The following is a 57671-nucleotide window of genomic DNA, read 5'->3' as shown; positions in this document are numbered from 1 at the left end:
CATTGATTTTTCGGATGTGTACTATCACTCCAAACAAGTCATTATGGTACGCCCGGAGGATAAGGACAAATATTCAACGATGGCTACTCTGAAAGGAGAGAAGCTCGGTGCACAGAAAGGGAGTATTCAGGAAGAAATTGCACAAAAAGTGCCTAATGCTTCGGTTACCTCATTGGATAAAATATCCGATCTGGTACTCCAGCTTCGGACCAAGCGTATCAACGCAGTTGTAATCGAAGATACCGTGGCTAAAGGATACACACTAGACGGTACCGTGACACTTGCCAAGGCAGTACCTGAAGATGAAGGTGCAGAAACTGCCGTAGGTATCCGTAAAGGAAATACTGAATTGCTTACCTCTGTAAATAAAACGTTGGCTCGCCTGAAAGCGGAGGGGGCGATTGAGAAGTTTTCTACAGAAGCGAGTGCACTGTCTGCCGACAGACAGGTTTCTTCGAATAGCATTGTAGATATATTTATGAAATACCGTAGTCTTTACGCTACGGGTATTGGCTACACTCTGTTGTTGTCTGCACTCGGAGTATTGTTTGGATTCATTATTGGTCTGATCATATCCTTGCTGCGAATGAGTGGTATACGTATCATTGAGTGGTTAGGTACCACATATGTCGAGATCCTGCGCGGTACACCTATGCTGGTACAGCTCATGATCATTCACTACGGAATTGCTTTGACGCTGGGTATCAATTTTACCCCACTCCAGTCGGGTGTGATCACATTGTCTCTGAATAGCTCGGCATATTTGGCTGAAATTTTCCGTGCGGGTATTCAGGCTGTAGACCGTGGACAGATGGAAGCAGCCCGTTCGCTCGGGATGGGGCGAAGCAAAGCAATGCGTCACGTCATTTTACCGCAAGCATTTAAATCTATACTACCTGCTATTGGTAATGAGTTTATTACAATCATTAAAGAATCATCTATTATTTCGACCATTGGGATGGTGGATATTATGTACCAAGCCCAAGTCATTAAGAATATCACCTATGAAGGATTAAGTCCGTTCGTAATCGCAGCCGCTATTTATTTTGTAATGACATTCAGCTTGTCTAAGCTGCTTGGTTTATGGGAAAGGAAGTTGAGAGCCAGTGATCACCGTTAAACAATTGCGTAAATCGTTCGGCAAGAATGAGATTTTAAAAGGCATTGATATAGATATCGCCAAAGGAGAAGTTGTCGTTATCATCGGTCCCAGCGGTTCGGGGAAGAGTACGTTTTTGCGTTGTATGAATCTGTTAGAACAGCCGACGGATGGGGAGATTTTATTTGAGGGCGAGCCGATTACAGCTCGTGGTCATAATATTAATGTAACCCGGGAAAAAATGGGGATGGTGTTCCAGCATTTTAATCTGTTCCCACACAAAACAGTGTTGCAGAACCTGACGCTTGCACCGACGCAGGTTAGAAAACAGTCAGGTAAGGAAGCGGAAAAAATTGCATTAGAACTCCTGCGTACCGTGGGGCTCGAGGATAAGAAGAATACCTATCCGAACCAGCTATCCGGCGGTCAGAAGCAACGTATTGCGATTGCGCGTGCTTTGGCCATGCAGCCGCACGTAATGCTGTTCGATGAGCCGACTTCTGCATTGGACCCTGAAATGGTTGGAGAGGTTCTGGATGTAATGAAGAAGCTCGCCGAAGGCGGTATGACAATGGTAATTGTAACGCATGAAATGGGCTTTGCCCGCGAGGTAGGCGATCGAATTATCTTTATGGATAACGGTCAAATTGTGGAGCAGGGTGCACCAGACCAGGTATTTGGCACTCCAAGCCATGATCGCACTCGTGATTTTCTTGCCAAAGTATTGTAAGAAAGTGCTGGTCTAATCATAAAAGAGCTCTCCGTTGACGGAGGGCTTTTCTTATTTTGTCACCATTTCCCCATACTTTCGTAACAAATATCGATTTCTTAATGACAAAATTGTAACGAGTGTAGTATGATGTTCAGGGTTCCCAACATTTTCATGCGGATAAGGTTACAAAATTGTGATATTATGCAGTAAGCCAAAACTTACCGGGACAGCATGCGGTTAGACAAGCGCTGAAATGCTGGCCCAAACTATGGGAAGTGCGGGGGACGTAACAACGGCAGCCATTCCGATACGTCATAAGACGATGAGGAATATGCCTAGGGGTGAATTGCACAAGCATAGGGCTTCTCCTGAGTCCGAATCCGACAGCTAACTTCGCAGGCATAAAAGAGGAGGTACATATCTTTGAAACATTTAAAACATATTGGTAAAACGATGAAAATTGCGGTGCTTGCCGCAGCTATTGCAGGGTTGGCACAGACAGCTGGAATAGCGGATGCTGCCTCGCTTCACACTGCCAAAGAGGGCGATACCTTCTTTTTGCTTGCTCAACGTTATGGAGTATCGGTAGACGAGCTAACAAAGGCTAACCCAAACATTGCCTCCAGCAATATATATGCAGGTCTGCAAATTAAGGTGCCTGGCGAAAAAAGTGTAAAGGCAGCTTCGGAATCGAAGCCGCAGCTTCTTACGGAGAAAGCAGCAGCGAATGAGGCGCCAACGATTGAAGCTTGGGGTAAAACATTCAACTATAGCAAAATAGTTGACGTTAAGGCTTCAGCGTATTCTGCCGCAGCCGATGAGAATGGTAAATGGGGCGCAGTGGACTACTACGGCAATCCGCTTAAACTAGGTACAATTGCGGTAGATCCTAACGTCATTCCGATGGGCACGAAAGTACTGGTTACAGGCTACTCCCATCCAGGTTTGCCGGATCATTCTTTTGTAGCTGTCGCTCGCGATCAGGGCAGCGCCATTACAGGAAAGCGGATTGATATCTTTATTCCAGGCAACAAATCATTTGTGAACGACTTTGGATTTCAAAATGTGAAGCTGTACGTTATTGATAAATAGCATTGTACGTATATACAGTTTAATTAAACATAATATATATTATGTAAACATAACGCCTATATCCGTATATATCTAGGTCGGACTCTTATCAGGTCCTATCCGTAAAAAGGCTGTCTTGACGAGCAGAATACTTCTGCTGGTAAGACAGCCTTTTTACTTGCTTTAGCTTGGACCTCAATTATAAACATACTGTTATTTTCGTTCCGATGTGTGGAGTAGCCGGGGGACTGTCACAAATTTGTAGCCCTTAGCTTTTAGAGAGTGAATTAGACCCGGCAAAGCTTGGACAGTGCCTTGCAAGTTGGAACTTTGACCTCCACCAGCGTGCATTAAAATAATAGAGCCAGGCCCTGTAGCTGGAATCACATTTCGCTGAATTTGTGTTTTACTTAGTCCCTTCCAGTCGAGAGAGTCTACATTCCAGTTGACAATCATGTAGCCATGACGACGTGCCCACTTTATTTGAGGCTCTGTAATTTCACCGTAGGGTGGACGAATCAACTTGGGGCGAAAACCTGCGCTGGCTTGTAAAATACGTTCTGTTTTTGTAATCTGGTTGCGAAAGCGTTCTGGTGTAGCCTTCCTAAAATCCGGATGAGTATAGGAATGATTTCCTATAGCATGGCCTTCACGGATAATACGACGTATAATCCCCGGATGCTTTTCCGCACGGTGACCGACGATGAAAAAGGTGGCTTTGATGCCGTTGGCGTGTAATACGTCCAAAACCTGCGGCGTATACCTAGAATCGGGCACATCATCAAAGGTTAAGGCAATTTGGCGGGTGTGTGGGCCGCACATTTTAAAAATGTCCGCATGTTTTTTACGCAACATTGCTAATGTAGGAGTAGCTCGATCTGTACTCAGATGTACAGAAGAAGCAACAGCTGCTTCCTTGGGATGGGGCGTTCCGATCTTGGGAGGCGCATCCGCGTGAACGGGTAAACTTGAAAATGCTAGTAACAGTGCCAAGCATGGCAACACTCCCTTGTACGGCATATGTATCCCCCCTTTTCGTGCAGTGGTACCTAGTGGTGCTCTCGACTATTATGTACCTGTCCTATTAAAAATATGCTGGTTACCAAGTTAGGCTCATAAACGTCTGGAAAGAAGTTCGCGATGAAATGATTATCAATGAAGATGATGGAGCTAAACGTACATATTCTCTTAAACATGACCGAAAACAAGAGCATTTTCGCAAGTTTTAGCCTTACAACGGATTCGGTATCCCGTGACAGCTGGTGTATAATGGGGTTGCAATTCATAATTATACAGACATGGAATTGAAGGAAGGAAGGATAAAAGTGACCGACTTGTTTACTCCTTATCAATTAAAGGGGCTTTCTTTAAAAAATCGGATTGTTATGCCCCCGATGTGCCAATTCAGTGTGGAGGCCGAGGATGGAAATCCGACGGATTGGCATCATGTCCATTATGTGAGCCGAGCAGTAGGAGGTGCTGGTCTTATTATTGTGGAAATGACAGCGGTTCATCCTGATGGACGTATTACGGATCGTGATTTAGGTATTTGGAGTGACGAACATATTCCTGCATATCGTAAGATTGTAGAGGAAGTTCACAAGTATGGTGCCAAAATTGGCATTCAACTAGGCCACGCTGGACGCAAGGCCGAAGATGCTGAGCAACCTGTGGCTCCTTCTTCGATTCCTTTTAGCGAACGCCTTAAAAAGCCGCACGCCTTAAAGACAGCAGAAGTCAGGGAACTGGTTCAGGCATACAAAGAAGGCGCGCGCCGCGCGGTGGAAGCCGGTTTTGATACGGTTGAGATACATGGCGCTCACGGCTATCTGATCCATCAATTTCATTCGCCTTTAACAAATACGAGAGAAGATGAATATGGCCAGGATCTGTCACTGTTCGGTGTTGAGGTCATACATGCTGTTAAAGAGGTTCTTCCTGCTGATATGCCTGTGCTTATGCGGATATCTGCCAAAGAATACGTCGAGGATGGATATAATGTGGAATACATAACAGGTGTAGGGGAACGATATCGTGATGCAGGTGTGGACATTTTCCATATCTCTTCTGGTGGCGAGGGTCCAATTGGTTCTGGCGGAGGGCCGTCTGCGCGTGCTGGCTATCAGGTGGATTTAGCTCATACCGTCCGTGAAAAGCTGAATGTACCTGTAATTGCTGTTGGATTACTGGATGATTATGAAGACGCCCGTCGGGTTGTTCAGCAAAAAGAAGCTGATCTGGTAGCAATAGGCCGCGCCATGCTGCGTGATCCCTATTGGGCGTTGCATGCATCGCGGGAGCTAAAAGTACAGGCCGACATCCCAGAGCCTTACTTGCGCGGCTTTTAGATAATTTTTGAAACCCTCTTTGCAAAGCTTGCGTAAACATGTGTACAGAGCTTAAAATTTAAGCATTCAACTCTAGGAGGAACTTCACATGTCTATTTTCAAACGATTAAGAGATCTTACGATGTCCAACATTAACGCCATTATTGACAAGGCAGAAGATCCAGTTAAAATGACGGACCAATACATTCGTGATATGCAAGAGGACCTGGAAGATGCAGAGAAAGCGGTAGCCGCTCAAATTGCTATTGAAAAGAGATTCAAACAGCAATACGAAGAACAGGCTGCTTTGGTAAAGAAACGCGAAGAACAGGCACATACCGCTGCAAAAGCACAAAATGTAGATCTGGCCCGTCGCGCGCTGGAAGAAAAGAAATCTGCTGAACAAAAAATGAACGAGTTCAAAGCTGGTTACGAACAGAACAAAGCTGCGGCCGATAACCTGCGTGGCAAGCTGGATGAAATGCGCAGACAGCTGACAGAAATGAAAAACAAGCGCGAGACACTGGTTGCCCGTTATAACGCAGCTAAAGCGCAAACTGAAATTAACAAAGCTATGAACGGTTTTAGCTCTGATACGGCAACTGCCGGATTGAAGCGTATGGAGGAAAAAATGCTGCAAGCAGAAGCACGTGCCGAAGCGAGCAACGAAATGTCTTCTAAGGAAAAATCGTTGGATGAGGAGTTCAAAGAGCTGGATAAGAAAAGCGCCGTGGACGATGAGCTTGCCGCTTTGTTGAAGCAATACGAAAATAAATAAGAACATTTAAGCAGTGCCGCCAAGTTTGATTGCTCAGGAAGCGAAGGAGAAACGTTTTCTCCTTCGCTTTTCCCTGCCCGCAGGCGTAAAACATTATATGAAGGTCAAGAAGATGTGGAGGATGGTATGAAATGCATTTTTTAGAAACGATGAAAGCAATGCTTGTATGGACTGGTGCGGGAGCTATTTTGATCTTCGCATTAATGTATGTCGACTCTTTATTCACGAAGTATAAGGATTTTGCCGAAGTGAAAGCTGGAAATATGGCCGTAACGGTACGAATGATTATGAAGCTGGTTGCACAAGGCTATATTTTGTCAGGCTCTATCGCTACAGCTAATAATTTGCTCGAAGCGCTTGTGTATTCTGTGATCGCTTTTGTCATCCTGCTTGTTTTGGAAGTTATTGTACGTCTGCTGTTGCGGTACTGGGCCCAGTTTGATCTGGATAAAGGTACACAGGAAGGTAAAATTGGTTTCGGCCTGTTTTCAGGAGCGCTGCATCTGGTTGGCGCCTTGATCATTACAGCATGCTTCTAGGCTAAGAAAGGCAGGAATATAACCATGGGTGTTTGGAAACGAATTTCAAATCTATTTGCTAAGCCGGAGCCGCCAAAAGCAGAGAAAAGCATGCTTCACTTAAATCCAGGTGATATCTGTGAAGTTTCGCTTGTCACCTATGAAGTGGTAGGTCGTGTACATAATCGTGCCCGGAATGCCGTTGTTTTGACACTTCAGGATGGTAATCAAATCAGTTATCTTCATATAGAGGAACGGGAAACACTGCAATTCGGACTATATCAGGCCATCGACGGCAGACTTGACAACCCTGAGGAAGTGCCGACCATTTTAGAGCTGGATGATACAACGTATCATTTGGAGGAGCAATATTCTGGGCAAGTTACCGTCATGGGCCGTGCTCCTTTCCGACAGGGTGGAGAGCAGCATGTTTGGCAGTACCAGTCTGATAATTACCATTTGTTGCGGGTAGAGTGGCAGGACGGTCGCTTTATGCTTTATGAAGGAGAAGAAGTGATTACCGGAGACGTCAAGGTTATTCGGGCAAGCTAGGAGAGGGTTACACATGAGCAAACGCACCTGGCAGTATGCATTAAAGGTCTTTGTGGCGCTGAGCTTGTTCGTATCCGTGTTAAGCGGTTGCGGCGCGCCAAGTGTAAAGGATACGTATCCGCTGGAATCGGTTAGTGGCAGCGGAAATTCAACCTCGTATGTATACCGGGCAGCTGGCAAGACAGTCCCGGAAGTAGCGGAGGAATTGAAAGAACAGCGTACACCGGAACAAATGTCACCGCAGAGCAATGAGCGGATGTTTCTGGTATATAGCGATGAGTGGTACCATTTGCAGCAAGATCCAGCTAAGAAGGAAGATACACTCATTGAAATTGACAGTAAAAAGTATGTAGAACAAAATTACAGTTCAAGCTTTTTAAAAGGATACTTAACCGCAACTGTGCTGGATGCTCTGTTTGATTCCTTACGTGGTTCAGGCTCCTATCGGGGCTACTCCAGCAGAGATGTATACCGACCTTCTCAGGGCCAATATCGTGCTCCTACAGTGCAGGAGAAAAAGGCGATTCCGCCGATTACGGTGGAGCGGAAAGGTTCGGTTACCCGTAGAGGGAAGAACTCGGATTCTAGCGTTGGGTCAAGCGGAAGTTTGTTCGACAGAGGGTCCAGCAGTTCACCGAGCAGAGGCTCGATTTCACGTAACCGGAGCGACAGCGGCGGTTCCAGCATATTTGATTCGCCGCGTAAATCTTATAGTAAGCCCAAAACACGTAGCGGTTCAGGTAAAATAAGTCGACGAAGTCGACGATAGTGGGTAAAACTTTATTTTCTTCTAAAGTTGTTTGCGGAACTGTGGAGCTGTTGCACAGTTCCTTTTTTGTAGTTTGATATAACCTAAAGTGAATTGAACGGTGCTCCTTTGCTTCGATTTTATTGCCGTCTACTTTGACCTACACTTGATCAGAGCTTATGTGTTCAATACCATCGTCTTCAATAATGTTGCTTTTTTTGATATGGAAATGACGAGCTATCTTTTCTATAGCACCCATCCGTGGTTCAGAAAGTCCGCTCTCCCAAGCTGAAATTGCTTTATTGGTAACCCCAGCGATCTCAGCAAGTTCTTGTTGAGTCAAATGATATTTTATACGTAATTTTTTAAAATTGTCACTTAAAGACACTATAATCCCTCCACCCCAAATTAAGTAGATTATAACCTTGATATCGAAAAAAAACCAACATAATACATTAGCAAAAGCAACGTCGCTCACTTGGGGTGACTTTTTTTGTTAGTGTAAATGGGTGTCGAGTTTGAAGAAGAAAGCCAGGGGAAGAAAATTTCACCGCATATTTATACAAAAAAATCCAATTTACTAGATTATTTCATTGCCACATCTATTAGTAAAATATACAATTACATCAGGCGAAATAGGAGGATGGTGTAACTGTGTTATCTGCTTTTTTATATATTTTACTTGGTTTTTTCGATGCTTTAGCGGCAGTTACTTTGGTCTTGAAGATTTATATGCTCCCCGTGTGGGAAAATCGAAGAAAAATACTTCTCTATGCAATTGGCATAACTTTGTTTTCCTTTCTCATGAGAGAAGTAATGGGCATGCCTAAATTAGATTTTCCGCTTCAGTATTTGTTAATGGTTCTCTTTTTAAGATTTGGTTTAGGGATCAAAACATATCTTGCGGCTTTTTCTGCTGGTGCCGGTCTTACAGCTTACATTAACCTACAGCTATTTGTATATATATTTGCAAACTTTTTCGGAGTAGCACAACCAGGTGTTATAAGTGATACAGCTGGCTCTTCTATATACGTTATACAGTTGTCTTCCATCCTTACTGCGTACTTTATTTCTTTTGTGATGGGGAAATATAACTTTGGATTCTCATTTATCATTCAACCCCCACATGATTTTTTGAAAGGTGAAAATTACCTAGCATCTCTAAATAAAATGTTCATTATAGGGTCCCTAATATCATTTGTCACTATTTTTGTTACTTTGTATATGCTCTATAACTCCAATACGATAGGATTACTTTCCATCTCATTACTAACTTTTGGAATATCGTACTTCTTATCAGAGAAAGGAGATTACGAGGATGCTAGAAACGCTATCGAGGCACATCGTATCAGAAATAAAGAAAGCTGATCCTGATGGACCCACAAGTGTTGAAGTGATGGAGTATGCGATTGGTATAAAAATTACCGAAATTTCAGCAGTGCTCATGGTCGCAGTTATAGGATGGATAACAGGACATTTTTGGGGGGCATTACTAGCTCTGGCTACGATCATGTTTGTAAGGAGATTTTCAGGAGGGGTACACTTCAGCAACCTTACACTTTGTGTCTTCTTTACAACGGCCATATGTGTAACTATACCTTTTGTCTCTTTAAGTTTAGCAACGATTTTGATAATTAACGCTTGTTCATTATTAGTGTTTGTACTATATGCTCCCAATCATTTTATCTATATTAATAAGACCAAACATCACAAATATTATAAAACGATATGTATTTTAGTTTGCATATTAAATTTTTTTATACAATCTCACATAATATGTTTAGCTTTAATTATACAAGCATTCAGTATTCTTCCTTTATGGAAAGGAGGTGAACGAAAATGGATAAGAAATTGGCGAGAGCTTTAAGTATAAGCCTTGGTAAATACGCTAACGAGTCTACGAAAAAAGAAAAAACAATTTTTGGCGCTAAACCTGTACCAGCTGAGCTGAAGAAAACAGAAAAGAACTGAATTTAATGGAAGAGGGAAAGCGAATCCTAGCCACTCCATTGCTTGATGACAATTCACTTGGAGATTGCTCTTTTTTTTGTGAGAATCACCTAGTTGCGATTGAATTGTGGAAGCCTAAAAGCAATTATCACATTCCGCTTTTTCATACTTCTCATGGAAGATTTACAGTTCCCACCACCCTCCATGAATGTTCCGTAGGCTTACCCACTTTTTGCAATTTGGACGGATCTAATTTGGTTAACATCACACAAGTGGACAAGATCATTACGGGAGATTATGGAGGGGGGCAGGTTGTTTTTAAAAATCATGATATTAAGGAAAGTATAAATTCAGCAAATTTATCTCGGTGGAAACAAATATATGCAGATGCAATGAATGCCGATAGAGAATTTCGTTATATTTTCGGATCGGAAATTAAGGTAGTGGGTAAGGCAGCAGTGAGCGGTTTTTTTAAGGTAATGAATATGCATAGTGTGGATATGTGGGAACCTAAAAAAAATTATTATGTCCCGCGTTTCAACTCTGGAGATCGTTCTTATACAATCGGGCTAACCGCACAGGCTTGCAGGGAAGCTTTTCCGTATCTATATCCAGCTTATAAAGATACCCTGATAAATCTTGACTTGGTTTGTGAAATTGAGTCTAACGCATTTGGAGGGCTGGTACGATTCGAAGGATCTGACTTCACTTGCTCGATGTCTCATAATAAACTTAAAGCGCTTAAAAAACTGTGGAAATGACCCATGAAAATTCAGGGGTCATTTTTGTTACCAGATTTAAATGAATAAGTCAATAATCAGTTAGACTAGGATAAGCCGGACGGGTTCGATTTAATTCGACATATTTCCCGTTTTTAATCATTTTCCATGTGATAAAATTGATTATGAAAAAAATAACAATCTTTTAAATAAAGGTGAAAACAATCTACATATAAGAAAAGGAGGGTGAAAGCGGGATATATATTGTAAATGCCGGCATGTACAAATGCCCCGAAGGAAATGCCTGTTTGTCAGGCAAGTTCCCACTCATATAAGTCCTCAGCTTTACACTCCAATATCCTAGAAATGAGGACTGCCGCCTCGAATGACATTTTGTCACGTCCCGCGATCCAGTTGGATATTTGTTGCCGCGAATATCCAGTTCGTCGGGCGAGCCATGATTGAGTGCGTCCATGAGATTTGAGTTCCTCTTTCAAAAGGCATTTCCCCCGAGTAAGTTTTTGCACCTTACTTGCTCCTAACAGGGGAAAAGTGTTTCGTTCAGAGTATACAGGTAAATTACTTTTTTATCAATTATATTGTGGAGTTGATTGGATGGTTGCAGATAAAAATGAAAATGTAACTTGCACTAGCTTTTATACAATAAAGATGGCACGACTCGCTTCAGGATATAGTGAGTTAATAGCTTGCAATATACTTGGTATGTCAATGAATGAATTAAAACATATAGAGGAAGATTCATCCGATTTAACAATAGCTCGAGCACAGCAAATGTCCTCGTTATATGAGGTTTCAATAGATTCAATCTATTTCGGAAAAATTAATATAAACTAATAAAATAGAGAAATGACCGGATGATACGCAAAATTAAAAACTGAAATCTACCAAAAACAGCCGCGATATGATATCCAGGCTGTTTTTTGGCGGATAAAGACTTGGAGCAATTCAATAAATACCGTTTGGATTTGCCAGATAACGGTTTTAGCGTTATAACAGAAAGAGGGCATTTAAGAAGAACGGAGTGAAAATATGAATCATACATCATTAAACGCAGAAAAATTCCAGCGTAAAGCAGTTCAGGTGGAAGAGGCACAAAGCAGGATAGCTAGTCATGTTAAACAGGGTGAAAGGGAGGACGTAGGGCTTGAGCAAGCACATGGTCGCTATCTGGCGATGGATTTGACTGCGCCACATCCGTATCCCCGCTTTCGTCGTTCTGGTATGGACGGCTATGCGATCCTTGCCTCGGACACTGAAGTCTGTTCGACCGGTCAGGAAATCTGGCTACACGTGATTGATGAAATTCCTTGTGGCACCGTATCGGACAAGCGGGTGGAGACGGGAATGGCAGCCCGCATCATGACAGGAGCACAACTACCTGAAGGAGCGGACACGGTGGTTATGCTGGAGGCGACACAGCTGCGTGAGGAAAATGGACAGACATATGTTGGCTTGAAGAAGCGTATGGAAGTTGGCAAAAATGTGACACAAATTGGTCATGAGATTAAGGAAGGTCAGCTTTTGCTCAGTAAGGGAACTTGTGTGGGAGCGGGGCATGTCTCAGTACTGGCTACTTTTGGTGTGCATCGGGTGCCTGTTTACAGGAAGCCAAGGGTGGCTGTCTTTTCCACAGGGTCAGAATTGCTCGCAGTGGATGAGCCGTTACAACCGGGAAAAATTCGAAACAGTAATACATATATGCTGGCTTCTCAAATCAGAGAGGCAGGAGGAGAGCCGTTCATTTTACAAGCCATTCATGATGATTTGAGTCTTGCCCGTACCTCTGTACGTGAAGCCATAGCTGCCTATGATATCGTGGTCACGAGTGGAGGAGTATCGGTGGGGGATTTTGATATTATGGGTGACCTGGTACGACAGGAAGATGTGAATATGCTGTTCAACAAAGTTACGATGCGTCCAGGAAGTGTGACCACAGCCGCAGTGATTGACGGCAAGCTGTTATTTGCGCTTTCAGGCAACCCCGGTGCGTGCTTTGTAGGCTGTGAGCTGTTTGTACGGCCGACGATCCAAATGATGTTATCTTCGGCACATCCATATTTACAAACCTGGACGGCGAAGTTAGGCGCAGATTATACGAAGGTAAACAACTATACACGCTTTGTACGCAGCTCTTTGGAGATACGTGGTGGGCAAGTATACGCGATTCCTGCGCGAGCAGATGAATCTAGTGTCATGGTGACCATTAAGGACAGCGACTGTCTGATCGTGATTCCTCCTACAACAGAAGGATTACGCAAAGGTGAAGAGGTGCGAGTACTGGTATTACAAGGTGGACAGGTAACGTGAATACGAAACATCCATTTGTATGTCAAATCGTCGGATTCAAAAATACGGGGAAAACGACCTTTCTCGGAGGGTTAATTCGTTATGTGCAGAAGTCAGGTCTACGCGTAGCAGTGATCAAGCATGATGGACATGAATTTGAAATGGATCATGAGGGTACTGATACGTACAAGCACCGACAGGCGGGTGCTGAAGGCGTAGCTATTGTTTCGGCTGGAAGAACAGCTATTTTAGAGGAGAATAGTCAGCCTGTCACCAGTCTGATACGGCATTTTCAGGCCTATGATTGTGTGTTGCTGGAAGGCTTCAAGCAGGAGGATTATCCAAAGCTTGTCATGGTGAAGGAACAATCGGATGCTCAGCTTACCGATAAGCTGACAAATGTACAGGGGGTAGCGGTTTGGGAGCATCAAATGGATTGGGCTCAACGTCACTACTCAGATGAAATGATACAAATATTTCCTGCTGAGGCCAACGGACCCGCAGGCCGCTGGCTACTCGAACAGATTCAAAAGCAGATAGAAGGAATGAGGAATAAGCAGGGGTGAGACATCAATCGGCTGAGTCGGTTAGAGTCTCTACCCGCCGTTCGATCGCCTGGGACATGGTTTTGTCAGTCAGGTGGGCATACACTTCTGTTGTTTCTGTCGAAGCGTGCCCCAGTTGTTCCTTTGTTTTGTAAATATCATTTTGTAAATAATAATCAGTAGCAAAGGAATGACGAAGCTTATGCACGGTAAGGTAAGGCTTACCGAAACGCTTGGCGTACTTGATGATCATTGCCTGAATCGCTCTTTTGGTCATCCGTTTGCCTTCTGTACTCCCGTTAGGACGTGTGACAAAGAGAGCCTTTTCTTTTTTTGGAGCGCGGTAACGGGTATGTCTCAGGGACAAATAAAGTACGAGATCATCTTTGGATTGCTCGCGGAAATACACCGGCGTTTTAAAGGTTTCGTCGTTATTGCCTTTGCGATACACATATAATAATTTATTGTTTATGTCTAAATCATCCAGATTCAGATTGACGATTTCAGATACGCGCAGGCCTGAGTTCAAAATGAGACTGGCGATACAGGCATCCCGTTCCTTATTTAGTTCATAGGAGTATAGCGCCTGCTTGTTATCGGCTAAATCCTGACCATAGCCTTCATAAATATAACCGATGAATTCAAGCAGTTCTTCCTCTTCCAGTATTTTACCTTTAAGCTTGGCCGCCGTATCCTTGGGTTTATGTATACGCTTGATTTCAACCTTGGCCATAATGTTGCGTTTGAGCAATGGATAAAAATTTTCATCCTCAGCGATCTGACTTAAATAATGAAAAAGCGAACGCAGAGACGACAGCTTACGTGAAATGGTTATACGGGAGTTGGAGCCTTCGCGCTTAGTAGACAGAAATAATCGAAAGCCTGTAATACTGTCCATGTGAAGTGTCTCCAACTCTTCAAGTGTAACTTGGGCATTCGTTTCTCCGGCAGACAAGCCTTCCGAGCGAAGCCATGAAAAGAAAGCTTCGTAATCCCGCACATATTCTAGTAGTGTGGAAGGGGACAGGTCGGGCAGCTTATAATCCATAAATTGCTGCACGTACCATGGTAATCCCGGCATTTTTTCATCTAGTTTGCGCCGGTCGATGATCTTTTGTATATTCATTGGGTTCCACCTCGTCCGGTCATAATATATATGTATTTTAGCATATTTTGAACAGCACTGGATGGGATGTAATTCGAAGTTAAAGAACGGATTGAACCGCCAAGAGAGGTGAAAGTATGGGGTATAATATCAAATCGGAACTGAAGCTGTCTATTAAGAGTGTACCGGAGTCGCAAAAGGACATTATTGTACAGCTCATGCAATTTTATTTATACGATTTTACAGCCTATCTGCGAATTGATGTCACTGAGAAGGGGACATTCCCGGCTTATCCAGACTTGTATCAATATTGGACGAGCGGCGAACAGAAGTTGCCTTTTCTGATTTGGAGACAGGATGTTCCTGTGGGCTTTGCACTCGTTGACCGAATGTCCAGCAATCGAGAAGCTGACTACTACATGGCTGAGTTCTTTGTACTTCGTCCTTATCGGCATAATGGGGTTGGGACTTGGGCGGCTCATGAGCTGTTTGGACGTTTTAACGGACGCTGGAAGGTGACCCAGATGAGTACGAATAGGCCGGCACAATCCTTTTGGCGTAAGGTGATTGGAAGCTATACGAAAGGTGAGTACAGGGAACAGACACATCCCGTAAGAGGAAACATTAGTCAGTTTTTCAATACCTGAAAAATTCTAAATAGATAAGTTAGTAATGAAAAAGAGTTGGGGAGAGTATCCTATCGGCTCTTTTTTGTTGTAAATTCAAGTCTTCTATGATAAGAGAGCTACATTCTACAGGCTGTTCATGGTAAGATAAGGATAGAAGCATATAAATTCAATAGGAAAAGAGGGTATTATGCTAGAAAAATGGGTTCAGGAATTAAAAGATGGTGAACAAGAGCTGATTGCGTGGAGAAGACATCTACATCAGCATCCCGAGCTTTCTTTTGAAGAAACGAATACATCTGCTTTTATCGCCGATCAATTGCGCTCTTTTGGTATTGAGGTAAGAACGAATGTGGGTGGAAACGGTGTGCTCGGGTTTTTAGAAGGCGGTCAGCCAGGTAGAACGATTGCATTTCGTGCTGATTTTGATGCACTTCCTATTCAGGATGAAAAGGAAGTGCCTTATAAATCGACCGTTCCGGGTGTTATGCATGCCTGCGGGCATGATGGTCACACGGCTGCATTACTTGGAGTGGCACGCGTGTTGAGCCATAACCGTGAGGCGCTGAAGGGAAAGCTTGTGTTTATTTTTCAACATGCAGAAGAAAAACCGCCTGGCGGAGCCAAGTTTATGATTGAGGATGGCTGTCTGGAAGGGGTAGAGGCGGTATACGGTATTCACCTCGCGTCTGAAATTCCTTTTGGTAAAATTGGATTAAAGAGTGGGCCTGCGATGGCGGCTGTCGACGCGTTTACGATCCAGATCAACGGTAAAGGCGGGCATGGCGCACGACCGCACCAGACGGTAGACTCTATTGTTATCGGCAGTCAAATTGTGAACGGGTTGCAGCAGGTGGTTAGTCGCAGGGTGGACCCTATTGAATCAGCAGTGTTAACGATTGGGGTATTTCAAGCTGGAACTGCCTTTAATGTGATTGCAGATAAGGCCAAAATTGAAGGGACTGTACGTACGTTTAATAAGGAAGTGCGTAAGGAAGTCGAGAATGAAATTCGCAGTATCGTCAAGGGGTTGACTGAGGCTTATCATGCCGGATACGAAATGGACTATTTGAATGGCTATCCTTCTTTGGTGAATGCCGAAGCCGAAACGGAGCGTGTACGCGAGCTCATCGGCAGACTGTATGGAGCAGACGCTTTTTTGGATTTGAAGCCGGTCATGGGAGCAGAGGATTTTGCCTATTATTTGGAGCAACGACCGGGAGCCTTCATTCATGTAGGTGCCCGTAATGAGGATGAACGAACGCATTTTGCTCATCACCATCCTCACTTTGATTTTGATGAGCGGGCATTGCTCGTCTCAGGGCATATTTTTTTAGCTCTGGCGCTTGAATACTTGCAATAATATGCATTTGTTTATGACTAAAGCCAGTATTAACGGAAGTAACGGAAGCTGGAACCGCGCATAGCGCGGTTTTTTTGTTGTAAATCCAAGTATTTTGACACCCATAAAGAATGAAAATAAAGTAATTAATTCACTATGTGAAAAATTCATAATAGAAATAAATAAAAGGTGTTAACTCTGAAGGAAGTCTAAACCTCATACTATAAGCTGCGGAGCAGGAGATAATATCGCATGATCTTGATTTTTCGTACAAGGAAATGAAAAAAAGATGACGAATCTATTGAGCATGACAACAGTGTAAGCGCTAACAAATTGGGTGTTGCACTATATTTATTGGGATGAATGGGGGTGAGTCTAAGAGAACATTTGTCAGAATTGTGAGAAGCAACGATAACGATAGGAACGAATTCGTATATTCAAATGATTATGAAGAAGGAGGTTGAATTCATTGACTAAGGCAAAAAACAGGTTGAAGATTGCTTGTTTGGCGCTTGTGGTAGCGGGTGCTTCCTGGACAGGAATGATAGCGCCGACTCATGCTGCTTCAAGTGACGATTACAGTTGGAAAAGTGTCGTTACGGGTGGAGGTGGTGGTTTTGTACCTGGCATTATTTTTAATGAAACGGAAAAAGACCTGATCTATGCACGTACAGATATTGGAGGGGCTTACCGGTGGAATGCTGCCAATGAGAGCTGGATTCCGCTGACGGATTCTGTGGGCTGGGAGGATTGGAACAAAAATGGTGTCGATGCACTAGCGACTGATCCTGTTGATCCAAACCGTGTATATATAGCTACAGGTACGTATACTAATTCATGGGATAAACAAAACGGGCAAATTATGCGTTCCACCGACAGGGGCAATACGTGGCAGACGACCAAGCTTCCTTTTAAGGTGGGGGGCAATATGCCGGGGCGCTCGATGGGGGAACGTCTGACGATTGATCCAAATAGGAATAATATTTTGTTCTTTGGAGCTCGAAGTGGTAATGGACTATGGAAAAGCTCTGATTTTGGAGCAACTTGGAGCAAGGTGAGCAGTTTCCCAAATCCAGGGACGTATGTACAGGACCCTTCCAATGAATATACCAGCGACATTGTCGGTTTAGCCTGGATCACCTTTGACAAAAAAACAGGCTCTTCGAGTAAAGCAACGCAGACGATCTATGTAGGTGTAGCAGATAAAAAGCAAAGTGTCTATCGCAGTACAGATGGCGGGACAACCTGGTCTGCTATAGCGGGACAGCCTACGGGCTATTTGCCACATCACGGTGTGTTATCAACGGACGGCAATCTATATATTTCTTATAGCGATGGAGCCGGTCCATATGACGGAACAAAGGGTGAACTGTGGAAATTGAATACAGCCAGCGGGCAGTGGACTAACATTAGCCCCATAGGTAGCAGTAGCGCGGACAATCATTTTGGATATGGTGGACTGACGGTGGATGCCCAGAAGCCAGGTACACTTATGGTTGCTACGTTGAATGCCTGGTGGCCGGATGAAACGATTTACCGCAGCACGGACAGTGGGGCAACCTGGAGTCCTATTTGGGAATTTGATGGTTATCCGTCTCGCAAGCTGAAATATAATCTGGATATAAGCGGTGCACCTTGGCTGACTTTCAATGCCAACCCGGCTCCACCGGAAGTATCGCCCAAGCTGGGGTGGATGATCGGTGATCTGGAGATAGATCCATTTAATTCAGACCATATGTTGTACGGCACCGGAGCTACGATTTATGGCTCTAAAAATCTAACCAATTGGGATAAAGGCGGAAAGCTGGATATTTCAGTAGCCGCTAAAGGGGTAGAGGAAACGGCGATTTTGGATCTGGTGAGCCCTCCAACCGGCGCGCCTTTGGTGAGCGCAGTAGGTGATGTCTCTGGATTCAGACATGACGATTTATTCAAGGCTCCAGCTAAAATGCTGGATAATCCGACTTTTACAAGCAGCGAAAGTATTGATTATGCCGAGCTGAATCCTTCTTTTATGGCTCGGGTAGGTAAAGCGGATTATAAAAAAGATCCAAATGCCAAATCCATCGGTATTTCCAATGATGGTGGAGCCAACTGGTATAAGGCAAATAGCGAGCCTTCTGGTACAGCAGGAGGGGGCAGCATCGCTGTAGCAGCAGATGGTAATGGCTTGCTGTGGAGTACCTCAGACAAAGGTGTGTTCTACTCCAAAACTGGTGGCAACTCATGGACAGCAAGCACAGGGATTCCAGCGAATGCAAAGATCGTCTCTGACCGAGTGAACCCTAATAAATATTACGCATTTGCCTCCGGGAAAATATATGTGAGCACCAATGGTGGCGTATCCTTTACGCCTTCAGCGGTAACTGGCTTACCGACAGCAGGCAATGCTGATATTGATGCTGTACGAGGAGCAGAAGGAGATGTGTGGTTCGCCGGAGGCTCCGAGGATGGGGGGCCATATGGCTTATGGCATTCCAACGATTCCGGCGCTACGTTCACCAAGCTCTCTAATGTGCAGGAAGCGGATTTTGTAGGCTTTGGTAAGGCAGCGCCGAACCGCACGTATGCAGCGGTATTTATCGTTGGTAAAATAGATGGTACACGTGGATTTTACCGATCGGACGATGCTGGTGCAAACTGGGCGCGCATTAATGATGACAAACATCAATATGCTCGAGTGACCAAAATTATTGGGGACCCGCGGGTTTATGGACGTGCTTATCTGGGAACGAATGGCCGCGGCATTCTGGTGGCAGATCGTGTGGGTGGTGATCAGCCATCTACCGGGCAAGCAAGTATTACACCAACGACTGCAACCTATGGAGTGAATAACAACAATACAGATATTACTGTCAAGCTAACACTTAACGGCAATACGCTGGAAGCGATCAAGCAGGGGAGTGTGGTGTTGAACAAAGGTGAAGATTATACGCTTAGTGAGGATACAGTCGTTCTTACCAACAAGTATTTATCTAAACTTCCTAAAGGAGAGACAGCACTAAACTTCCATTTTAGTACAGGCAATGATGCGTTGTTTACGATTACGGTGAAAGGGGATACGCCAAGTGAGCCAGGAACAGGCGAGGGCGTTCTGAAGGTGCAAACCTTCAATGGGAATGTATCCACCACAAGCAATACAATCAGTTCCAAATTTAAAATAACCAATACGGGAACCTCATCCATTTCCCTAGCAGATGTGACATTGCGTTATTATTACACCATTAACGGGGAGAAAACACAAAATTTCTTCACGGATTGGTCGAGCGTCGGTACAGGGAATGTGATTGCTAGCTTCAAAACATTATCCAATGCGAAGCTAGGGGCAGACTCTTATGCAGAAATTGGGTTTAAATCGGCTGCGGGTTCTTTAGAGCCTGGTCAAAGTGTGGATTTGCAAACCCGGATATCCAAAGAGGACTGGAGTAGTTACACACAGACCGATGATTATTCATTTAATCCTACAGCAAACAGTTTACAAGATTCTGCTAAAATAACCGCTTATCTGTCTGGAAGCAAGCAATGGGGAATTGAGCCCTAAACCTTAATAAGGATAATCCTAAGTCAGCCACTCTAATGAGTGAGCTGGCTTTATTTTGATGACCTTGTTGTCCCGCATTCTTTTTTTAGGAAAAAGCAACGACAAGTTGAAAACAGCAACTAATAGAGATTCAAATTAGATAATATAATTATTTCATTATATGAAAAATTAACAATAGAAAAAAACTCTTTCTCGCATACGATCTCAATATAACAAACACACCACCTTAAGTAGAAAAAAGAAGCACCAACAGGAACGTATGTTCTTTTATCTCGAAAAAGAAACGCTCCTGTCCTTAGACAAAAAGCGTCTCTAATCCATTTTTTATATTATCATACACCTCAAACAAGATGCCGGGATACTGAAATTAACAGTGTCATCGTAATGACATTCATAATCGTTGAAAGTAATACTGTTTGTGCGGCAAAATCGGGTTCATTTTTATATTCTTCCGCCAAAATACTTGTATTAACTCCGGTAGGCATACCCGATGCAATGAGCAAGGCTTGAGCGGGAATCCCCTTAAGACCCAGCAGCAAGACAAGCATAAAACCGACTATTGGACCAGCAATCAGGCGTAGTACCATACTGATGTACACGGCTGTACGGCGCAAGCGAAAGGGATATTGCACAATTTGTGCTCCCAAAGTAAGCAGAGCCACGGCAACCATCGACTGACTAATATAATTCAAAGGTTCAGCCAGTAAATTAGGCAACGGACTATGCAACAGATTTAGGAGCAAACCTAGTGCAAGTGCATAAGGTACAGGCATTTTCAAAAAGTTAATTAAAATTTTTCGAGTGTTAGCCTTACCGTTCTGTACAACAAAAGTACCGTATGTAAATGTAACAAAGCTTTGAAAGGTCATAATCAGAGCCTGAACGGAAATGGCTAGCGGATCACCTTTGAACACCAACTGATTGATTGGTAGACCATAATTTCCTGAATTATCTAGCATTACACTGTTTGTAAAAGCTCCACGCATTCCAGGGCTGTATTTCAGCGATCTGGCGACGGTAGTACTGATTACGTACAGAATAGCTATGTACAAGGCATAAAAAAGTGAAACCTCACCCATGAGCATTAAAGAAATTTCCGAGTGATATAGACCCGTAAACACAACTGCGGGGGTGATATAATAAAAATTGATTTTAGCTAAGGTATACAAATCCAGTCGAAAATAATATTGCATGATACAACCAAAACCGATAAGTACAAAAATAGGTAAAACAACGTCCAAAAGAATGGTGCCGAACATGTTTGTTTCATCTTCTTTCTATTATGCGAATGTAAAGGCTGTTTCTTATAAATGCATGGGCATTTTCTCATTATACTGTGTAAATAGGTTAGGCGTATAATAAAATTTTATAGTGGTTTTGGTAATCTGGACTGCAGCTATAGTGGTGTCTCACACATTAAATAAAAAAAGATAAAAAATCAGCTTAGAGAAACCGTTAATACATCTAGGGACGATTGAGCCCGGTGTTTACTATAAGGAGGAATCGCATCATGAAAAACACTTGGACAGCTTTACTAGCGTGTATACTGGTCTTGGGATTGGCAGCGGGAACCGCTGAAGCCAAGCAGGGACGCGGAAATGATCAGGGGAACAAACAGGAAGCAAAGACGTCTGTTAAAGACGGGAATGAAAAGAGCGGGGAAGAGCTAATCAATCCCCATGACTCAGACAATGATCAGTCCAAAAAACAAAAGGACAAAGCATCCGGTAAAAAGGATGAAAACAGTAAAAAAGACAAACACGCAGAAATCAGAAAAACTGAACCTGTTGCAGTAACGGATGATACATACGGGGGGTCCAAAGACCATAATGGTCACAAGGGACGCAACGGTTACAAGGGTCTGCTTCACGCGGTAGAAAATACGAAGGATAAGCCGGCAGGAGCGGTTATTGCGAATCTGCTGCTTACGAAATACCCGGACCGTTTGACTTCGGAGCAGGTTGCTGAACTTGAATTGATCCGGAATTCTGGTAAAGCACTGACTGAGGCAGCTGAGCTACTGGCTGAAAACGGAAATGTGACAGATGCCGTTTACATGCAGGAGGAGGCGGTACTGGCTAATGTGTCCGATCTGGACAGCTACAAAAAGCTGGGTGAATTCTCGAAGAAGGCCGGACGGCCGTCGGGTATGAAGCTGTTCGTGAATGGTGAAGAATACGACGCCAAACCGATTAACCGCAATGGGACCACACTTGTTCCGTTTAGAACAGCTTCCGAAGCTTTGGATGCAAAGGTTTCCTGGGATCCGAAAGAAAAGGCTGTTACTGTCACCCGTAACGGCGTGTCCGTCAAATTATTTGTTAACAGTCCGAAAGCATATATTAACGGTCAGCCGTATTCTATCGAGCAGCCAGCATCCATAGTGAATGGGACGACAATGGTACCTGTAAGGGTAATCGGAGAGGCCTTGGGGACAAATGTTAAATGGGAGCCTGAGAGCCAGTCCGTTGTTGTATACGAGCAGCCAACAACACCTGCATCAACATCATAACGTGCTGTAACAAATATTTTGTAAACAAAAAGGGCCCCTGACTAAATGTCAGGCCTTTTTGTTTTACCTTGCAATGAATGATTCCGTATTCTTTTTAATGGTGAGAGGATAGATAGCCTTCATGATACTACCAAGCTATTCGCATTATGTGCTGGTCATGTGTACAATTAAATAGAGAACACTGACAAAAGGGAGTGTTATAGATGGATTTAGGATTAACGGGAAAAGCAGCCTTTGTTGCAGGTTCCAGTAAAGGACTCGGCAAGGCAAGCGCACGGGAGCTGGCACGCGAGGGTGCGAATGTCATCATTTCAGGACGGAACGAAGCAGAGCTTCAGCGGACGCAGGCGGAATTACTGGAAACAGCGAGTGGCCGCGTTGAATATGTAGTTTGCGATGTAACAAAACCAGAAGATATCTCCCAGGCCATCCGCCGTACAGCTGATTTGTTTGGCACCGTTGATATTTTGGTTAACAATGCGGGTGGGCCTCCTGCTGGTACCTTTGATGATTTTACTGATGAAGTGTGGATGCAGGCCTTTGAACAAAATTTACTTAGTCATATCCGGTTGATCCGTGAGGTCTTACCCTATATGAAAAAACAACAAAGCGGTAGGATATTAAATATTGCTTCTTCCTCAGTTAAGCAGCCAATTCCGGGACTAATCATTTCAAATACGCTACGTACTGGAGTCGCTGGATTGGCGAAAACATTGTCTCTGGAATTGGCTCCTCATAATATTCTGGTACATACTGTAGCACCGGGGAGAATTGCAACCGATCGCGTGCGTAGCTTGGACGAGCATCGAGCTGAGAAAACCCAGCAAACGACGGATCAGGTTCGAAAACAAGCAGAAGAGGGCATTCCATTGGGGCGGTATGGAGAGCCTGAAGAGTTCGGTAAAGTTGTTGCTTTTCTGGCGTCTTCAGCTTCATCCTATTTGACAGGGAGCACCATCCTTGTGGATGGCGGAATGATTAAATCGTTATAAAATAAAGAAGCGTGCCAGCCTCAGGTTTAATAGGGGGCTGGCACGCTTTTTTAAAATTTATTTAGGGAGTTGGAAATGTTAATTCAAGGACTGTTCAGCTCTCGCGGCCTGGAAGCTCACAACCCTCATCGGTACATACACCACCTGCATCCTGTTTGGACGAGCTGCCACTTATCATGGTGAAAGGTGAGCGTTCATCCCATGCTTTTTGAAGCGCATCATGAAACACTTCCTCCGGCTGGGCACCAGAAACGGCAAATTTTCGATCAAATACAAAGAATGGTACACCCTGAACACCCAACTCAGCGCCTTCGGCTTCATCAGCTCTAACTTCGTCGGTAAAACGGTCACTGGCTAATATAGCAGCCGCTTCCTTTTGATCTAGACCAACTTCAGTAGCCAGCGCTGCCAGCACTTCATGATCCCCTGTATGCTTGCCTTCGATGAAAACAGCATGGAATAAGCGCTCGCTCAGCTCCAGCATTTTGCCTTGTGTTTGAGCCCAAAGTGTTAAGCGGTGAGCATCAAGAGAGTTCGTCGGCACCATGGCATGAATATTATACTCAAGACCCGCAGAGCGTGCATTTTCATTCATTCGATCATTCATAGCCTGAGCCTCTTGCAGACTGACCCCATATTTAGCGGCTAATTCTTCATTGATCGTTTTACCACTATCTCTCACAGCACCCGGGTTCAATTCGAAACTCTTAAATGTCAATTGCACCTCATCGTGATGTGGAAATTTCTGTAACACTTGCTCCAAACGGCGTTTACCAATATAACAGAACGGACACATATAATCAGACCAAACTTCAATATTCATCAGGGATAAGCCTCCATGTATACGTATTTTATTGTGTAACCGGGAGCATTGCTCCTCACTTTAGAATGTGTATAAAGGTGGAACTTCACTAGTTACAATAAGAATTATAAAGCTAAAGGATTTAACGTGCAAAAAATTAATGCTTGTCAAAAAATTAATGCTGTGATATTTTATATGTGTAACCGGTTACACATTGGAGTTGAACCTACACTATGACAACAATTAAAGAAGTCGCCAGCTTTGCAGGGGTTTCCGTAGCAACCGTTTCCAGAGTTATCAATGAAACTGGATATGTGCATGAGGATACACGGCGAAAGGTTGAGGCTGCTGTGAAGCAGTTAAATTACAAGCCTAATGAAGTTGCACGTTCTTTGTATAAAAAGAAATCTAGATTAATCGGTCTTTTGCTGCCGGATATTACGAACCCTTACTTTCCCTTGTTAGCTCGTGGGGTGGAGGATCGAATGCAGGAAAATGACTTTCGGATTATTTTCGGTAATAGTGATGAAGATCGCCAAAAAGAATTGGATTACATGGATACTTTTGTTCAAAATAATGTCGTTGGTGTTATTTCTTCTACCAATGATCCCGATGCCGATTGTTACGCCAAACTGAAGATCCCGGTCGTTTTTCTCGATCGAACTTCCAGTGACAGCCTCTCCGTATATGCAGATGGAGCCCATGGCGGTTGCTTGGCTGCTCAAGAAATGGTTGCACGCGGCAGCAAGCAAATTACAGTCATGCAGGGCCCTGCACATATTCGTCCAGCACAAGATCGTTTTCGCGGGGCGGTTGAAGAGCTTCAGCAATCCGGAATTGCTTACCATGTGATCGAGACAACGTCCTTTTCGTTCAAGGAGGCCGAGTCGTGGGCCAAAGAGCTGTTTAGCAAGTATCCCGATACGGACGGAGTTATCGCAAGTAATGATATCGTGGCTACAGCGGTGATGCATGAGGCACATAGATTAGGAAAGAAAATCCCGGATGATGTTCAAATTATCGGGTTTGATGATATACCATTAAGTAGTTTGTTATTCCCGCCTTTGTCAACGATCCGACAGCCTGCTTATGAAATGGGCTGGGAAGCAGCAGGACTACTCATTCAGTTGATTGAGCATTCGCAAGTAACGAAGTCAAGTGTACCTAATCTTCATTCGAAAGTACTTACCTATTCAAGCATACAATTGCCCGTCAAATTTATAGAACGGGATACAACGAGAAGGGTGGATAATGATGGCTAAAATTTCGATTATCGGAAGCAGTTCTATGGATCTCGTAGTTACTTCGTCCAAACGTCCCGGTGCTGGTGAAACGGTATTGGGTGAAAGCTTCACAACCGTACCTGGAGGTAAAGGAGCCAATCAGGCAGTAGCCGCAGCACGACTCGGAGCCGACGTTACGATGATTGGACGAGTAGGGGATGATCATTTTGGAAAGCAGATTTTACGTAATTTTGAAGAAAATCATGTTCATACTGATTATGTGAAACCGGTTACACATATGGAAAGCGGTACAGCGCATATTATACTAGCTGAAGGCGATAACAGTATTGTCGTGGTAAAAGCAGCGAATAATGAAGTGACACCCGCCTATGTGGAAGAAGCGCTTGACGTCATCCGAAGTTCGGATATTGTGCTAATTCAACAGGAAATACCAACAGAAACGGTTGTTTACGTAAGCGAGATTTGTGCGAAATACCAGATACCCTTGTTGCTGAATCCAGCCCCGGCTCGTGAAGTGGAGGAAAGCGTAATTGCGAATGCGACCTACATTACGCCTAATGAGCATGAAGCTGCCATTATGTTTAAGGATTTAAGTCTTCAAGAAGCGCTGCGCAAATATCCCAACAAGCTGTTTGTGACTGAGGGCAGCAACGGTGTACGGTTCTTCGACGGAGAACAGGAAGTCGTGGTTCCTACTTATAAAGTAGAAGCTATTGATACGACAGGTGCAGGAGATACGTTTAACGCTGCTTTTGCAGTGGCTTTAGCTGAAGGAAATTCGCTGGCAGACAGTGTGAAATTTGCTAATCGTGCTGCGTCATTATCCGTTACCAAATTTGGAGCCCAAGGTGGAATGCCAACCCGTCGTGAAGTGGAGGAGCAAATATAATATGAAGAAACATGGAATCCTAAACAGTCATATATCCAAAATACTGTCGGATCTCGGCCACACTGACTATATTGTCGTGGCTGATGCTGGCTTACCTGTTCCTGAAGGCGTTACCAAAATTGATTTGGCCCTTAAACTGGGTGTTCCATCCTTTCAGGACGTCGTTGATGTCATTGCAGCAGATATGGTGATCGAAAAAGTAACGCTGGCCGAAGAAATCAAACAAGAAAATGAACAAGCATTACAGTATATTATGCACAACTTTGCAGGGGAGCAATTAGAACAGCCACAGATTAGTAAGCAAGTTGCCGTCATTGAGTTTTGCTCTCATGAACAATTCAAAGAGTTGACCCGTTATGCAAAGGCGATCATTCGTACAGGAGAAGCTAAACCGTATGCCAATTGTATTTTGCAGGCAGGAGTCCATTTTGGATAAATCAATATTGAATAAAAAGGAGGGTACAGCATGCAGATTCAAATGAAAGGAATTCACAAAGCCTTTGGAACCAATCAGGTACTGAGTGGTGTTCACTTTGATCTTCGTGAAGGAGAAGTACATGCCCTCATGGGTGAAAATGGTGCAGGCAAATCAACGCTGATGAATATTCTAATCGGACTGCATCGGCGAGATGAGGGAACGATCATCATTGACGGCCAGGAAACCTATTTTGCTGACCCCAAAGAAGCGGAGCAAAAAGGAATTGCTTTTATTCATCAGGAACTGAATGTGTGGCCGGAGATGACTGTGCTGGAAAATCTGTTTATCGGCAAGGAAATGACATCCAAGTGGGGCTTACTAGATAGCTCCAAAATGAAAGCGCTAGCAAATGAACAATTCAGCAAGCTTTCGGTAAACCTTCCATTGAACGGTGAAGCAGGCGAGTGTTCAGTGGGTCAACAGCAGATGATTGAAATTGCCAAAGCACTCATGACAGATGCTAAAGTTATCGTGATGGATGAGCCGACAGCCGCCTTAACCGAACGGGAAATTCAGAAGCTATTCGAGGTTATTACTTCCTTGAAAAAAGTTGGTGTTTCGATTGTGTATATTTCACATCGGATGGAGGAAATATTCGCGATCTGTGATCGGATTACCATCATGCGTGATGGGAAAACGGTGGATACTCAGGCGATTCCCGATACGAATTTTGATGAGGTTGTACGGAAAATGGTAGGTAGAGAGCTGACTGAACGCTACCCGGTAAGAACGCCTGCTTTGGGAGAAGTGGTGCTGGAGGTCAAAAATGCTTCGCATAAAGGGTTGTTTGAAAATGTGAATTTCACTGTACGATCTGGGGAAATTGTAGGTTTTTCAGGCTTGATGGGCTCGGGACGGACCGAGATCATGCGTGCGTTATTTGGACTGGATGCTTTGGATCGTGGTGAGATTCATGTGCGTGGAAAAAAGGTGTCTATTCGTAAACCGGATGATGCAGTGAAACTAGGGATTGGCTTCATTACAGAAGACCGAAAAGATGAGGGTTTGGTGCTGGATTTTTCTATCCGGGAAAATATGGTACTGCCGAATCTGTTCAGTTTTACTTCAAAAGGATTTATTTCAGGTAAAAAAGAGTTAGATTTTGTTAACACTTTAATTAAGCGCTTACAAATCAAAACCCAATCGGGCGAAACAACGGTTCGCAGTTTGTCAGGTGGTAACCAGCAAAAAGTGGTTATTGCCAAATGGGTAGGTATTGGTCCGAATGTACTTATCCTTGACGAACCGACGAGAGGTGTGGATGTGGGAGCCAAGCGGGAAATCTACCAGTTGATGAACGAGTTGACCGAACGTGGAGTCGCGATTATCATGGTATCCTCGGAACTCCCTGAGGTACTCGGCATGAGCGATCGTATTGTCGTAGTGCACGAGGGAAAGATCAGCGGAGAGCTGAGCAGGGAAGAAGCCACACAAGAAAATATTATGACGCTAGCTACAGGAGGACAGTAATATGACAACTATGAATGAATCAAAAAGCAGCAAAGGCTTTCAAATGTCACAAGTCACACAGAAGCTTGGCCCATTGTTGGGGCTCATTATTTTGGTAATCATTGTATCGGTCTTAAATCCCAGCTTTTTGGAACCGCTTAATATTTTGAATTTATTGCGCCAGGTATCCATTAATGCGCTGATTGCGTTCGGTATGACCTTCGTAATTCTCACAGGCGGAATTGATTTATCAGTCGGCTCCATATTAGCACTATCCAGTGCGTTTGTCGCAAATATGATGCTGGCCGGGTTCGATCCTATTTTGGCGATTATCATCGGTTGTGCATTGGGTGGCGTGATGGGGATGGTCAACGGCTTGATGATTACGAAAGGTAAAATGGCTCCGTTTATCGCTACACTAGCAACCATGACTATTTTCAGAGGATTGACACTCGTTTATACCAACGGTAACCCTATTACAGGACTCGGAGACAGTCTGGTATTTCAATTGTTCGGACGTGGCTATCAGTTCGGTATTCCGGTTCCAGCGATTACGATGCTCATTACCTTTGCTGTTCTATGGATCATTTTGCATAAAACACCATTCGGACGCAAAACGTATGCCATTGGTGGTAACGAGAAGGCTTCAATTGTATCTGGTATTAAAGTACCGCGTGTAAAAATCTGGATTTATTCTCTGGCTGGAATGCTTTCCGCGTTGGCGGGAGCTATCTTGACTTCCCGTTTAAACTCGGCGCAACCTACAGCAGGTACTTCTTATGAATTGGACGCCATTGCGGCTGTCGTATTAGGTGGAACAAGCCTCTCGGGAGGACGCGGACGAATCGTAGGTACATTAATTGGTGTGCTTATCATCGGTACGCTAAACAATGGCTTGAACTTGCTGGGGGTTAACTCATTTTATCAAATGGTGGTAAAAGGGATCGTCATCGCTATTGCTGTATTGATTGACCGTAAAAAATCCGCATAATACACCTAATCTGCGTATAAGGAGACACATAAATATGAAAAAGCTTACATTAATCATGACTGCCTTGCTGCTCCTGCTCATGACAGGGTGTTCCTTGGAACCGCCCGAATGGGCGAAACCTAAAGCGGCCGCGAACCTGAAGGACATTAAAATCGGCTTGTCGATCTCAACACTGAATAATCCATTCTTCGTCTCTCTCAAAGACGGAGTTGTGGCAGAGGCCAAAAAACAAGGAATGCAGGTCATTGTTGTGGATGCACAAAATGATTCGGCGAAACAAAGTAATGACGTGGATGATCTGATTCAACAGGGAGTAAACGCGTTACTCATTAATCCGACAGATTCTTCGGCCATTTCCACTGTGGTACAATCAGCGAATGCATTGAACATCCCGGTTATTACACTGGATCGTTCTGCTGACAAAGGCGATGTAAAAGCACTCGTCGCTTCAGACAACGTAGAGGGAGGACGAATGGCTGCCCGATATGTGATTGATCAAGTTGGAAAAGGTGCCAAGGTGATCGAGCTGGAAGGTGTTCCAGGAGCATCCGCTACCCGTGAACGTGGGAAAGGCTTCCATGAAGTAGCAGATAAGGATCTGAAAGTCATAGCTAAACAATCGGCCGATTTTGATCGGACCAAAGGTTTGAACGTGATGGAAAATCTGCTGCAAGGCAACCCGGACGTTCAGGCAGTATTTGCCCACAATGATGAAATGGCGTTGGGTGCGATCGAAGCAATCCAAAGCTCAGGTAAGAACATTCCAGTCATCGGTTTTGACGGTAACGAGGATGCGCTTAAATCAATTAAGGAAGGGAAACTGACAGCCACCGTAGCTCAGCAACCCGAGCTTATTGGTCAATTGGCGGTGCAGGCAGCCAAGGATGTACTTCAAGGTAAAACCGTGAAAACATCCATTCCCGCTAAGCTGGAGTTAGTGGATCAATCGAAATAAAAAGGACGCTTGACCTAACATATTAAGCTATTCGGACTGATGCTGTAATGCGCATCAGTTCTTTTTTTTGGCTATTCTACGATGACGATACATACACATAAATGGAAGTTTTTTATTTTTGTATTGTAAGAACAGACGGTAAAAGATAGAATAACAATTATATGATAATGAGAATCACTATCATATTATGAATTGTATATATCTAAGGAGGACGTATATTGTGCAACAAAGGTACAGATTAAAATGGGAATCCACGTTTTGTCTTGTGGTTCTTTTGATGGTTGTATTGAGTGCATGTGGAAACGCAGCTAGCAACAACCAGACAAATGACAAGACCAGCACTAATGATCCTTCCGGACAATCCAAAACGGTTGTCATGCGCGAATATACTGATGCTACTGGTAATAAGATCAGTATCCCTGCAAATCCACAGCGAGTTGTCACGACACAATATTTGGATGCTATGCTGGCCTTGGGAGTTAAGCCTGCAGGTGCTGCTTCCCACTTGTTGGAAGGCGACTATTTAAAAGGTAAGATTGACGGAGTTGCGGATATTGGGAACCCGACAAATGTAGAAAAGGTGCTGGAGTTACAACCGGACCTGATCATCACAACAGAATATACCACGCCAGAAGTGAAGGAGCAGCTGGAGAAAATTGCTCCAACCGTGGTCGTTTCGTTTGGAGATGGCGACGTATTTGAGCAACTGCGGAATGTCGCAGCCGTGCTGGGTAAGGAGAAGGAAGCCGAGCAGTGGATCGCTAGTTTCAACAAAAAGGCTGAAGAAGGTCGAAAGAAGCTGGCTGGAAAATTCAAAAAAGATGAAACGGTTACGATTTATATGGCCTACGATAAGAATGTGTTAAGGGTATACGGAGCGCGGAATGTAGGACATGTTATTTACCGTTCACTGGAATTGAATCCTCCTGAGTACATACGCCAGAAGCTGGCGAAGGACCCGAGATTTAATTATGTTTATGATGTTATTTCAATGGAAAAGCTGCCTGAACTATCAGGAGACCGAATTATTATGCTGGTTTATGATGAAGCGAGCAAGGACGGAATGCTTAAGCAAATTGAACAAAGTGCACTGTGGAGAAATCTTCCGGCTGTCAAGAACCACAAAGTGTATTTCATCAAAGCAGATCCGTGGTTTACGTACTCACCGCTAGCCGTTGACCAATCGCTGGATGAGGCCGTTAAAATGTTTTCCGTTGATCCGAAGTGATCAGTTCAATTGAAATTAGAAAGGAGAAGTCATGACTATGCTTAGACGATTTTTTGAATACTACCGTCCTTACCGGACTTTGTTCATCATTGATTTCTCTTGTGCCTTGCTGGCAGCACTGCTGGAGTTAGCTTTTCCGCTTGCAGTCAACCGGGTGGTCGATGATTTGCTACCCAGCGGGAACTGGAAATGGATTTTATATGCCTGTCTAGCTCTACTCGGTATTTATGTCATAAGTGCTGCGCTGAATTACGTAGTTACCTATTGGGGGCACAAGCTGGGTATTAACATCGAATCGGACATGCGTAAAAAGCTATTTGATCGGGTACAAAAGCAATCTTTTCGCTTTTTTGACAATAACAAAACAGGGCATCTCGTTTCCCGTATGACCAACGACCTGATGGATATTGGGGAAATTGCCCACCACGGACCCGAAGATTTGTTCATCGCGTTGATGACACTGGGGGGAGCCTTTGGTATCATGCTCAGCATTAACTGGAAGCTGGCTGTACTGACTTTCATCATTGTACCCCTCATGATTTACTTGTCTCTTTATTTCAGCCGTAAAATGTCTGCTGCTTTCCATCGTATGTTTTCTGATATTGCGGATTATAACGCTCGCATTGAAAATAATGTCAGCGGGATTCGCGTTGTTCAAGCGTTCTCCAACGAAGCACATGAAATGGAACGTTTTGCTGAGAATAATGGACGTTTTCGTAAAACGAAGCTGATCGCGTACCGGATTATGGCCTGGAATTCCTCGATTAGTTTTATACTAATGAAGCTGGTTTCATTGTTTGTGCTTGTGTGTGGAACATGGTTTGTTATCGAAGGACAGATGACCTACGGGGAATTTATCGCATTTGTGATGCTGTCTAATGTATTCCTGGGGCCAATTAAACAAATTAATTCTGTCATCGAAACGTATCCGAAAGGGATTGCCGGCTTCCGACGGTACCTGGATTTGCTGGAAAGTGAATCGGATGTAGAAGATCTGCCTGGGGCCAAGGCGGTTAGCCATCTTAATGGAGATATTCAATTTGCAGGTGTAACGTTTGGTTACGAAAGCAAAGATAAGGTATTACGCAAAGTAGACCTATCTATCCATGCAGGTGAAACCGTAGCACTTGTAGGTCCTTCAGGAGCAGGTAAAACGACACTTTGCAGTTTGTTGCCTCGCTTCTACGATGTTGAGGAAGGTAGCATTACCATTGATGGGATGGATATCCGTGAAATGAAGCTGGATTCGCTGCGATCCATGATTGGTATCGTACAGCAGGATGTATTCCTCTTTGATGGAACGATTCGTGAAAATATTGCTTACGGTAAGCTTGATGCTTCGGAAGAAGAAATCTGGGATGCTGCTCGTCGAGCTCAGATTGAAGACCTTGTTCGCTCATATCCGGATGGTCTGGGTACAATGATCGGTGAGCGAGGTGTAAAGCTCTCCGGTGGTCAAAAGCAACGTTTGTCTATTGCCCGGATGTTCCTTAAAAATCCGCCTATTCTCATTTTAGATGAAGCGACATCAGCGTTGGATACAGAGACAGAAGCCGCGATTCAGCAGGCGCTGACAGAGCTTTCCCAAGGTCGCACGACACTCGTTATCGCCCATCGTCTGGCAACAATCAAAAATGCTGACCGCATTATCGTAGTTGCAGATCAAGGAATTGCCGAGCAAGGCAGACATGAAGAGTTATTGGCAGTAAAAGGAGCGTATAGTCGCCTGCACCAAGCTCAATATGGAACGTAAATAGGCCGATATGACACCGTAAATAGAGAGAGGAAGATTGGGCTTGACAAAGAAAATGTGGATTGTGATGATGCTTCTGTCAGTCATTTTAGTTCTTACCGCCTGTAGTGGAAACGTGAAGCAACCGGATGAAAAGCAGAATCAAACTTCTAGTGAACAAAAGTCAGAGGAAATGAAAACAGTCAAAACGATTCATGGAGATATTAAGATTCCGGTTCACCCTCAGCGGATTGTAGTTGATATGTACCAGAATGATTTACTAGCACTAGGGATTAAACCTGTGGGAAGTGTTAAATATTATCTGGATAATCCGTTTTCGAAGGAGATTGTGCAGGGCATTGCAAGCATTGGAGATCGCGGCAGCGTATCCATTGAAACAGTATTGACTCTGGAGCCTGACTTGATTCTAATTGGTTCCAAAGATGCTTCTGAATATGAAAAATATAGTAAAATTGCTCCGACCATCGTCATTCCTTATGGAACGTATAAGAATGTGCATGAGGAACTGACAGCTTTTGGTGAGCTACTTGGAAAAGAACAGGAAGCCAAAACATGGCTTGCCCAATACGATCAGCGGATGCAGGCTGCACGTGACAAGCTAAAGGGTATTATTCAGCCTGAGGATACGTTCACCGTAATGGAAGCTTCGGATAAAGAATACTATGTATATGGTGATAATTTTGGCAGAGGAGGACAGGCCGTATACAGAGGACTCAATTTGACACCTCCGCCGCTTGTCCAAAAAGAATTATTAGGTGAGACTCAATGGAAGTCGGTGTCAAAAGAAGTCATTAATCAATATGCAGGCTCTTATATCTTTCTGACGGTTAACAAGGATTTGAGGGGTTACAAAGGAGACAGCATATGGAAATCACTAAATGCGGTCCGGCAAGGTAAGGTTTTTGAGCTTCAGGAGGATCGATATTGGTACTTCGACCCGATTGCCATTGTAGGACAAGCTGAGGAAATCGCAGATATGATCGTCCAGCGGAATAAAGAGAACGCCGCACAGAAGTAGTCGTTTCGGTGTTGTTCGCAGCCCTTTGGTATTTATGCCGAAGGGCTTTATTTTTTCACAATAGGGTAGAGCATTAGGCACTCCTCGAAATTTGCTATTGAAGCTATTGCCACATTAATTTACAATAGTAAAGATTGCGTGATAATAATTCTCATTATCAACATCATCTTCAACACAGTTCGTGATAGCTACATACTATTCAACAGTAAGGGTGAACAATAGTTATGAAATTATCAGAATCATCAGATGGCCCCGCTCAAAGTAAACATAACCAGTCGCCGACTCAATTCCACTCGCGACCTTGGGCGGCTACGCTTATCCTGACAGTTGGGCTTGGAATTTTAGCGTTCGGTATCGCGCTATCCCTATCTTTTGGTGCAGCCTCTATTAGGCTAGAAGAGGTATGGAACGCTGTTTTTCATTTTAAACCCGAGTTGCAAAACCATCAAATTATTTGGGAAATCCGTCTACCTCGAATTCTGGGTGGGGTTTTAATCGGTGTTTGCTTTGCCGTTGCAGGTGCAATTATGCAAGGAATGACTCGAAATCCACTTGCTGACTCGGGCTTGCTTGGACTGAACTCGGGAGCCAGCTTGGCGATGGCGATTTGCTTTGCACTTTTTCCGGGTTCTTCTTTTTTACAATTAATGTTGTATTCCTTCGTTGGTGCAGCTCTGGCTGTTGTGATGGTATATGGTACAAGTTCTATATCCAAATCAGGTCTCACGCCAGTTCGTCTTGTATTGGCGGGTGCAGCTGTCACGGCATTGCTGTCTGCCTTAGGAGATGCGATCAGTTTGTACTTTAATGTTGGACAGGATTTGGCTTTTTGGTATGCCGGAGGGCTTAGTGGAACCAAGTGGGTTCAGCTCGGTATAGTTTTGCCTTGGGTTGTGGCAGCTTTTATCGGCGCTCTCATGTTGTCGCGCTCCATTACGCTGCTTAGTCTGGGAGACGAAATTGCATTGAGTCTTGGTCAGCGAACTGGGGTGGTAAAGGTAGTCGGGATGATTCTTGTTCTGATTCTGGCGGGTGCAGCAGTGTCATTGGTTGGCTCTATAGGTTTTGTGGGATTGATTATTCCCCATATAACCCGCAAGCTGGTTGGCGTCGATTATCGCTGGATTATTCCGTGCTCGGCCATTATGGGAGCTTTACTCATTGTGTTTGCCGATCTGGCAGCCCGTATGATTAATGCGCCTGAGGAGACACCAGTGGGTGTACTTATTGCCTTAATCGGGGTTCCATTCTTCCTTTATCTGGCACGTAAGGAAAGGAGGGCACTGTAAAATGAATAACGTTACGAATGGGGCTATTGCCAAAGCTAGTCATCGTAAAAAAATCCATGATTGGATGGTTGTTGTCATTCTGCTCATATTGCTCATTGCTGCGTTCACCATAAGTGCAAATACGGGAACCATCCGACTTTCGCCAATGGAGCTATTTAGAACCTTGTTTGGGCAAGGGACTCCACAGCAGGAATTAATCCTATTTGAATTCCGATTGCCACGAATGGTTATTTCCCTTCTAATCGGTGCAGGCCTCGCTGTTTCTGGCTGCATTATGCAGGGAGTTTCGCGTAACGGTCTAGCGGACCCTGGTATTCTGGGGATTAATGCGGGCGCCGGGCTGATGGTCATGCTGTTTGTATTGCTTTTTCCATCTATGCAAACTACGAATTCATTGTTTTTACTTCCCGCTCTTGCGCTGATTGGATCAGGAGCAGCTGCTATTCTGATCTACGCGCTTTCTTACAAGAAAGGCGAAGGAATTTCCCCAACAAGGCTACTGCTGAGCGGGATTGGTGTAGCGGCGGGTATCAGTGCTGCGATGATCATTATGACTCTTAAGCTGACACCTGAAAGTTACACGTCTGTAGCTAATTGGTTAGCAGGAAGCATCTGGGGCTCAAACTGGAAATTCGTAATGGCTCTGTTGCCTTGGCTGATTGTATTGCTTCCTTTTGCATACTACAAAGCAAATGTGATGAATGTGCTTAATCTGGGAGATCAGACGGCATCGGGGTTGGGTACACCTATCGAAAAGGAACGTATTCTCCTTCTCGCTGCTGCGGTTGGGTTGGCCAGTTCTAGTGTTTCGGTTAGTGGCGGTATCGGCTTTGTCGGTTTGGTGGCTCCACATTTGGCGAGAAAGCTGGTGGGCCCGAAGCATAAAATGTTGCTGGTAACCTGTGCTTTAGTCGGAGCACTCCTGGTACTTGTAGCGGATACGATCACACGATCTTTACCTTTACAGAAAGAAATTCCGACAGGTTTGATTGTAGCCATTCTTGGTGCGCCATACTTCTTATATCTGCTGAGTCGCTCCAAAGGGTAACATCCGAAAGAGTACTACCTGTCAATTAAAGGCTACACACAAAAAATAACCTTCAACACCACTAAGGAGAAGTGGGGCTGAAGGTTATTTTTTCATTTGATTAGCAGCCTTTCATCTCAACGGGAAGTATTCAAGGCATGAGAGGTTTGATGCAGCTCTCTGATCATTTTATGCAACGTGTAATTTTCCTGACGTGTCACGCCGTGTTGATTTTCCTGAACCAGCAATTGATGGATGTTTCGTTTTAGAATTTCACTTCGACGTTCCAGCATTTCGGTACTCATAAATAAATGAACACTCCCTTTGTCGTGAATAAACCTACATATTTGAAATGAGCATAGGTCGAATATAAGGTTGCCTTTCGACTTCTTTAAGTATATCGTGCTGAATGATCAAGGGAAAACGGAGCTAGACTGCAAATTACTTTTTCTCATCATCCATGCCGTGTCGACAGCGACTCACCCCATGAGTTCTTAGATATACTTCCTGATGCTGGCGATAACAAGGGATTAGGGGCAATTAACTTAATGTATATAATTTGACTGTCTCATGTTTTCTGATTTAAAGGCTATCATGGGGAGTTGGGGTTCTTGTGTGGAACATGACGGTTGGACAGCTCGAATAATAGATCATTCGATTTGTGTTCAATATGAACATACAGTTGCGATAACAGAGGATGGTCCTCAAATTCTGACACTGCTATAAAGTAGTAGTGCCTTTCTGGTTACTGGCGAACAAAATTATAACGAATATGAACCGCATTTATGCGTTTTTTTAATGCTAAATGCTTTCGCTCGGCTGCTAAATAAGGGGGGAAACGCTCTATTTACCCTTGAAAAGCGTTTAAAAAACAGCGTATAATATAAATTATACGCTGTTTAGGTTTAAAACGACTTTTGGAATCTCTCCTGCGTAAGATGTCGATTGAATTGTCGATAAAAATCAGACGAAAATGATCGTTTTACAGTATATTTCGGAATATGAACTGAATTGGAGGCGAGCGGGATGAAAAAAGAGTTGCGACATGTGGAGCTCGATACAACAGAAGAAATTGATGAAATATATACCGAGGAGCTGGAGGCTTTTTTGATCTGGATGAAGGATGCTGGATATACGATACATACGCAAAAAAATTATATAGGGGATGTGAAGCAGTTTTTACGCACGTTGCGTGATAAACCACTCGATCAGGTGAAGAAGATTCATGTTATGTCGTATTTGTCTAAAGCGCGGGAAGGAGGCGCCGGAGATAGTACGCGGAACCGGAAGCATGCAGCGGTGAACAGTTTTTTTAAAGCGCTACAGGAATTTGAGTTATGCAGCACAAATCCGGCAGCGGGAATTAAAAAAGCAAAGACTGAAAAGAATCGTATGCCCGTCTATCTGGATGAAAAGGATATTCATCCGTTTTTGCTCGCGGTGGAGGGGAAATATGCAAATCGTAATATGGCAATTTTTCTGCTGATGGTCTACATGGGATTGCGGGTGGGGGAGGTTCATTCATTGAATGTCTCGGATTACAGCCGGGAAAGACGTACCTTAGATGTGTTCGGTAAAGGACGTAAGTGGCGTACTCTCCCGGTACCGGAAACCGTGTGTGATTTTGTAGAGCATGCGTTGGAGGAAAGATTGACGCCGTGGAGAGGTAAAGAGGATGCGATGTTTGTATCCCAAAAAGGTCGCCGTCTGGCAGTGCGCACCATTCAACAGATCGCTACAGAAACGTTCGAAAGATTCCAGCAAGATAAGAGTATAGAACGCCGGGAGGCTTATTCCAGCCATAAGCTGAGACATACATTTGCGACAATGCTATTGCGTAAGGGAGCAGATCTGCGTACCGTACAGGAGCTGCTGGGGCATTCATCCATTCAGACAACCACAGTATACACACATGTCACTGATCGGGAAAAAGAAAAAGCAATGGATAAGCTGGATATTCAGATACCAATATCAGGATTATAAGTACAGCGTGAAAGTTGAGATTAAATGAAAATGAGTTTACATAATAATAATTATGTAAACTCATTGGGCAGAATTACATCCTGACTTGAAAATCACATCAACGTCATTAGGTCATTACAATCATGAACGTAGTATTCTTTTTCATAGCGTTAGTCTTGTTTTTGATTGATTTGTTCCAAATGATGCCGCAAATGCTGAATATAATCGTCAACTAGCCACTGTAATGTTTCGGTGGAGTGGTCATCTTTTTGAAATCTTTTCTTAGAATCGAATGATGTACATGAGTTTAAAACATTTATGATTTGCTTATTCAATAGTTTCCATAGATGTATGACATCCACGTAAGAGAACACTTCCTGATACTGATTAGCTGCCACCCATTCATTTTGCGCATACGATTCAATTTTGATAGGGGATGTTGAATGCTTAATCATGATAAATCTTCGATGATTCTCGCCAGTTCTTCAACAGCATTCTTCAATAGACTAGCCTCCTTATTTTAATGATCGTCTTATGATTAGCATTAGAATAATTCAAAATAAGCTGGAAAGCAATGGTGAATTAAAGGTTAGTATGATATTGCCTTGACGAAAGCTAACACAAATTTATTTAAAGAAATAAATTTGAACCTGGTACTATGGTAGTTAATTTAAATGAGGACGTTCTCATGAAAGAAGAACATCCCTATCAATTTTTTGAATCCTACAAATCTAAACATAAGATGCCTTTGTATCCTAACGTTAGAATGATAACAAAAGTGATTATTCGATGAGTGCCGGATTGAGTAATACAAATAAGAGGGAAACCGTTTAGTTTACATAATATATATTATGTTTTTCGTTGTGGTAGAATCTGCAAGTGGATCGCTCTTGTTAAGTGTCCGCTTGCAGATTCAAGTTTCACTGACAATATAAAAATAGCTTATTTTTCAGTTGAGAATATACCGGTGCGTCTATATTTCATTTTCTGGGGGAGATTCGATCATCACTCCTTCGACATGCTTGCGTCTCAGCAGTTTCCGTTTTTTGCGGTTTTCCTTGGTTTCTAAAACAATATCCAGATCATAGTCGTCAGGATACAGTTCAGTAGCAGCGATGTGAAGGACGAGCCTCTTTTTGTTAATGCTCAGTTTTTGTCCTTGGATCAAAATTCCGACATTCCCCCGTTCATCCTCGGTTTTGTATACAATTCCAGTTCGATCCAGGTAGCCTACATAAACACTATCACCAAGGGCAAATGGCTTGGTTTTGAGAGGAAGTTCTTGTTTCCTCTGTTTTGTGGCTGTATCGTCAAAAGCCGCTTTTTTAGGAAGAGACTTATTTGCATCATCAGACATTTCATCATCAACACAAGGGGGAATAACAAACGATTCCTGTGTATTTTGAGATGCTCTGCCCGCAGAAATGGCCTCGGAACGCTCGATAATACGTGTCCACATGCCCAGCTTCAGGGCAATTGCATATGCGTAGCTTTCTCCGGCCTCTCCAATGCGAAGTCGGTACAAAGGCTGTAGCGTTTCGGTATCAAACTCCATACGAGCATTCTGAAATCCCGGTGTATTTTCAGCAAAATGCTTAATTTCGCTAAAGTGCGTTGTAGCCACTACTGTCGCCCGGCGACGATGGAATTCTTCTAGCAACGCGATAGAGAGACCTACTCCTTCTCCCGGATCGGTACCGGATGCCATTTCATCAATCAGGATCAGAGTAGAGTTGCCTGTTGTCTCTAATATGCTAATCATGTTGCGGATGTGTGCAGAAAAGGTGCTCAAAGCATGTTCAATGCTTTGTCCATCCCCGATGTCTACCACAATTTCCTCGAATACAGCCATTCGGCTGCCATGCAAAACAGGTACCAGTAGCCCCGATTGCACCATTAGTGTTAAAAGACCGACGCTTTTGAGGGCCATCGTTTTTCCGCCTGTGTTCGGTCCGGTGATGATGAGTGAGGAATATCCTTCGCCAATTGAGAAATCAAGCGGCACCATGGTATGGGACATCAACGGGTGACGTGCACCTTGGATGTCTATAATCCCGTTAAGGTTAAGTTCGACAGGGATAGCATCCAGAGTCATGGCGTATTTGGCTTTTGCCAATAAAAAATCCAATACACCTACTGTCTCTGTATTGATGCTTAGTTCCCGGTTGTATGACTCAGCCATTGCCGTCAGGTCTCCCAGCACTTTCATTTCTTCTTTTGATTCTTCTGCCATGTTCGCGCTCTGATCGAATTGCAGATTCGTAATCTCGGCAGGTTCAACGTAAACCGTTTGACCACTTCCTGATTCATCCAGTACATTACCTTTCACTTGTTTACGGAATTCTTTTTTGATTGGAAGAACGTAACGGCCATTGCGCTGACTAATCATATTTTCCTGCATAATGGATCGGTGACGGCTGGTGAGAGAGTCAAGTTTTCTCTTGATACGTTCTTCAGTAACCGCAATTTTTTTGCGAATTTTAGCTAGTTCTTTACTGGCCATATCCGTCACACGTCCCGAATGAATACATCTTTCGATTTCGGATAAAAGTGGCTCCATGCTATACATGGAAGATGCATAAGCGCTGACGGTTGGAGCAGCGTCCGCCTTGGAATGCATATATTTTATCAGTTGAATACAGCTTCGAATGAATTGAGCCATATGAGAAAAATCACGCTCGCTGAACATATACCCGGTTCCGAGCAGTTGAAGAATGTGCTCCATTCCTTCCAACGAAGGAACAGGGACACTTGCTCCGTGGCGAATGATCTGTAACGCTTCGTTCGTTTCGTCAAGACGAATCTTAATGGTACGGATATCAGTAATTGGCCGCATAGAAGCAGCGTGACGCTTACCCAGGTAAGAAAAAGCACATTCAGAAACTCTTGTTTTAATTTGATCATATTCCAAACGCAGCATTGTAGTTTCGTTCATGAATAAATCTCTCCTTTGGTTTTGTGTGGTGTAAGGATTTTGGAAACCTTGCTGTAAAAATAAAAAGGGCGGAGAATGAACAAAACGTTCATTCTCCGCCCTTAAGGAAAGAGGGAATTTATCTTCAAATAAGCCTGTTATTCAGCTTTTGTAGTTCCGAGTTCCGTGTTTCCAATTCATTCACGCAACAGCTCTTTGCTAAGCTAATTGGATCGTGAAAGGAAGACGTTTAAAGGAGGTTACAAAATCTGAAAACAAAAAAACCGCGCTGAACACAGCACGGAATAGGGCCTGGATGAAGATAATCCCGAAGGCGATTTATGATATCCGCATGTTCTTAACTAATATCAGGGTAACAACACGGCAACAAACAAACCTGTCCCCGAAGGGTACAAGCGCCTGATGATACTCCCTGAATATGCAATTGCTTAGTTAAGAACGTTCACCGACATCAAAATCTCTCCCTTAATTGAAGATATAACCATACTATACGATTGGACAGGCGTTGAAGTCAAGTCCCACTTCTTTAATACGCTACAATGGTGATCCTTATATTAACATAACATATATTATGTAAACTAGATATCTAATAAAGCTTTGTTATCTTTTAAATGACAATGAGAAGGATATTCAACAGGCTATTAACCGCCTTGTCCAAGGTAGAACGGTCATTGCTATTGCTCATCGCCTCAAAACGATACGAAACGTAGACCGTATTGTAGTATTGGACAAAGGAATGGTCGTGGAGCAGGGACAACATGATGAGCTGTTGGATGATAACGGCCTGGATGCACGATTGTGGAAAAGACAGCATGAAGGAAGAGAGTCATAATCCATCTGAAATTATGATACAAACATTAAGAAACCACCCCGGAGGATGGCATATCACCTCTTCAGGGGCGGTTTCTTGTGCTGCTATTCAGAATCATCGGCTATGACAGCTTGTACAGGCCGCCTGTCACGAAGCAATGGTAACAACAGCGTCGCTCCGACCAAAAACAAGCCGGCGCTCACGGTATATACGGTGTTCAGGGAGGATTCGTGTTTGAGTGTTCCACCGATACTCATACCGACGACCATCATCCCGGAGAACAGGGGAGAGAGGGCACCACCGACGCGGCCGATAAAAGCAGCTTCGGCGTTTTTCATCATCATTGTGTTGATACCGATATGAATGCAAGGATAAAATAGGCCGCTGAAAACTTGTAGTGCCATGGTCAGCACAATATTGTGCGACCATCCGACTCCAAAGGTTGTCAGTGTGCTGACAAAAAGTCCGACCACCAGCAGTAATTGCGGCTGTACTTTTTTTGCAACCCCCATAATCAGGCCGCCTCCCACCAGCATAGCCGCTCCGTTCGCCATTAACGGCCATTGCAGGAATTCCTTGTTTTGTCCAAGGTTCTCGATGGCGACAAAAACCATTAATGGTTGAATAAGTCCGACCGCTAGCCCAATTACGGTGAATGTTCCCCCAAGCGTGCGAAGTGTGCGGTTATTCCATACATAACGTATTCCTTCTTTAAGCTCTTGAATGAAATGAGGGGGTTGATCATCTATCTCAAGTGCTTGTTCATCTTGTGGAATACGAGTCAGGACAAGCGCCGAGATGAGAAACAATATTCCGGTTATAGACATTGAAATGAAAATTCCAAAGTGTTGATAAATAAATGTACCGATAACGGGGCCGATAACCATAAATAATGCCATGAGAGATTGAAAAAGGGCCATCACTCCCTGAAGCTGTTCAGGTGCTACATGCTGCTTAAATATCTTCATCGCAGACGGCTGAGAAAATTGAGATAGAATGGCCGAAAAGAAAGTGGACAGCAAAAGCACCTGCCATGACCCGTACCATAATGCCAACAAGACAATAAAAATAGAGGCAGCGGACAGCAAATCGCAACTAATCATGGTCCGTTTGGGCCGCCAACGGTCCGCGAATGTTCCTCCAATGATAGCGAACAGAAAAATAGGCATGAATTCAGCAACTGAAATGAGCGACACGTATACGGGATCATTATGAGTCAAATCTGTTACATACAACAGTATGGCAAAGTTGCGCACCCAAATGCCCAAATTTAACAGCGCATTGGAGGCAATAATGGTTCTTATATATGGATTATTAAACAACTACAAACTCTCCTTTCCTGTTTTTAGGGCGCATGCCCTTCGAGATATCATTTTAAATAAACAAAAAATATTTTTGTCTATGTAATAATAGATAATATAATAAATTAACTACTATTTAGTCAAATGTTTTTTGAATCCTGAAGAAAGTAGAGCATAGAAAATAAAGAGGTCAATGATCGTTAAAGACGTGAAATAGAATAGTAGTAAAAGTACTCACTTTAAACTTGTGAATTAGGAATGATATCTAATTGAAAAATTAATTTACATAATAAATATTATGTTAACTAAAAATGTTTATCTTAATAATAGGCGGCTGAATCCGATGTACCTTTTAAAATCATAGTGATATAATTACGCGTACATGCCTGAAAAGGAGCGAATGGAACGTAAATGAACTTTCAAGTAGATTTTTTATCTTTTTTTGTAATTCAGGTAGATGGAAAAGAAGGACAGGGTGGTAAGTCCTATAAGCATTATGCTACGATGGACGACTACGATTATGATGAAAGCGATGTTAAAAAATTTCTGGACGGGGAATTTACTCGTATTAGCAAGCGAAAGGTTGAAAAAAATCCCAGCACAGAGCAGGCACCGACCAAAATCGGCCGCTTTATCGTCGAACCGGAGCATGAATTGAGCAGTAATCCGAATTTCAATATGTTCGCCCGACTGCGGGCAGCAGAGGATAAGGAAGATTTTAAAAATGCTTGTGACGATCTGGTGCGGATGTATCTGGATACGAGCGCAGTACGCGGCGGAGCGCTGATCATTGTACAGGCTACCTTGAATACACACTCGGATGACCCGTTTATTTTTGTGCTAAAATGTGATTTCGAACCTAAAATTGCCAGAATTACGGAAAGCAGTCTGGTGAGTGAGGTCGAAATGGCTATTTCTGCCCGTAATATGAAATCCATCATGTATCCTTACATGCTTGAGGAGGGGATGAACGATGAATGGGAGCTTAAAATTCACCAGTCTTCGCATGCCCGGTATTTTGAAGATTTTTTGAAATTCGTGACCTATGAGCAATCCATGCCGGAAATCGTCAATGAGCATGTCATGGGCTTCGTTCAGAACTATGTAGAAACCAAATGGCCGGATGCATCTAATGAGGAAAGACAGCAGGAAGAGCGCGATCTGGAATTGTGGGCGGCGAGCGAAAAACGGGACCTGCAAGGGAAATGGGAACCTCTCCAGGTCGTAGAGGCTGCACAGCATATTGTCGAGCTGAAACCAGAAATTGAAGTTCGTTTCAAACTAGATGATACGGCCGTGCGTGGGCTACTGTCCGACTTTGGCGCCAAGCTGCATATCACGAAACTTCATGATCGATATGCACTTATTATTGAAGGTGACGCATTTACGTTTGAAAAGGGATTTTCACCGATTGAGCTGCTTCAACCTGAATCGTTTGAAACGGTGGCTGAGCGGCTAAAAGAGAAACGCCAGCATGAAAATGAGGATGCGGATGGCGATACGCCACCTTGGTAATTCGAATTCATAGCAGGACGACAAACTGAACTTTTACATTATAATGACTAAAAAAACTGGCCTCTCAACGGGTATTCCGCTGTGGAGGCCAGTTTTGTTTAGCTTTTATGTTCCCGATCTACACATGAACTTTGCTAATTTGATCTTTCAGCTTGTCCGCAGATTGAAGCAACCTGGCACGTTCCTCGTCATTGAGCGGAAGATCCAAAATTTCACGTACCCCATTGTGATCTACGATACTTGGAACACCTAAATATACGTCAGATACTCCGTTATAATTTTCCAGCAAGGTGGACACATTAAGTACTGACCCCTCGTCCCCGAGAATGGCGGCTACGATTCGGTCGAGAGCCAGCCCTATAGCATAAGAAGTTGCGCCTTTAGCATCTATAATTTCATAGGCAGCATTCTTGGTATTTTCAAAAATTTCATTTTTCGTTTCTTCACCCAGTTCCAGCGGAGTTCCAGCTACGTTGGCCGTGCTCCATACAGGTAACTCGGAGTCACCGTGTTCTCCAATAATGTGGGCGTGGATGCTTCGTGGATCGATGCCTTTTTGCTTCCCGATCAAATAGCGGAAGCGTGCGCTGTCCAGCAACGTTCCTGATCCAATGACTCTGCTTGAAGGCCAACCACTGCGTTTCCAAGAGATGTAGGAGAGAATGTCCACTGGATTGGTTGCGATCAGCAAAATGCCATGTGTATTGACCTTGACGATATTATCAATAATACTTTCAAAAATTTCGGCATTACGCTTGAGAAGATCAATACGTGTTTCTCCCGGCTTTTGTGAAGCTCCCGCTGCAACAATGATGATATCTGCATTACGGCAGTCTTCATAATCACCCGCCCATACTTTGACACCGCCGAGAAAAGGAAGCCCATGATTCATATCGAGCATTTCCCCCTTCGCCTTTTTGACGTTGACATCAATAAAGACAAGTTCTTGCATGCGTTGGCGCAGCAGCAGGGTGTAGCCGGTTGTTGTGCCAACCGCTCCCATGCCGACAATAGCCACTCTACTTCGTTTGTAAGGTTTTAAGCTCATAAAATCCTCATCTCCTTCTCGGGTTGTATACCTTTTCATTTTGGGATATTACTTAAAAATTTATCTTTCCAACTCAGTGTACCCTATATACTAACCCACCGCAAAGAAATATGACATTTTTCCTTGACTTCAAAGGCGAGCTCGCTAATAATTAATCGATGATAAGAACACGCACTAAAGCGTTGCAGCACCGATATTGACGCATGAAATTATGGAAAGAGGATTCGGCATATGGACTTATTTCGAAAAAAAACAGGACTGCTCCCGCATGAGGAAAGCGGATCTACAGGTCACTTAAAGAGAACAATGGGTGCCTTTGATCTCACCATGCTAGGTGTAGGATGTATTATCGGTACCGGGATTTTTGTTATTACTGGCAAGGCAGCAGCAGAAAATGCAGGTCCTGGATTGATGCTCTCCTTTGTTATTGCAGGTATTGCCTGCGTACTAGCAGCCTTATGTTATGCGGAGTTATCTTCTACAGTTCCCGCAGCTGGGAGCGCTTATGCGTATAGTTATATTGTATTTGGAGAAATTTTGGCCTGGGTACTGGGTTGGGACCTGATTCTGGAATATGGAGTGGCGGCCGCCTCTGTGAGTAGTGGATGGTCTGCATACTTTCAAGGCTTGCTGGCTGGATTTGATGTACATTTACCGCTGGCTTTAACCGCAGCCTTCGATTCGACCAAGGGAACCATTATTGATCTACCAGCCGTGTGCATCATTATGCTCATCACACTGTTACTGAGTCTCGGAGCCAAGGAGACGGTTCGATTCAATTTAATAATGGTTTGTGTTAAAGTCGGAGTTGTATTGCTATTTATTGCAATCGGTATCTTTTATGTTAAGCCTGACAACTGGACACCATTTTTGCCTTATGGATTTTCTGGTGTTTTGAGTGCTGCGGCAATCGTATTTTTTGCTTATCTGGGTTTCGATGCCATCTCAACTGCAGCCGAAGAGGTGCGCAATCCGCAGCGGAATATGCCCATCGGCATTATCTCTTCTCTTGCGATCTGCACGGTATTGTACATTGCCGTTTCAGTTGTGCTAACGGGAATGGTACCTTATACGCAGTTGGGGGTAAGTGATCCTGTTGCGTTTGCTCTCCGCTTTATTCATCAGGATTTCGTAGCCGGATTGATTTCAGTCGGTGCGATTGCGGGGATGACCACCGTTTTATTGGTGCTGTTGTTTGGTCAAACGCGGTTGATTTTCTCCATGTCACGTGATGGTCTTTTACCCGTATTTTTATCTAAAATAAATGCCAAAACTCAAACACCGATTCGAAGCACTTGGCTGGTAGGTAGTATTATCGCATTGGCTAGTGGATTGTTCCCGTTACATGCACTGACCAATTTGACGAGTATTGGAACCCTGTTCGCTTTTGCTGTGGTATCGGTAGGGGTTATCGTTCTGCGCAAGAAACGCCCTGATTTGAAAAGAGGCTTTACTGTGCCGTGGGTTCCGTTGCTCCCGCTTTTAAGTGCTTTGGTTTGCATCGGTCTGATGCTTCAGCTTCATATTAGCACCTGGATTGGATTCATTGTGTGGCTCCTGCTTGGATTGCTGATCTATTTCTTCTATGGATACCACAAAAGTTTGTTGAACCGTAAATCCTAATAAATTTTATAGTATAAAAAGCCGGCATCCTGCACTTTTGTGAAGGGGCCGGTTTTTTTTGTCATTACGCGAAATGTGTCACATAGAGGCGTTTATGGTATAATTCTGTTTCAGATAAGCTTTTGGCACGTGATTACAGCATGCCATCGAGGGAGGATTTTTATATGAAACTGCGCTGGCGTGCGCTCTTGGGGGGAGTACTACTGCTAATAGGTACTCTGCTGACTGCCTGTTCTGCTGAAGCCCCAGAAACGTTAACAAAACCTCCGATTGAGGAACCTGATGATCAGGGTCAGACGATTACTATTAATCCACCAGTGACTCCAAAGGTGGGCGATCCCAACGCCAAATATGTAGTTCAGACGCGAATAGCGGATTTTCATTTGATTGATAATAATAAAGGGTTAGTTTGGGGAGTTACCCATAATGAGCTCCGACTTTATGATACTCATGATGGCGGAAAGACATGGAATAATATTTCTCCCTCCGAAAACGTCCAATTTCAAGACAAACTTGAATATGGAAAGGACATCAGTTTCACTGATTCTCGTCACGGTTGGGTTGTCCGTCAAAATTTGGACAAAACAGCAACCGTCATTCTGAGAACAGCAGATGGAGGACAGAGCTGGGATGTTTCAGCGCTTCCAAGCGGGGACCATGTGAGCTCGATTCAATATGTAAATCCAACTACTGGCTGGATCATGGCATATGTAAATCTGAATGAGCAGGATCAACAAAAACTGTTGTATCACACCACTGACGGGGGAGCCACATGGAATAAAGTTGCGCAAAGTTCGGGTATGACATCTAACAAATCAGGCTCAGGTTTACCCGATCGGGGCAGCCTGGCGGGGATGAACTTTTCTTCCAACAATCAGGGGTTTGTAGCGATCAATCTGGATAACAGTGTTAAGTTGTACAAGACTTTGAATCAAGGGAAAACCTGGACTCCGGTAGCTAACAGAATACAGGGCTGCCCTCAGGCCAAAGCAGAAGCCCAGCAGTCTCTGAAAGGGAGCAGTGCCTCGTACTGGATTCCGGTTCTTTGCTATGGGGATAAGGCCATAAAATATAACGGACTGTTTACAAACGATACAGGGACACAATGGAACGGTATGCCTTTGGGTCTGAGTAGCAACATTAATTCTATTATCCCTGGCCGTACGTTTCTAAATGAAAAGGAAGGGTGGATCATAACCGAGACCGGAATGAGCCGTACAATGGATGGGGGGAAGACGTGGACAAGTCTCACAGGCAACAAAGTGCTACCTTTGAAGCTAAAAGACTACCCACGATCGGTTAAGCTCCGTTTCGCTTCCTCTTCGGTGGGTTGGCTTCTTTTGGAACGCCTTGATGACAAGAAGTCACTGCTGCTGAAAACGACGGACGGCGGTGCGAACTGGAGAATTTTATAATCGCTATAAAGGTGATTGCCCTGGGGTATTTTTCTCAGGGCGTTTTATTTTTAAAAAATTTAAATTTTATACGACTATATGTGAAAAAAATCACAAACTAACGAATAAGCCGCTGTTATACTAAACCTGTAAACAACGATAGGAGTGATAATCATGAGAGCGAATCAGGATCATATGTTAACCCAATACTACCTACAATTTTGTTATACTTGCCAGGATGCCTATGGTTGCACGACTGAAGAGGACTGCAAGCAGTGTGCAGAGCGTTACGCTGAAGACGAAGATCATGAAGCTCTGGATGAAACACAACGTTATCTCCAGCTTGTACATGTATAAATCAATGAATCATTCTGATATCGCCATATCTTGAGCCTCCCGGATTATTCCGTGGGGGCTCTTGGCGTTCTTGAGGGTTGCTATCAAATTTGGGCAGGAACATACATATACTGTTATGGAAAGCTTAGGTCAGGTCAGGATGCCCGGTCGTTTCCCTGTGGAATGCCTGGCGGAGAGGAGTGCGGTGCATGGGTTTTGAATCATTATGGATGTTCGATTGGCTGGGCACGGTACTGCCCGTATTTTTCGTTGTCGTGTTGGGTATTGTCGTGTTATCGGCAGGCAGGGAAGTCATGGAATGGAGTCGAAATAAAAGGCAGCCTGTACTGACGGTCGGTTCCCGAATTACGGCCAGAAGGACACATCTCCAACAGAGGCGGCAGGAGGAACAAGGGACTCGCACCTATACTTTCTATTACGTAACCTTCGAAGTGGAAAGTGGCGACCGGATGGAGTTTAAGGTATCTGGGGAAGAATATGGTCAATGCGCTGAAGGGGATGAGGGACGGCTTACTTTTCAGGGTACAAGGTATATCGGGTTTCAGCGTCTTAATCGCTATAGCTTGGAACAGGTTAAAATGTAGAATTCAGTCTAATTATTTTTGGATTCATTTACAGCCTTCTGTAAGAAACCAGGGTAGGGGGCTGTAGATGTTTCTTGTTCGGCACATTTTGGTACATATATACTAGAACAGAGTAGTTCAGAGGAGGAATGATTCGTGTCATTTGAGGGACAAGTTGTTATTGTAACAGGAGCGGCGCATGGCATCGGGAAAGAGGTCGCTTTTGCCTACGCTGCTCAGGGTGCCCATGTTGTATTTGCGGACTACAATGAGGAAGAGGGTGCCGCAGCCGCTGCAGTAGCCCGGAACGAGGGCTATCAGGCCATTTTTATTCCTTGTGATGTACGAAAGGAAGAAGATATTGTGGCGCTAATCCGTGCCACGGTAGAAGAATACGGCACGATTCATACGCTAATTAACAACGCAGGCGTATCCAAATGGAAATCTCCATATGAGTTAACGCTAGCAGAATGGGATGACATTTTGAATACTAACGTACGCAGCTGTTTTATTGCCACTAGGGAAGCAGCTAAGGTGATGAAACGAAACGCAGAAGGTGGCTCTGTGGTCAATATGACCTCTACACGAGCTTTCATGTCAGAGCCGAATACAGAAGCCTACGCGGCATCCAAAGGAGCCATTGTGGCCCTTACGCACGCGATGGCCATATCACTAGGAAAGGACGGGATTCAGGTCAATTGCATCAGTCCAGGGTGGATTGAAACCGGGGATTATGAGCAATTGCGTACAGAAGACCATCAACAGCATCCGTCTGGGCGAGTAGGAATCCCTAAGGACATCGCACGGGCCTGTCTGTATTTGACACAACCCGGCAATGATTTTGTAACTGGTACGAATCTGGTAATAGATGGTGGCATGACGCGTAAAATGATTTACGAGCCGTAGTAAAAGCCTAAATGAGTAGTCCCAATTTTGGGGCTATTTTTTTTGTTTTTCTGGACTGTCACCCATTGGGCATTTGTACCATATGATAGGGTATGTGATGGAGAAGCGAGGAGGGGACGCGTTGGCTGTAATCAAGACCAACTCAGAGGATGTAAGGACACTCGCCCGATTGATGCGGGCAGAGGCCGAAGGAGAAGGAGAGCAGGGGATGCTCATGGTTGGCAATGTCGGAGTAAATAGGATTTTGGGCAATTGTCTGGATTTTCAGGGGATTCGCCTTATGAACGATATGGTGTTTCAAAGTCCAGGCGGATTTGAAGCTACCCAAAAGGGGTACTTTTATCAAAGAGCCCGTGACCGTGACATTCGTCTTGCCCGTCGTGTCATTAATGGGGAAAAAATACGCCCGGCGTCCAATGCATTATGGTTTTTCAGACCGGCAGGAGACTGTCCGAACACCTGGTATAACCAGACCAATACCGGACGTTTTAAAGCCCATTGCTTTTTTAGCCCGTCTGTACAGGATTGTCCTGCCGTCTATTAGAACGCTTCAACATGAGTTTGAATAATTTAAAACCATTTTAGGAGGAATTTACATGATTTCACAGCAAGCTTACCGTCCTGTTTCTTATCCTGCTGGTAGCGGGTATCCCGAATGGCCCAGAGGGATGAATCCGGTCGGAACTATGCAGCCCATCAGCACCTTCCCCCCTCAGGTTAACAGCGGTAGTGCGATGACACCGGCTGGTATGGTGGTACAGAGCCAGACTCCACAATTTGAGCAATCATATATTGAAAACATTTTGCGCTTGAACTTGGGTAAAACAGGTACCTTTTATATGACGTATGAAAATAACCGGGAATGGAATGCGAAAATATTCAAAGGTATTCTGGAAGCAGCGGGTCGTGACCACATTATTATCAGTGATCCGGCTACGGGCAAGCGGACGATTTTGCTGATGGTGAATCTGGACTATGCTACTTTTGATGAGCCATTGTTGTACCAATATCCCGGCGTCATCGGGAATCCGGGTGCATCCCCGGTTCGCTGATGCCTTTATATATATGAGTCTACATCCTCTGCCAGACGGCAGGGGATGTATTTTGTTTATAATCTTTCTCAAATATAGTAGCTTTCTTGGTGGTAAGCGGCGAAAACGAGAGCTTTACGACCTAAATGATAGTGGAGCTGTTTTTTCTGACATTGCTTGTGGTTTGACTGTATAGAGTATAGTTATATAATTAAATATAAGCTGATGAATAATCTAATCATTTATGCGGAATATGGCTTTGGAAGCCGGAAGGAGTGAATGTGTTGGGAAGTTGACGCTGCTTATGATGTGTTATCGTTCTGTCTATGATGAAACTATCCGAAGGAGGTGCGCCTGTCTGCCGTAATGACGGCTGATGGGGAGCATATTGAGTGACCCTTTACCGAGTATGTTTAACTTATTTATTGTTTTTGCATTAGTACTATTGAATGGTTTTTTTGTATCTGCGGAATTTGCCATGGTGAAGGTCAGAGGCAGCCGTATTGAGACTTTGGTGGAGGCGGGCAATAAAAAGGCCGTATACGCCGCCAATATGTTACACAACTTGGACGCTTATTTGTCTGCCTGCCAGTTGGGTATTACACTAGCATCGTTGGGACTAGGATGGATCGGAGAGCCGGCCATCGCACATTTGATCAAACCTGTATTTACAGCCGCTGGATTAGGAGCGGTATATGTGCACGGTACTGCCGTGGTTATTGCATTTATTGTCATTACGATTCTGCATATTGTGTTGGGTGAATTGGCGCCCAAAACGATAGCTATTCGTAAATCTGAGACCATTACGCTGTATTCAGCCATGCTGATGACTTGGTTTTACAAGTTGATGTATCCATTCATATGGGCGTTAAATGGAATGGCGAACAGCCTGCTGCGTTTATTCCGTCTGGAGCCGGTATCCGAAAATGATGATTCCGCGCATACGGGGGATGAAATACGTATTCTGATGAAAGAAAGCAATAAGAGCGGACTAATTGATAATACGGAATTGGCGCTTGTTGATAATATATTTGATTTTACCGACACGACCGCCAGGGAAATCATGATTCCGCGAACTGAGATGATCTGCTTATACAGTAATGAGTCCACAGAAGAAAATCTCGCGATTGCGACGGAAAGCATGAGAACCCGTTATCCAATCTGCGCCGAAGATAAGGACCATATTATCGGCTTTATCCATATTAAGGACCTTCTGCGGGCGAACACACTGGATACCCGTACGATGATTCGACCGATTCTTGCTGTCCCTGAATCTACACAAATTAGTGATCTGCTCAAACGCATGCAGCGTAGCAAGACGCAAATCGCAATTTTGATTGATGAATATGGCGGTACATCGGGTATGGTAACGCTGGAAGATATTATGGAAGAAATCGTTGGTGAAATTCAGGATGAGTTCGATCAGGAACGTCCGAGTTGTGAGCAGATTAATGACGAGGAATTTTCCATTGACGGCATGTTATTAATTGATGAAGTGAACGACCGCTTTGGACTGGATCTTGATCATGAGGATTATGATACGGTAGGGGGTTGGCTATACTCACATGTCGAGGTTATTCCCCCACAGCCTGGCCAGTCTGTAGTGTTTGAGGGATGTATGTTCACGGTAGAAGAGGTTGAAAACAAGCGGATTTCACGTATTCGGCTGATAAAACAGCCTTTCGTCGTGGAAGAAGCAGGAGTCTCATAACGGAATAAATTTGGAGAGCGACCTTGAAAGATGTGGGGTCGCTTTTTAATTTGTCTTCTTTACAGAAAGGACATGAATTGATATGATGTTTGTGTTATTGTCAACCTCATTATATTTTTTTAGGTTGACAATAAGAAAAGAATTTTCTCTACGCTGAAAATTTTATCCATTTACATGATCATTAAATTTTGGGAGGCAAGAAGTATGAATTTACAAAACAAGGTTATAGAATGGGGCTCGTTGGCTGAAAAAGCGATAGATGGTAGCCATGTTACACTGGAAGAAGGTATAGCGGTACTGGAAGCCGACGATGAGGAGTTATTACCGATTATGCAAGCTGCATTTCGAGTACGACACCATTTTTATGAAAAAAAAGTAAAGCTCAACATGATCATGAACGCCAAAAGTGGCTTGTGCCCGGAGGATTGCGGTTATTGCTCACAATCTATCGTATCCACGGCGCCTGTGAACAAGTACAGTATGTTGGACAAGGAATCACTGTTGGCTGGAGCTAGGGAAGCAGTAGCACGGAGAGCAGGGACGTATTGCATCGTAGCTTCGGGCAAGGGCCCAACAGATCGGGAGCTGGATCAGGTGATTGAGGCTGTACAAGAAATTACTCACACAATGCCACTCAAAATTTGCGCTTGCTTAGGGATTCTCAAGGGAGATCAGGCACGGCGGTTGGCAGAGGCTGGGGTACATCGATACAATCATAATTTAAATACAAGTAAGGCCAACTATCCCTCGATTACAACCACACATACATACGATCAACGCGTCGAAACTGTGAAAATGGCACAATCTCACGGAATGTCTCCATGCTCTGGCGTTATTATCGGGATGGGGGAAACGAATGAGGAAATCGTTCAAATGGCTTATGCCTTACGGGAGTTGGATGCTGACTCTATTCCGGTTAACTTCTTGAATCCAGTCCCCGGAACCCCATTGGAGGGAGCAAAGCGAATATCACCTATCCAAGCTTTGAAAGTGCTGGCACTGTTCCGATTCATCTGTCCATCCAAAGAAATACGCGTTGCAGGTGGACGAGAGTTGAATTTACGCTCGTTACAACCGCTTTGCCTGTATGCAGCGAATTCAATTTTTGTAGGAGATTATTTAACGACAGAAGGCCAAGAGGTCATATTTGATCATCAAATGATTGAAGATCTTGGTTTCGAAATTGAGATGTGTGCCCTTTCAACCGTATAATAGAAATTGTACAAACTTGGAAGGGAGAGTTAAACAATGAGCGAAAAAGTATTTATTAGTCCAGGTAAATATGTGCAAGGGAAAAATGTGATTGATAAAACAGGTGAGTATGTTAAGCCATTAGGCCATACTGCCTTGGTTATTGCGGACAAGCTGGTTTGGGAGATTGCAGCCGACCGCGTGGTAAAAAGTCTGGAACTGGCTGATATTACAGCAGTTAAAATTGAATTTCAAGGGGAAGCCTCCAAAAACGAAGTCAACCGTATTGTGGATCAGGGACGAAGCGCCCAGGTCGACATTGTCATTGGTGTAGGTGGCGGTAAAACGCTGGATACCGCTAAAGCTGTAAATGAACTTCTCGGTTCTTCAGTTGTGATTATTCCAACGACTGCTTCTACAGATGCCCCTACTAGTGCACTATCTGTTTTGTACACCGACGAAGGTGCATTTGATACGTATTCCTTTTTCAGTAAAAATCCGAGCCTGATCCTGGTGGACACAAAAGTCATATCTCAAGCACCGCCCTTATTCCTCTCCTCAGGCATTGCAGATGCCATGGCGACGTGGATTGAAGCCCGTGCGGTCATTGAAGCTCGTGCAACGACAATGGCTGGTGGTTTGCCAACTTTGGCGGCAGAAGCCATTGCGTCCAAGTGTGAGGAAGTTCTTTTCGATTACGGACTGCAGGCTTACGAATCCGTGAAACGCAAAGTCGTCACACCTGCGCTTGAAGCGGTAGTGGAGGCGAATACGTTGCTAAGCGGTTTGGGCTTTGAAAGCGGCGGTTTGGCAGGCGCACATGCGATTCACAATGGTTTTACCGTTCTGGAAGGAGATATTCATCACCTAACACATGGTCAGAAGGTAGCTTTTGGCACCTTAGTCCAGCTTGCCTTGGAAAAAAGACCTTTGTCCGAGGTGGAGCGGTATATTGACTTTTATCTAAAACTCGATCTGCCTGTCACGCTGGAAGACATTAAGCTACAGGAAACTTCCCGAGAGGATTTGTACCGGGTAGCTCAGGCTGCTACCAAAGAAGGCGAAACTGCTCACAATCTACCATTTGCTGTCACAGCGGATGATGTGCTTGATGCAATTTTAGCGGCTGACCAGTATTCACTTGCCTATAAGGCCAAAATTGGACATAGAAACTAACTCCATACGAAATAAAGTAGATTCAAAGGCCGCTGATCAGCGGCCTTTTTTCCATTATTTAACTTGCAACTTATGTTATGATTTTTATGATACATAAGCAGGAAATGCCGGCAGTATATTTATGGCTTCCCTAAAATTTGAGAGGAGTTTAGCGATGGCAAAATGGAATGTAGAAGATCAAGGTACTCAATATAGTATTGAGTACAAGCGTAGCTTAACTGGCGGGAAAATTATTGTGAATGGAAGCGAGCAGAAGGTTAAAAGCCAGAATGCATTTTTGAACTTGATTGATTTTCCTATTAGATTGAAAGAAAAAGCTGTAAATGTTGTTGTCATTGGCAACAAAGCGGATTTAGCTGTGGACGGTGTATATCTTGGGTCCAATCAACCTTATGTTCCTGTGAGTAAAGTTCCGGGCTGGAGTTGGGCTTTTGTCGTGGTCAGCTTGGTTATAGGATTGCTATTTTCAGGGATTTTCGGTGTGTGTATAGGAATATTGGGCAGCATGTTTTACGTGAAATCATCTTTATCCATGCATCAAACCACCAATCGAAGAGTTGTAAATTGCTTTATTGTCTTTCTCATCATCAGCGTGATACAAATTGTTTTTGGAATTGCAGCGAATTCTTGGATTAACACGTTGTAAAATAGATCAACTTAGCCTAAGGTTGAAGCAAGAAGGCTCTCACGCATGAAGCGGTGAGAGCCTTTTTGCCGTGTTAGATCGCCCAATTTCCTTTACGGAAGATAGGTTCCTCAGTACCGTCCTCAGTAACGCCGTTGATGTCCATTTCACCTGAACCGATCATAAAGTCGACGTGAGTCAGACTGGAATTCAGGCCGTTGGCAGCCAACTGCTCTTGAGTCATATCCTTGCCGCCTTTAAGGTTAAATGCATAAGCATTACCGATGGCCAAGTGGTTAGAGGCATTTTCATCAAACAACGTATTATAGAATAAAATATTTTTATCAGAGATAGGTGACTTGTGAGGTACAAGAGCAACCTCACCCAGGTAGTGTGAACCTTCATCCATTTCTACGAGATGCTGAAGAGTTTCCAAACCGGTTTCTGCCTGAACATCGACAATACGTCCATTTTCAAAAGTCAGTGAAAAGTTGTCGATGATATTTCCGCTGTAGCTAAGTGGCTTGGTGCTGCTGACCTTACCGTTCACTCCCGTTTTAAGCGGAGCTGTAAACACTTCCTCAGTAGGCATATTGGCTACAAAAGTATGTCCCTGTTGGTTGACGCTTTCAGCCGCTACCCACAGATGATCTTTTGCCAATTCGATGGTGAGATCTGTGCCTGGAGCCAGATAATGCAGCTTTTTATAGCGTTTGGCATTTAAAATATCAGATTTACTGGAAAGGGTTTTCAAATGCTCTTTCCATGCCTCCACGGGGTTATCCAGATCCACACGCACGGTGCTGAAAATGGCATCCCACAGTTTATCCATTTGCTCGGAAGCTGGTAGATCAGGGAATACTTTGGCAGCCCATTCTGCAGAAGGATAAGCAATCAGAGACCAACTGAATTTGTCAGCCATTTGATATTCGCGGTATTGACGTAATTCATGTGA

At 43.9% G+C, this 57671-nt stretch carries 55 protein-coding genes, 2 pseudogenes and 1 riboswitch (2 of these 58 cut by a window edge); of the genes and pseudogenes, 46 read left to right on the top strand and 11 right to left on the bottom strand.

Annotated features, from left to right (window positions below):
• The 3 genes from MKY16_RS12655 to MKY16_RS12645 form a co-directional block, all read left to right on the top strand.
• Positions 1-1120, top strand: partial view of an ABC transporter substrate-binding protein/permease gene (locus tag MKY16_RS12655; RefSeq protein ID WP_340955578.1) — the 3' portion only. It extends 344 nt beyond the left edge of the window; the window shows 1120 of its 1464 coding nt (coding positions 345-1464); its start codon lies off the left edge, out of view; the stop codon is at positions 1118-1120.
• Positions 1107-1829 (top strand): amino acid ABC transporter ATP-binding protein, encoded by a 723-nt coding sequence (locus MKY16_RS12650; protein WP_029517461.1) that lies wholly within the window; start codon positions 1107-1109, stop codon positions 1827-1829. Before MKY16_RS12655 ends, MKY16_RS12650 begins: the two co-directional genes overlap by 14 nt.
• Positions 1830-2059: 230 nt before the next feature.
• Positions 2060-2228: riboswitch (cyclic di-AMP (ydaO/yuaA leader) on the top strand.
• 6 nt (positions 2229-2234) lie between these two features.
• The gene (locus MKY16_RS12645; protein WP_029517462.1) at positions 2235-2903 is read left to right on the top strand and encodes a 3D domain-containing protein; all 669 of its coding nucleotides are present in this window, start codon (positions 2235-2237) and stop codon (positions 2901-2903) included.
• Positions 2904-3095: 192 nt separating this feature from the next.
• On the opposite strand, the gene MKY16_RS12640 is transcribed toward MKY16_RS12645, so the two are convergent.
• On the bottom strand, positions 3096-3902 hold the full coding sequence (locus tag MKY16_RS12640; RefSeq protein ID WP_340955576.1) for a polysaccharide deacetylase family protein: 807 nt from the start codon (positions 3900-3902) through the stop codon (positions 3096-3098).
• 305 nt (positions 3903-4207) lie between these two features.
• Here MKY16_RS12640 and MKY16_RS12635 point away from each other — a divergent pair, with 305 nt between their 5' ends.
• The 5 genes from MKY16_RS12635 to MKY16_RS12615 all read left to right on the top strand — a co-directional run bounded on the left by MKY16_RS12635 (position 4208) and on the right by MKY16_RS12615 (position 7826).
• The gene (locus tag MKY16_RS12635) at positions 4208-5230 is read left to right on the top strand and encodes an NADH:flavin oxidoreductase/NADH oxidase (protein WP_340955574.1); all 1023 of its coding nucleotides are present in this window, start codon (positions 4208-4210) and stop codon (positions 5228-5230) included.
• Positions 5231-5318: 88 nt separating this feature from the next.
• The gene (locus MKY16_RS12630; RefSeq protein ID WP_010348252.1) at positions 5319-5987 is read left to right on the top strand and encodes a PspA/IM30 family protein; all 669 of its coding nucleotides are present in this window, start codon (positions 5319-5321) and stop codon (positions 5985-5987) included.
• A gap of 131 nt (positions 5988-6118) precedes the next feature.
• On the top strand, positions 6119-6526 hold the full coding sequence (locus MKY16_RS12625; protein WP_013310484.1) for a DUF350 domain-containing protein: 408 nt from the start codon (positions 6119-6121) through the stop codon (positions 6524-6526).
• Positions 6527-6550: 24 nt separating this feature from the next.
• The gene (locus tag MKY16_RS12620) at positions 6551-7057 is read left to right on the top strand and encodes a DUF4178 domain-containing protein (protein WP_029517465.1); all 507 of its coding nucleotides are present in this window, start codon (positions 6551-6553) and stop codon (positions 7055-7057) included.
• A 13-nt stretch (positions 7058-7070) separates the two neighbouring features.
• Entirely contained in the window at positions 7071-7826 is a 756-nt protein-coding gene (locus MKY16_RS12615) for a DUF4247 domain-containing protein (RefSeq protein ID WP_340955571.1), read from the top strand.
• A 139-nt stretch (positions 7827-7965) separates the two neighbouring features.
• On the opposite strand, the gene MKY16_RS12610 is transcribed toward MKY16_RS12615, so the two are convergent.
• Positions 7966-8193, bottom strand: a complete 228-nt coding sequence (locus MKY16_RS12610) for a helix-turn-helix transcriptional regulator (protein ID WP_340955569.1) — start codon at positions 8191-8193, stop codon at positions 7966-7968.
• Positions 8194-8459: 266 nt separating this feature from the next.
• On the opposite strand from MKY16_RS12610, the gene MKY16_RS12605 reads away from it, so the two are divergent.
• The 4 genes from MKY16_RS12605 to MKY16_RS12590 are packed head-to-tail and all read left to right on the top strand — an operon-like array spanning position 8460 to position 10516.
• Positions 8460-9173, top strand: a complete 714-nt coding sequence (locus tag MKY16_RS12605) for a hypothetical protein (RefSeq protein ID WP_340955567.1) — start codon at positions 8460-8462, stop codon at positions 9171-9173.
• Positions 9124-9672: an accessory gene regulator ArgB-like protein gene (locus MKY16_RS12600; protein ID WP_340955565.1), complete on the top strand. Its 549-nt coding sequence runs from the start codon at positions 9124-9126 to the stop codon at positions 9670-9672. The genes MKY16_RS12605 and MKY16_RS12600 overlap by 50 nt, the downstream gene beginning before the upstream one ends.
• Positions 9645-9776 carry a hypothetical protein gene (locus MKY16_RS12595; protein ID WP_256026089.1) on the top strand — a complete coding sequence of 44 codons (132 nt, stop codon included), beginning with the start codon at positions 9645-9647 and terminating at the stop codon, positions 9774-9776. The genes MKY16_RS12600 and MKY16_RS12595 overlap by 28 nt, the downstream gene beginning before the upstream one ends.
• A gap of 5 nt (positions 9777-9781) precedes the next feature.
• Positions 9782-10516 carry a hypothetical protein gene (locus MKY16_RS12590; RefSeq protein WP_165146590.1) on the top strand — a complete coding sequence of 245 codons (735 nt, stop codon included), beginning with the start codon at positions 9782-9784 and terminating at the stop codon, positions 10514-10516.
• Between the two features lie 269 nt (positions 10517-10785).
• On the opposite strand, the gene MKY16_RS12585 is transcribed toward MKY16_RS12590, so the two are convergent.
• Positions 10786-11001: a helix-turn-helix transcriptional regulator gene (locus tag MKY16_RS12585; RefSeq protein WP_016820733.1), complete on the bottom strand. Its 216-nt coding sequence runs from the start codon at positions 10999-11001 to the stop codon at positions 10786-10788.
• Between the two features lie 88 nt (positions 11002-11089).
• On the opposite strand from MKY16_RS12585, the gene MKY16_RS12580 reads away from it, so the two are divergent.
• The 3 genes from MKY16_RS12580 to mobB all read left to right on the top strand — a co-directional run bounded on the left by MKY16_RS12580 (position 11090) and on the right by mobB (position 13347).
• Positions 11090-11329 (top strand): helix-turn-helix domain-containing protein, encoded by a 240-nt coding sequence (locus tag MKY16_RS12580; RefSeq protein WP_029517471.1) that lies wholly within the window; start codon positions 11090-11092, stop codon positions 11327-11329.
• A 195-nt stretch (positions 11330-11524) separates the two neighbouring features.
• A complete protein-coding gene (locus MKY16_RS12575) occupies positions 11525-12802 on the top strand; it encodes a molybdopterin molybdotransferase MoeA (protein ID WP_029517472.1) in 1278 nt (425 codons plus the stop codon).
• Entirely contained in the window at positions 12799-13347 is a 549-nt protein-coding gene (gene mobB, locus MKY16_RS12570) for a molybdopterin-guanine dinucleotide biosynthesis protein B (RefSeq protein ID WP_340955562.1), read from the top strand. The genes MKY16_RS12575 and mobB overlap by 4 nt, the downstream gene beginning before the upstream one ends.
• A gap of 4 nt (positions 13348-13351) precedes the next feature.
• On the opposite strand, the gene xerS is transcribed toward mobB, so the two are convergent.
• Positions 13352-14452, bottom strand: coding sequence for a tyrosine recombinase XerS (xerS, locus tag MKY16_RS12565; RefSeq protein ID WP_307345441.1), 1101 nt, complete (start codon positions 14450-14452; stop codon positions 13352-13354).
• 116 nt (positions 14453-14568) lie between these two features.
• Between xerS and MKY16_RS12560 the strand changes: the two genes are divergently transcribed.
• The 3 genes from MKY16_RS12560 to MKY16_RS12550 all read left to right on the top strand — a co-directional run bounded on the left by MKY16_RS12560 (position 14569) and on the right by MKY16_RS12550 (position 19940).
• A complete protein-coding gene (locus MKY16_RS12560) occupies positions 14569-15078 on the top strand; it encodes a GNAT family N-acetyltransferase (RefSeq protein WP_029517475.1) in 510 nt (169 codons plus the stop codon).
• A 169-nt stretch (positions 15079-15247) separates the two neighbouring features.
• Positions 15248-16420, top strand: coding sequence for a M20 metallopeptidase family protein (locus MKY16_RS12555; RefSeq protein WP_069011749.1), 1173 nt, complete (start codon positions 15248-15250; stop codon positions 16418-16420).
• Between the two features lie 448 nt (positions 16421-16868).
• Positions 16869-19940 carry a X2-like carbohydrate binding domain-containing protein gene (locus tag MKY16_RS12550; protein WP_340955556.1) on the top strand — a complete coding sequence of 1024 codons (3072 nt, stop codon included), beginning with the start codon at positions 16869-16871 and terminating at the stop codon, positions 19938-19940.
• A gap of 341 nt (positions 19941-20281) precedes the next feature.
• On the opposite strand, the gene MKY16_RS12545 is transcribed toward MKY16_RS12550, so the two are convergent.
• Positions 20282-21199, bottom strand: coding sequence for an AEC family transporter (locus MKY16_RS12545; RefSeq protein ID WP_340955554.1), 918 nt, complete (start codon positions 21197-21199; stop codon positions 20282-20284).
• Positions 21200-21450: 251 nt separating this feature from the next.
• On the opposite strand from MKY16_RS12545, the gene MKY16_RS12540 reads away from it, so the two are divergent.
• Both MKY16_RS12540 and MKY16_RS12535 read left to right on the top strand, forming a co-directional pair.
• A complete protein-coding gene (locus tag MKY16_RS12540) occupies positions 21451-22452 on the top strand; it encodes a copper amine oxidase N-terminal domain-containing protein (RefSeq protein WP_340955551.1) in 1002 nt (333 codons plus the stop codon).
• A 203-nt stretch (positions 22453-22655) separates the two neighbouring features.
• Positions 22656-23444, top strand: coding sequence for an SDR family oxidoreductase (locus MKY16_RS12535; protein ID WP_029517480.1), 789 nt, complete (start codon positions 22656-22658; stop codon positions 23442-23444).
• A gap of 94 nt (positions 23445-23538) precedes the next feature.
• Here the strand turns inward: MKY16_RS12535 and MKY16_RS12530 are convergent, their stop codons facing one another.
• Positions 23539-24267, bottom strand: a complete 729-nt coding sequence (locus MKY16_RS12530) for a DsbA family oxidoreductase (protein WP_029517481.1) — start codon at positions 24265-24267, stop codon at positions 23539-23541.
• A 212-nt stretch (positions 24268-24479) separates the two neighbouring features.
• On the opposite strand from MKY16_RS12530, the gene MKY16_RS12525 reads away from it, so the two are divergent.
• The 11 genes from MKY16_RS12525 to MKY16_RS12475 all read left to right on the top strand — a co-directional run bounded on the left by MKY16_RS12525 (position 24480) and on the right by MKY16_RS12475 (position 36588).
• Positions 24480-25508, top strand: coding sequence for a LacI family DNA-binding transcriptional regulator (locus MKY16_RS12525; protein ID WP_340955548.1), 1029 nt, complete (start codon positions 24480-24482; stop codon positions 25506-25508).
• The gene (gene rbsK, locus MKY16_RS12520) at positions 25501-26379 is read left to right on the top strand and encodes a ribokinase (RefSeq protein ID WP_069011915.1); all 879 of its coding nucleotides are present in this window, start codon (positions 25501-25503) and stop codon (positions 26377-26379) included. The genes MKY16_RS12525 and rbsK overlap by 8 nt, the downstream gene beginning before the upstream one ends.
• Before the next feature lies 1 nt (position 26380).
• Positions 26381-26815 carry a D-ribose pyranase gene (gene rbsD / locus MKY16_RS12515; protein ID WP_340955546.1) on the top strand — a complete coding sequence of 145 codons (435 nt, stop codon included), beginning with the start codon at positions 26381-26383 and terminating at the stop codon, positions 26813-26815.
• Between the two features lie 30 nt (positions 26816-26845).
• Entirely contained in the window at positions 26846-28327 is a 1482-nt protein-coding gene (locus MKY16_RS12510) for a sugar ABC transporter ATP-binding protein (RefSeq protein ID WP_340885597.1), read from the top strand.
• Between the two features lies 1 nt (position 28328).
• Positions 28329-29297, top strand: a complete 969-nt coding sequence (locus MKY16_RS12505; protein WP_340955543.1) for an ABC transporter permease subunit — start codon at positions 28329-28331, stop codon at positions 29295-29297.
• Between the two features lie 34 nt (positions 29298-29331).
• Entirely contained in the window at positions 29332-30252 is a 921-nt protein-coding gene (gene rbsB, locus MKY16_RS12500) for a ribose ABC transporter substrate-binding protein RbsB (RefSeq protein WP_025720638.1), read from the top strand.
• 220 nt (positions 30253-30472) lie between these two features.
• A complete protein-coding gene (locus MKY16_RS12495) occupies positions 30473-31480 on the top strand; it encodes an ABC transporter substrate-binding protein (protein WP_340955540.1) in 1008 nt (335 codons plus the stop codon).
• A 37-nt stretch (positions 31481-31517) separates the two neighbouring features.
• Positions 31518-33233 (top strand): ABC transporter ATP-binding protein, encoded by a 1716-nt coding sequence (locus tag MKY16_RS12490; protein ID WP_069011768.1) that lies wholly within the window; start codon positions 31518-31520, stop codon positions 33231-33233.
• Positions 33234-33270: 37 nt separating this feature from the next.
• Positions 33271-34251 (top strand): ABC transporter substrate-binding protein, encoded by a 981-nt coding sequence (locus MKY16_RS12485; RefSeq protein WP_069011770.1) that lies wholly within the window; start codon positions 33271-33273, stop codon positions 34249-34251.
• Between the two features lie 224 nt (positions 34252-34475).
• Positions 34476-35540, top strand: coding sequence for a FecCD family ABC transporter permease (locus tag MKY16_RS12480; protein ID WP_322252710.1), 1065 nt, complete (start codon positions 34476-34478; stop codon positions 35538-35540).
• A gap of 1 nt (position 35541) precedes the next feature.
• A complete protein-coding gene (locus MKY16_RS12475; protein WP_340955536.1) occupies positions 35542-36588 on the top strand; it encodes a FecCD family ABC transporter permease in 1047 nt (348 codons plus the stop codon).
• Positions 36589-36704: 116 nt separating this feature from the next.
• On the opposite strand, the gene MKY16_RS12470 is transcribed toward MKY16_RS12475, so the two are convergent.
• Positions 36705-36872 (bottom strand): hypothetical protein, encoded by a 168-nt coding sequence (locus MKY16_RS12470; protein ID WP_007432475.1) that lies wholly within the window; start codon positions 36870-36872, stop codon positions 36705-36707.
• Between the two features lie 298 nt (positions 36873-37170).
• Between MKY16_RS12470 and MKY16_RS12465 the strand changes: the two are divergent.
• Positions 37171-37293: pseudogene (locus MKY16_RS12465) on the top strand (type I methionyl aminopeptidase); the annotation flags it as partial.
• A gap of 300 nt (positions 37294-37593) precedes the next feature.
• Positions 37594-38550 carry a tyrosine-type recombinase/integrase gene (locus MKY16_RS12460; RefSeq protein WP_340955534.1) on the top strand — a complete coding sequence of 319 codons (957 nt, stop codon included), beginning with the start codon at positions 37594-37596 and terminating at the stop codon, positions 38548-38550.
• 952 nt (positions 38551-39502) lie between these two features.
• On the opposite strand, the gene MKY16_RS12455 is transcribed toward MKY16_RS12460, so the two are convergent.
• On the bottom strand, positions 39503-41464 hold the full coding sequence (locus MKY16_RS12455; protein ID WP_340955532.1) for an endonuclease MutS2: 1962 nt from the start codon (positions 41462-41464) through the stop codon (positions 39503-39505).
• Positions 41465-42077: 613 nt separating this feature from the next.
• On the opposite strand from MKY16_RS12455, the pseudogene MKY16_RS12450 reads away from it, so the two are divergent.
• A pseudogene (locus tag MKY16_RS12450) lies at positions 42078-42296 on the top strand (ABC transporter ATP-binding protein); the annotation flags it as partial.
• Positions 42297-42379: 83 nt separating this feature from the next.
• Here the strand turns inward: MKY16_RS12450 and MKY16_RS12445 are convergent.
• Positions 42380-43597 carry an MFS transporter gene (locus MKY16_RS12445; protein ID WP_340955531.1) on the bottom strand — a complete coding sequence of 406 codons (1218 nt, stop codon included), beginning with the start codon at positions 43595-43597 and terminating at the stop codon, positions 42380-42382.
• A 390-nt stretch (positions 43598-43987) separates the two neighbouring features.
• Here MKY16_RS12445 and MKY16_RS12440 point away from each other — a divergent pair, with 390 nt between their 5' ends.
• Complete coding sequence (locus MKY16_RS12440; RefSeq protein WP_029517495.1) at positions 43988-45091, top strand: DUF3900 domain-containing protein; 1104 nt, start codon at positions 43988-43990, stop codon at positions 45089-45091.
• A gap of 118 nt (positions 45092-45209) precedes the next feature.
• Here MKY16_RS12440 and MKY16_RS12435 read toward each other — a convergent pair whose 3' ends face one another.
• Positions 45210-46139 carry an L-lactate dehydrogenase gene (locus MKY16_RS12435; RefSeq protein ID WP_340955530.1) on the bottom strand — a complete coding sequence of 310 codons (930 nt, stop codon included), beginning with the start codon at positions 46137-46139 and terminating at the stop codon, positions 45210-45212.
• A gap of 231 nt (positions 46140-46370) precedes the next feature.
• On the opposite strand from MKY16_RS12435, the gene MKY16_RS12430 reads away from it, so the two are divergent.
• The 11 genes from MKY16_RS12430 (at position 46371) to MKY16_RS12380 (ending at position 56737) form a co-directional block, all read left to right on the top strand.
• The gene (locus tag MKY16_RS12430) at positions 46371-47762 is read left to right on the top strand and encodes an amino acid permease (protein ID WP_254347405.1); all 1392 of its coding nucleotides are present in this window, start codon (positions 46371-46373) and stop codon (positions 47760-47762) included.
• Between the two features lie 164 nt (positions 47763-47926).
• Complete coding sequence (locus tag MKY16_RS12425) at positions 47927-49177, top strand: WD40/YVTN/BNR-like repeat-containing protein (protein WP_340955526.1); 1251 nt, start codon at positions 47927-47929, stop codon at positions 49175-49177.
• 153 nt (positions 49178-49330) lie between these two features.
• Positions 49331-49513, top strand: coding sequence for a hypothetical protein (locus tag MKY16_RS12420; protein ID WP_029517499.1), 183 nt, complete (start codon positions 49331-49333; stop codon positions 49511-49513).
• A 188-nt stretch (positions 49514-49701) separates the two neighbouring features.
• Complete coding sequence (locus tag MKY16_RS12415; protein WP_013371386.1) at positions 49702-50097, top strand: DUF2500 domain-containing protein; 396 nt, start codon at positions 49702-49704, stop codon at positions 50095-50097.
• Between the two features lie 135 nt (positions 50098-50232).
• Positions 50233-50982, top strand: coding sequence for an SDR family NAD(P)-dependent oxidoreductase (locus tag MKY16_RS12410; RefSeq protein ID WP_340932305.1), 750 nt, complete (start codon positions 50233-50235; stop codon positions 50980-50982).
• Between the two features lie 121 nt (positions 50983-51103).
• Positions 51104-51526 carry a cell wall hydrolase gene (locus MKY16_RS12405; RefSeq protein WP_029517501.1) on the top strand — a complete coding sequence of 141 codons (423 nt, stop codon included), beginning with the start codon at positions 51104-51106 and terminating at the stop codon, positions 51524-51526.
• Between the two features lie 52 nt (positions 51527-51578).
• Entirely contained in the window at positions 51579-52034 is a 456-nt protein-coding gene (gerQ, locus tag MKY16_RS12400; RefSeq protein WP_029517502.1) for a spore coat protein GerQ, read from the top strand.
• Between the two features lie 388 nt (positions 52035-52422).
• Positions 52423-53724 (top strand): hemolysin family protein, encoded by a 1302-nt coding sequence (locus MKY16_RS12395; protein WP_176715738.1) that lies wholly within the window; start codon positions 52423-52425, stop codon positions 53722-53724.
• 204 nt (positions 53725-53928) lie between these two features.
• Complete coding sequence (gene bioB / locus MKY16_RS12390; RefSeq protein WP_340955524.1) at positions 53929-54936, top strand: biotin synthase BioB; 1008 nt, start codon at positions 53929-53931, stop codon at positions 54934-54936.
• 36 nt (positions 54937-54972) lie between these two features.
• Positions 54973-56091: a glycerol dehydrogenase gene (locus MKY16_RS12385; RefSeq protein WP_039273174.1), complete on the top strand. Its 1119-nt coding sequence runs from the start codon at positions 54973-54975 to the stop codon at positions 56089-56091.
• A gap of 154 nt (positions 56092-56245) precedes the next feature.
• Positions 56246-56737 (top strand): hypothetical protein, encoded by a 492-nt coding sequence (locus MKY16_RS12380; protein ID WP_340955521.1) that lies wholly within the window; start codon positions 56246-56248, stop codon positions 56735-56737.
• Between the two features lie 73 nt (positions 56738-56810).
• Here MKY16_RS12380 and MKY16_RS12375 read toward each other — a convergent pair whose 3' ends face one another.
• Positions 56811-57671: the 3' portion of an aminopeptidase gene (locus MKY16_RS12375; RefSeq protein ID WP_039273168.1), read on the bottom strand. 372 nt of this gene lie beyond the right edge of the window; 861 of the gene's 1233 nt are visible here — the last part of the coding sequence; its start codon lies off the right edge, out of view; its stop codon occupies positions 56811-56813.

The organism is Paenibacillus sp. FSL L8-0641, assembly GCF_038006265.1.
GTDB lineage: Bacteria > Bacillota > Bacilli > Paenibacillales > Paenibacillaceae > Paenibacillus > Paenibacillus polymyxa_D.
This window is presented reverse-complemented; position numbering and strand designations above follow the sequence as displayed.

Bases quoted from the DNA above. Each gene is read 5' to 3' on its own strand.
- MKY16_RS12640 (WP_340955576.1), bottom strand. From the start codon at position 3,902: ATGCCGTACAAGGGAGTGTTGCCATGCTTGGCACTGTTACTAGCATTT.
- MKY16_RS12630 (WP_010348252.1), top strand. From the start codon at position 5,319: ATGTCTATTTTCAAACGATTAAGAGATCTTACGATGTCCAACATTAAC.
- MKY16_RS12625 (WP_013310484.1), top strand. From the start codon at position 6,119: ATGCATTTTTTAGAAACGATGAAAGCAATGCTTGTATGGACTGGTGCG.
- MKY16_RS12620 (WP_029517465.1), top strand. From the start codon at position 6,551: ATGGGTGTTTGGAAACGAATTTCAAATCTATTTGCTAAGCCGGAGCCG.
- MKY16_RS12615 (WP_340955571.1), top strand. From the start codon at position 7,071: ATGAGCAAACGCACCTGGCAGTATGCATTAAAGGTCTTTGTGGCGCTG.
- MKY16_RS12600 (WP_340955565.1), top strand. From the start codon at position 9,124: ATGCTAGAAACGCTATCGAGGCACATCGTATCAGAAATAAAGAAAGCT.
- MKY16_RS12595 (WP_256026089.1), top strand. From the start codon at position 9,645: ATGGATAAGAAATTGGCGAGAGCTTTAAGTATAAGCCTTGGTAAATAC.
- MKY16_RS12590 (WP_165146590.1), top strand. From the start codon at position 9,782: ATGGAAGAGGGAAAGCGAATCCTAGCCACTCCATTGCTTGATGACAAT.
- MKY16_RS12580 (WP_029517471.1), top strand. From the start codon at position 11,090: ATGGTTGCAGATAAAAATGAAAATGTAACTTGCACTAGCTTTTATACA.
- MKY16_RS12575 (WP_029517472.1), top strand. From the start codon at position 11,525: ATGAATCATACATCATTAAACGCAGAAAAATTCCAGCGTAAAGCAGTT.
- xerS (WP_307345441.1), bottom strand. From the start codon at position 14,452: ATGAATATACAAAAGATCATCGACCGGCGCAAACTAGATGAAAAAATG.
- MKY16_RS12560 (WP_029517475.1), top strand. From the start codon at position 14,569: ATGGGGTATAATATCAAATCGGAACTGAAGCTGTCTATTAAGAGTGTA.
- MKY16_RS12555 (WP_069011749.1), top strand. From the start codon at position 15,248: ATGCTAGAAAAATGGGTTCAGGAATTAAAAGATGGTGAACAAGAGCTG.
- MKY16_RS12545 (WP_340955554.1), bottom strand. From the start codon at position 21,199: ATGTTCGGCACCATTCTTTTGGACGTTGTTTTACCTATTTTTGTACTT.
- MKY16_RS12540 (WP_340955551.1), top strand. From the start codon at position 21,451: ATGAAAAACACTTGGACAGCTTTACTAGCGTGTATACTGGTCTTGGGA.
- MKY16_RS12535 (WP_029517480.1), top strand. From the start codon at position 22,656: ATGGATTTAGGATTAACGGGAAAAGCAGCCTTTGTTGCAGGTTCCAGT.
- MKY16_RS12530 (WP_029517481.1), bottom strand. From the start codon at position 24,267: ATGAATATTGAAGTTTGGTCTGATTATATGTGTCCGTTCTGTTATATT.
- MKY16_RS12525 (WP_340955548.1), top strand. From the start codon at position 24,480: ATGACAACAATTAAAGAAGTCGCCAGCTTTGCAGGGGTTTCCGTAGCA.
- rbsK (WP_069011915.1), top strand. From the start codon at position 25,501: ATGGCTAAAATTTCGATTATCGGAAGCAGTTCTATGGATCTCGTAGTT.
- rbsD (WP_340955546.1), top strand. From the start codon at position 26,381: ATGAAGAAACATGGAATCCTAAACAGTCATATATCCAAAATACTGTCG.
- MKY16_RS12510 (WP_340885597.1), top strand. From the start codon at position 26,846: ATGCAGATTCAAATGAAAGGAATTCACAAAGCCTTTGGAACCAATCAG.
- MKY16_RS12505 (WP_340955543.1), top strand. From the start codon at position 28,329: ATGACAACTATGAATGAATCAAAAAGCAGCAAAGGCTTTCAAATGTCA.
- rbsB (WP_025720638.1), top strand. From the start codon at position 29,332: ATGAAAAAGCTTACATTAATCATGACTGCCTTGCTGCTCCTGCTCATG.
- MKY16_RS12490 (WP_069011768.1), top strand. From the start codon at position 31,518: ATGCTTAGACGATTTTTTGAATACTACCGTCCTTACCGGACTTTGTTC.
- MKY16_RS12480 (WP_322252710.1), top strand. From the start codon at position 34,476: ATGAAATTATCAGAATCATCAGATGGCCCCGCTCAAAGTAAACATAAC.
- MKY16_RS12475 (WP_340955536.1), top strand. From the start codon at position 35,542: ATGAATAACGTTACGAATGGGGCTATTGCCAAAGCTAGTCATCGTAAA.
- MKY16_RS12470 (WP_007432475.1), bottom strand. From the start codon at position 36,872: ATGAGTACCGAAATGCTGGAACGTCGAAGTGAAATTCTAAAACGAAAC.
- MKY16_RS12460 (WP_340955534.1), top strand. From the start codon at position 37,594: ATGAAAAAAGAGTTGCGACATGTGGAGCTCGATACAACAGAAGAAATT.
- MKY16_RS12455 (WP_340955532.1), bottom strand. From the start codon at position 41,464: ATGAACGAAACTACAATGCTGCGTTTGGAATATGATCAAATTAAAACA.
- MKY16_RS12440 (WP_029517495.1), top strand. From the start codon at position 43,988: ATGAACTTTCAAGTAGATTTTTTATCTTTTTTTGTAATTCAGGTAGAT.
- MKY16_RS12435 (WP_340955530.1), bottom strand. From the start codon at position 46,139: ATGAGCTTAAAACCTTACAAACGAAGTAGAGTGGCTATTGTCGGCATG.
- MKY16_RS12430 (WP_254347405.1), top strand. From the start codon at position 46,371: ATGGACTTATTTCGAAAAAAAACAGGACTGCTCCCGCATGAGGAAAGC.
- MKY16_RS12425 (WP_340955526.1), top strand. From the start codon at position 47,927: ATGAAACTGCGCTGGCGTGCGCTCTTGGGGGGAGTACTACTGCTAATA.
- MKY16_RS12420 (WP_029517499.1), top strand. From the start codon at position 49,331: ATGAGAGCGAATCAGGATCATATGTTAACCCAATACTACCTACAATTT.
- MKY16_RS12415 (WP_013371386.1), top strand. From the start codon at position 49,702: ATGGGTTTTGAATCATTATGGATGTTCGATTGGCTGGGCACGGTACTG.
- gerQ (WP_029517502.1), top strand. From the start codon at position 51,579: ATGATTTCACAGCAAGCTTACCGTCCTGTTTCTTATCCTGCTGGTAGC.
- MKY16_RS12395 (WP_176715738.1), top strand. From the start codon at position 52,423: ATGTTTAACTTATTTATTGTTTTTGCATTAGTACTATTGAATGGTTTT.
- bioB (WP_340955524.1), top strand. From the start codon at position 53,929: ATGAATTTACAAAACAAGGTTATAGAATGGGGCTCGTTGGCTGAAAAA.
- MKY16_RS12385 (WP_039273174.1), top strand. From the start codon at position 54,973: ATGAGCGAAAAAGTATTTATTAGTCCAGGTAAATATGTGCAAGGGAAA.
- MKY16_RS12380 (WP_340955521.1), top strand. From the start codon at position 56,246: ATGGCAAAATGGAATGTAGAAGATCAAGGTACTCAATATAGTATTGAG.